Origin of the sequence: Sulfitobacter sp. R18_1, assembly GCF_017743915.1 — a bacterium.
Lineage (GTDB): Bacteria > Pseudomonadota > Alphaproteobacteria > Rhodobacterales > Rhodobacteraceae > Sulfitobacter > Sulfitobacter faviae.
This window is the reverse complement of record NZ_JAGHRG010000004.1, coordinates 109,447-163,601: the sequence shown is the minus strand read 5'-3', so window position 1 is coordinate 163,601 and position 54,155 is coordinate 109,447. Positions and strand designations below refer to the sequence as shown.

60 protein-coding genes and 2 tRNA genes (2 of these 62 only partly in view) are annotated in these 54,155 nt (G+C 62.9%); 26 read left to right on the top strand and 36 right to left on the bottom strand.

Annotated features, from left to right (window positions below; genetic code table 11):
* On the top strand, window positions 1-389 hold the 3' portion of the coding sequence (locus J7392_RS10190; protein ID WP_209217446.1) for an FAD-binding dehydrogenase. It extends 1,261 nt beyond the left edge of the window; 389 of the gene's 1,650 nt are visible here — the last part of the coding sequence; its start codon lies off the left edge, out of view; the stop codon is at window positions 387-389.
* A 189-nt stretch (window positions 390-578) separates the two neighbouring features.
* Here the strand turns inward: J7392_RS10190 and deoD are convergent, their stop codons facing one another.
* From deoD to J7392_RS10175, 3 genes are all read right to left on the bottom strand, one after another.
* Complete coding sequence (deoD, locus tag J7392_RS10185) at window positions 579-1,283, bottom strand: purine-nucleoside phosphorylase (RefSeq protein ID WP_209217445.1); 705 nt, start codon at window positions 1,281-1,283, stop codon at window positions 579-581.
* A gap of 199 nt (window positions 1,284-1,482) precedes the next feature.
* Window positions 1,483-1,827 carry an H-NS histone family protein gene (locus J7392_RS10180; RefSeq protein WP_209217444.1) on the bottom strand — a complete coding sequence of 115 codons (345 nt, stop codon included), beginning with the start codon at window positions 1,825-1,827 and terminating at the stop codon, window positions 1,483-1,485.
* 83 nt (window positions 1,828-1,910) lie between these two features.
* A complete protein-coding gene (locus tag J7392_RS10175) occupies window positions 1,911-3,878 on the bottom strand; it encodes a protein meaA (RefSeq protein ID WP_209217443.1) in 1,968 nt (655 codons plus the stop codon).
* Between the two features lie 165 nt (window positions 3,879-4,043).
* Between J7392_RS10175 and J7392_RS10170 the strand changes: the two genes are divergently transcribed.
* The 5 genes from J7392_RS10170 (at window position 4,044) to J7392_RS10150 (ending at window position 9,529) form a co-directional block, all read left to right on the top strand.
* On the top strand, window positions 4,044-5,441 hold the full coding sequence (locus J7392_RS10170; protein WP_209217442.1) for a 1-acyl-sn-glycerol-3-phosphate acyltransferase: 1,398 nt from the start codon (window positions 4,044-4,046) through the stop codon (window positions 5,439-5,441).
* A gap of 125 nt (window positions 5,442-5,566) precedes the next feature.
* Complete coding sequence (ccrA, locus tag J7392_RS10165) at window positions 5,567-6,847, top strand: crotonyl-CoA carboxylase/reductase (protein WP_209217441.1); 1,281 nt, start codon at window positions 5,567-5,569, stop codon at window positions 6,845-6,847.
* A 191-nt stretch (window positions 6,848-7,038) separates the two neighbouring features.
* A complete protein-coding gene (locus J7392_RS10160) occupies window positions 7,039-7,245 on the top strand; it encodes a hypothetical protein (protein ID WP_082851964.1) in 207 nt (68 codons plus the stop codon).
* The gene (locus J7392_RS10155; protein ID WP_067261877.1) at window positions 7,193-7,912 is read left to right on the top strand and encodes a LuxR family transcriptional regulator; all 720 of its coding nucleotides are present in this window, start codon (window positions 7,193-7,195) and stop codon (window positions 7,910-7,912) included. Before J7392_RS10160 ends, J7392_RS10155 begins: the two co-directional genes overlap by 53 nt.
* Window positions 7,913-7,990: 78 nt before the next feature.
* A complete protein-coding gene (locus tag J7392_RS10150; protein WP_209217440.1) occupies window positions 7,991-9,529 on the top strand; it encodes an AAA family ATPase in 1,539 nt (512 codons plus the stop codon).
* Here the strand turns inward: J7392_RS10150 and J7392_RS10145 are convergent.
* From J7392_RS10145 to J7392_RS10090, 12 genes are all read right to left on the bottom strand, one after another.
* Entirely contained in the window at window positions 9,526-10,293 is a 768-nt protein-coding gene (locus tag J7392_RS10145; RefSeq protein WP_209217439.1) for a TIGR02186 family protein, read from the bottom strand. The genes J7392_RS10150 and J7392_RS10145 overlap by 4 nt on opposite strands.
* A complete protein-coding gene (locus tag J7392_RS10140; RefSeq protein ID WP_067261874.1) occupies window positions 10,290-11,204 on the bottom strand; it encodes a sulfite exporter TauE/SafE family protein in 915 nt (304 codons plus the stop codon). Before J7392_RS10140 ends, J7392_RS10145 begins: the two co-directional genes overlap by 4 nt.
* Before the next feature lie 114 nt (window positions 11,205-11,318).
* Entirely contained in the window at window positions 11,319-12,287 is a 969-nt protein-coding gene (locus J7392_RS10135) for an ABC transporter permease (protein WP_067261873.1), read from the bottom strand.
* 35 nt (window positions 12,288-12,322) lie between these two features.
* Window positions 12,323-13,459 carry an ABC transporter permease gene (locus tag J7392_RS10130; RefSeq protein WP_209217438.1) on the bottom strand — a complete coding sequence of 379 codons (1,137 nt, stop codon included), beginning with the start codon at window positions 13,457-13,459 and terminating at the stop codon, window positions 12,323-12,325.
* A gap of 1 nt (window position 13,460) precedes the next feature.
* The gene (locus tag J7392_RS10125) at window positions 13,461-15,062 is read right to left on the bottom strand and encodes an ABC transporter ATP-binding protein (RefSeq protein WP_209217437.1); all 1,602 of its coding nucleotides are present in this window, start codon (window positions 15,060-15,062) and stop codon (window positions 13,461-13,463) included.
* Window positions 15,063-15,198: 136 nt separating this feature from the next.
* Window positions 15,199-16,200: a BMP family ABC transporter substrate-binding protein gene (locus J7392_RS10120; RefSeq protein WP_209217436.1), complete on the bottom strand. Its 1,002-nt coding sequence runs from the start codon at window positions 16,198-16,200 to the stop codon at window positions 15,199-15,201.
* A gap of 107 nt (window positions 16,201-16,307) precedes the next feature.
* Window positions 16,308-16,763 carry a GNAT family N-acetyltransferase gene (locus J7392_RS10115; RefSeq protein ID WP_209217435.1) on the bottom strand — a complete coding sequence of 152 codons (456 nt, stop codon included), beginning with the start codon at window positions 16,761-16,763 and terminating at the stop codon, window positions 16,308-16,310.
* Window positions 16,760-17,383 (bottom strand): tRNA (adenosine(37)-N6)-threonylcarbamoyltransferase complex dimerization subunit type 1 TsaB, encoded by a 624-nt coding sequence (gene tsaB, locus J7392_RS10110; RefSeq protein ID WP_209217434.1) that lies wholly within the window; start codon window positions 17,381-17,383, stop codon window positions 16,760-16,762. Before tsaB ends, J7392_RS10115 begins: the two co-directional genes overlap by 4 nt.
* Entirely contained in the window at window positions 17,376-17,936 is a 561-nt protein-coding gene (locus tag J7392_RS10105; RefSeq protein WP_067261530.1) for a NifU family protein, read from the bottom strand. Before J7392_RS10105 ends, tsaB begins: the two co-directional genes overlap by 8 nt.
* Window positions 17,937-18,049: 113 nt before the next feature.
* Window positions 18,050-18,508, bottom strand: coding sequence for a universal stress protein (locus J7392_RS10100; RefSeq protein WP_040700546.1), 459 nt, complete (start codon window positions 18,506-18,508; stop codon window positions 18,050-18,052).
* 97 nt (window positions 18,509-18,605) lie between these two features.
* Window positions 18,606-19,484 carry a branched-chain amino acid aminotransferase gene (locus tag J7392_RS10095; protein WP_067261532.1) on the bottom strand — a complete coding sequence of 293 codons (879 nt, stop codon included), beginning with the start codon at window positions 19,482-19,484 and terminating at the stop codon, window positions 18,606-18,608.
* Window positions 19,485-19,494: 10 nt separating this feature from the next.
* Entirely contained in the window at window positions 19,495-19,725 is a 231-nt protein-coding gene (locus tag J7392_RS10090) for a hypothetical protein (RefSeq protein WP_067261534.1), read from the bottom strand.
* Window positions 19,726-19,934: 209 nt separating this feature from the next.
* Here J7392_RS10090 and J7392_RS10085 point away from each other — a divergent pair, with 209 nt between their 5' ends.
* Both J7392_RS10085 and J7392_RS10080 read left to right on the top strand, forming a co-directional pair.
* Window positions 19,935-20,660, top strand: coding sequence for a M48 family metallopeptidase (locus J7392_RS10085; RefSeq protein ID WP_209217433.1), 726 nt, complete (start codon window positions 19,935-19,937; stop codon window positions 20,658-20,660).
* Between the two features lie 4 nt (window positions 20,661-20,664).
* Window positions 20,665-21,021, top strand: a complete 357-nt coding sequence (locus J7392_RS10080) for a YigZ family protein (RefSeq protein WP_209217432.1) — start codon at window positions 20,665-20,667, stop codon at window positions 21,019-21,021.
* Here J7392_RS10080 and J7392_RS10075 read toward each other — a convergent pair.
* The 3 genes from J7392_RS10075 to J7392_RS10065 all read right to left on the bottom strand — a co-directional run bounded on the left by J7392_RS10075 (window position 21,018) and on the right by J7392_RS10065 (window position 23,120).
* Window positions 21,018-21,638: a hemolysin III family protein gene (locus J7392_RS10075; RefSeq protein ID WP_209217431.1), complete on the bottom strand. Its 621-nt coding sequence runs from the start codon at window positions 21,636-21,638 to the stop codon at window positions 21,018-21,020. The two genes, J7392_RS10080 and J7392_RS10075, sit on opposite strands and share 4 nt — an antisense overlap.
* 69 nt (window positions 21,639-21,707) lie before the next feature.
* The gene (locus J7392_RS10070) at window positions 21,708-22,091 is read right to left on the bottom strand and encodes a hypothetical protein (RefSeq protein ID WP_209217430.1); all 384 of its coding nucleotides are present in this window, start codon (window positions 22,089-22,091) and stop codon (window positions 21,708-21,710) included.
* A 138-nt stretch (window positions 22,092-22,229) separates the two neighbouring features.
* Window positions 22,230-23,120 carry a LysR family transcriptional regulator gene (locus J7392_RS10065; RefSeq protein ID WP_209217429.1) on the bottom strand — a complete coding sequence of 297 codons (891 nt, stop codon included), beginning with the start codon at window positions 23,118-23,120 and terminating at the stop codon, window positions 22,230-22,232.
* 95 nt (window positions 23,121-23,215) lie between these two features.
* Here J7392_RS10065 and J7392_RS10060 point away from each other — a divergent pair, with 95 nt between their 5' ends.
* On the top strand, window positions 23,216-23,710 hold the full coding sequence (locus J7392_RS10060) for a lactoylglutathione lyase family protein (RefSeq protein WP_209217428.1): 495 nt from the start codon (window positions 23,216-23,218) through the stop codon (window positions 23,708-23,710).
* A gap of 18 nt (window positions 23,711-23,728) precedes the next feature.
* On the opposite strand, the gene rimO is transcribed toward J7392_RS10060, so the two are convergent.
* Window positions 23,729-25,102, bottom strand: coding sequence for a 30S ribosomal protein S12 methylthiotransferase RimO (rimO, locus tag J7392_RS10055; RefSeq protein ID WP_209217427.1), 1,374 nt, complete (start codon window positions 25,100-25,102; stop codon window positions 23,729-23,731).
* Window positions 25,103-25,164: 62 nt separating this feature from the next.
* Here rimO and J7392_RS10050 point away from each other — a divergent pair, with 62 nt between their 5' ends.
* From J7392_RS10050 to J7392_RS10025, 6 genes are all read left to right on the top strand, one after another.
* The gene (locus J7392_RS10050) at window positions 25,165-27,102 is read left to right on the top strand and encodes an AsmA family protein (RefSeq protein ID WP_209217426.1); all 1,938 of its coding nucleotides are present in this window, start codon (window positions 25,165-25,167) and stop codon (window positions 27,100-27,102) included.
* A gap of 98 nt (window positions 27,103-27,200) precedes the next feature.
* Window positions 27,201-28,433: a tryptophan synthase subunit beta gene (trpB, locus tag J7392_RS10045; RefSeq protein ID WP_209217425.1), complete on the top strand. Its 1,233-nt coding sequence runs from the start codon at window positions 27,201-27,203 to the stop codon at window positions 28,431-28,433.
* A 435-nt stretch (window positions 28,434-28,868) separates the two neighbouring features.
* A complete protein-coding gene (locus tag J7392_RS10040) occupies window positions 28,869-29,117 on the top strand; it encodes a tryptophan synthase subunit beta (protein ID WP_209217424.1) in 249 nt (82 codons plus the stop codon).
* A 51-nt stretch (window positions 29,118-29,168) separates the two neighbouring features.
* Window positions 29,169-29,435, top strand: a complete 267-nt coding sequence (locus J7392_RS10035; protein WP_067263221.1) for a hypothetical protein — start codon at window positions 29,169-29,171, stop codon at window positions 29,433-29,435.
* Window positions 29,436-29,474: 39 nt separating this feature from the next.
* Window positions 29,475-29,741 carry a tryptophan synthase subunit beta gene (locus tag J7392_RS10030; RefSeq protein WP_209217423.1) on the top strand — a complete coding sequence of 89 codons (267 nt, stop codon included), beginning with the start codon at window positions 29,475-29,477 and terminating at the stop codon, window positions 29,739-29,741.
* Between the two features lie 202 nt (window positions 29,742-29,943).
* Window positions 29,944-30,477, top strand: coding sequence for a LuxR C-terminal-related transcriptional regulator (locus J7392_RS10025; protein ID WP_209217422.1), 534 nt, complete (start codon window positions 29,944-29,946; stop codon window positions 30,475-30,477).
* Between the two features lie 15 nt (window positions 30,478-30,492).
* Here J7392_RS10025 and J7392_RS10020 read toward each other — a convergent pair whose 3' ends face one another.
* From J7392_RS10020 to trpA, 8 genes are all read right to left on the bottom strand, one after another.
* Window positions 30,493-31,071 (bottom strand): DUF4893 domain-containing protein, encoded by a 579-nt coding sequence (locus J7392_RS10020; RefSeq protein ID WP_209217421.1) that lies wholly within the window; start codon window positions 31,069-31,071, stop codon window positions 30,493-30,495.
* A gap of 2 nt (window positions 31,072-31,073) precedes the next feature.
* The gene (locus J7392_RS10015; protein WP_209217420.1) at window positions 31,074-31,457 is read right to left on the bottom strand and encodes a DUF2237 domain-containing protein; all 384 of its coding nucleotides are present in this window, start codon (window positions 31,455-31,457) and stop codon (window positions 31,074-31,076) included.
* A 15-nt stretch (window positions 31,458-31,472) separates the two neighbouring features.
* On the bottom strand, window positions 31,473-32,648 hold the full coding sequence (locus tag J7392_RS10010) for a serine hydrolase (protein ID WP_209217419.1): 1,176 nt from the start codon (window positions 32,646-32,648) through the stop codon (window positions 31,473-31,475).
* A 91-nt stretch (window positions 32,649-32,739) separates the two neighbouring features.
* Window positions 32,740-33,438, bottom strand: a complete 699-nt coding sequence (gene pth, locus J7392_RS10005; RefSeq protein ID WP_209217418.1) for an aminoacyl-tRNA hydrolase — start codon at window positions 33,436-33,438, stop codon at window positions 32,740-32,742.
* 175 nt (window positions 33,439-33,613) lie between these two features.
* A complete protein-coding gene (locus tag J7392_RS10000) occupies window positions 33,614-34,267 on the bottom strand; it encodes a 50S ribosomal protein L25/general stress protein Ctc (protein ID WP_209217417.1) in 654 nt (217 codons plus the stop codon).
* 113 nt (window positions 34,268-34,380) lie between these two features.
* Window positions 34,381-35,001, bottom strand: coding sequence for a hypothetical protein (locus tag J7392_RS09995; RefSeq protein ID WP_209217416.1), 621 nt, complete (start codon window positions 34,999-35,001; stop codon window positions 34,381-34,383).
* Window positions 34,995-36,185, bottom strand: coding sequence for an alpha-hydroxy acid oxidase (locus J7392_RS09990; RefSeq protein ID WP_067261685.1), 1,191 nt, complete (start codon window positions 36,183-36,185; stop codon window positions 34,995-34,997). Before J7392_RS09990 ends, J7392_RS09995 begins: the two co-directional genes overlap by 7 nt.
* Window positions 36,186-36,324: 139 nt before the next feature.
* Window positions 36,325-37,116: a tryptophan synthase subunit alpha gene (gene trpA, locus J7392_RS09985; RefSeq protein WP_209217415.1), complete on the bottom strand. Its 792-nt coding sequence runs from the start codon at window positions 37,114-37,116 to the stop codon at window positions 36,325-36,327.
* A 156-nt stretch (window positions 37,117-37,272) separates the two neighbouring features.
* Here trpA and J7392_RS09980 point away from each other — a divergent pair, with 156 nt between their 5' ends.
* Both J7392_RS09980 and ychF read left to right on the top strand, forming a co-directional pair.
* Window positions 37,273-37,464 (top strand): hypothetical protein, encoded by a 192-nt coding sequence (locus tag J7392_RS09980; RefSeq protein ID WP_067261693.1) that lies wholly within the window; start codon window positions 37,273-37,275, stop codon window positions 37,462-37,464.
* Between the two features lie 59 nt (window positions 37,465-37,523).
* Complete coding sequence (gene ychF / locus J7392_RS09975) at window positions 37,524-38,621, top strand: redox-regulated ATPase YchF (RefSeq protein ID WP_209217414.1); 1,098 nt, start codon at window positions 37,524-37,526, stop codon at window positions 38,619-38,621.
* 85 nt (window positions 38,622-38,706) lie between these two features.
* Here ychF and J7392_RS09970 read toward each other — a convergent pair whose 3' ends face one another.
* A complete protein-coding gene (locus J7392_RS09970) occupies window positions 38,707-39,009 on the bottom strand; it encodes a hypothetical protein (RefSeq protein ID WP_067261696.1) in 303 nt (100 codons plus the stop codon).
* Window positions 39,010-39,443: 434 nt separating this feature from the next.
* Between J7392_RS09970 and J7392_RS09965 the strand changes: the two genes are divergently transcribed.
* From J7392_RS09965 to J7392_RS09955, 3 genes are all read left to right on the top strand, one after another.
* Window positions 39,444-39,533: transfer RNA gene (locus J7392_RS09965), tRNA-Ser, on the top strand.
* Window positions 39,534-39,755: 222 nt separating this feature from the next.
* Entirely contained in the window at window positions 39,756-39,977 is a 222-nt protein-coding gene (locus tag J7392_RS09960) for a hypothetical protein (RefSeq protein WP_209217413.1), read from the top strand.
* 143 nt (window positions 39,978-40,120) lie between these two features.
* A complete protein-coding gene (locus J7392_RS09955; protein WP_209217412.1) occupies window positions 40,121-41,707 on the top strand; it encodes a gamma-glutamyltransferase family protein in 1,587 nt (528 codons plus the stop codon).
* A gap of 62 nt (window positions 41,708-41,769) precedes the next feature.
* Here J7392_RS09955 and J7392_RS09950 read toward each other — a convergent pair whose 3' ends face one another.
* Window positions 41,770-42,159, bottom strand: coding sequence for a DoxX family protein (locus J7392_RS09950; RefSeq protein ID WP_209217411.1), 390 nt, complete (start codon window positions 42,157-42,159; stop codon window positions 41,770-41,772).
* Between the two features lie 276 nt (window positions 42,160-42,435).
* On the opposite strand from J7392_RS09950, the gene J7392_RS09945 reads away from it, so the two are divergent.
* A tRNA-Asn gene (locus J7392_RS09945) sits at window positions 42,436-42,510 on the top strand.
* A 134-nt stretch (window positions 42,511-42,644) separates the two neighbouring features.
* Here the strand turns inward: J7392_RS09945 and J7392_RS09940 are convergent.
* The 4 genes from J7392_RS09940 to J7392_RS09925 are packed head-to-tail and all read right to left on the bottom strand — an operon-like array spanning window position 42,645 to window position 46,170.
* Window positions 42,645-43,397 (bottom strand): ATP-binding cassette domain-containing protein, encoded by a 753-nt coding sequence (locus J7392_RS09940; protein WP_209217410.1) that lies wholly within the window; start codon window positions 43,395-43,397, stop codon window positions 42,645-42,647.
* Window positions 43,394-44,338, bottom strand: coding sequence for an iron chelate uptake ABC transporter family permease subunit (locus J7392_RS09935; protein ID WP_209217409.1), 945 nt, complete (start codon window positions 44,336-44,338; stop codon window positions 43,394-43,396). The genes J7392_RS09940 and J7392_RS09935 overlap by 4 nt, the downstream gene beginning before the upstream one ends.
* Window positions 44,328-45,275, bottom strand: coding sequence for an iron chelate uptake ABC transporter family permease subunit (locus J7392_RS09930; RefSeq protein ID WP_209217408.1), 948 nt, complete (start codon window positions 45,273-45,275; stop codon window positions 44,328-44,330). The genes J7392_RS09935 and J7392_RS09930 overlap by 11 nt, the downstream gene beginning before the upstream one ends.
* Before the next feature lie 4 nt (window positions 45,276-45,279).
* Window positions 45,280-46,170 carry a siderophore ABC transporter substrate-binding protein gene (locus tag J7392_RS09925; RefSeq protein WP_209217407.1) on the bottom strand — a complete coding sequence of 297 codons (891 nt, stop codon included), beginning with the start codon at window positions 46,168-46,170 and terminating at the stop codon, window positions 45,280-45,282.
* Window positions 46,171-46,274: 104 nt separating this feature from the next.
* On the opposite strand from J7392_RS09925, the gene J7392_RS09920 reads away from it, so the two are divergent.
* Complete coding sequence (locus tag J7392_RS09920; RefSeq protein WP_209217406.1) at window positions 46,275-46,562, top strand: DUF2218 domain-containing protein; 288 nt, start codon at window positions 46,275-46,277, stop codon at window positions 46,560-46,562.
* 84 nt (window positions 46,563-46,646) lie between these two features.
* On the opposite strand, the gene J7392_RS09915 is transcribed toward J7392_RS09920, so the two are convergent.
* Window positions 46,647-48,626: a TonB-dependent receptor gene (locus J7392_RS09915; protein ID WP_209217405.1), complete on the bottom strand. Its 1,980-nt coding sequence runs from the start codon at window positions 48,624-48,626 to the stop codon at window positions 46,647-46,649.
* A gap of 437 nt (window positions 48,627-49,063) precedes the next feature.
* On the opposite strand from J7392_RS09915, the gene J7392_RS09910 reads away from it, so the two are divergent.
* The 4 genes from J7392_RS09910 to J7392_RS09895 all read left to right on the top strand — a co-directional run bounded on the left by J7392_RS09910 (window position 49,064) and on the right by J7392_RS09895 (window position 52,985).
* The gene (locus J7392_RS09910) at window positions 49,064-50,125 is read left to right on the top strand and encodes an extracellular solute-binding protein (protein WP_209217404.1); all 1,062 of its coding nucleotides are present in this window, start codon (window positions 49,064-49,066) and stop codon (window positions 50,123-50,125) included.
* A gap of 61 nt (window positions 50,126-50,186) precedes the next feature.
* Window positions 50,187-51,272 (top strand): ABC transporter ATP-binding protein, encoded by a 1,086-nt coding sequence (locus tag J7392_RS09905; RefSeq protein WP_209217403.1) that lies wholly within the window; start codon window positions 50,187-50,189, stop codon window positions 51,270-51,272.
* On the top strand, window positions 51,272-52,129 hold the full coding sequence (locus J7392_RS09900) for an ABC transporter permease (RefSeq protein ID WP_209217402.1): 858 nt from the start codon (window positions 51,272-51,274) through the stop codon (window positions 52,127-52,129). Before J7392_RS09905 ends, J7392_RS09900 begins: the two co-directional genes overlap by 1 nt.
* Window positions 52,130-52,133: 4 nt before the next feature.
* Entirely contained in the window at window positions 52,134-52,985 is an 852-nt protein-coding gene (locus J7392_RS09895; RefSeq protein ID WP_209217401.1) for an ABC transporter permease, read from the top strand.
* A gap of 42 nt (window positions 52,986-53,027) precedes the next feature.
* Here the strand turns inward: J7392_RS09895 and J7392_RS09890 are convergent, their stop codons facing one another.
* Together J7392_RS09890 and J7392_RS09885 are read right to left on the bottom strand one after the other, a co-directional pair.
* Complete coding sequence (locus J7392_RS09890) at window positions 53,028-53,594, bottom strand: poly-gamma-glutamate hydrolase family protein (RefSeq protein WP_209217400.1); 567 nt, start codon at window positions 53,592-53,594, stop codon at window positions 53,028-53,030.
* A 22-nt stretch (window positions 53,595-53,616) separates the two neighbouring features.
* Window positions 53,617-54,155, bottom strand: partial view of a class II glutamine amidotransferase gene (locus tag J7392_RS09885; protein ID WP_209217399.1) — the 3' portion only. Its footprint extends 397 nt past the window's final position; only the last 539 of its 936 coding nucleotides appear in the window; the start codon falls outside the window, past its right edge; the stop codon is at window positions 53,617-53,619.

Genomic DNA, 54,155 nt, shown 5'->3' with positions numbered 1-54,155 from the left:
AGCACATCCGCGCCCAAATCGCAGCCCGCGACGGCCAATTGGGCAACCCCTTCGCCAAAGACGCCCAGATCACAGCAATCCGCGGCGCCCGCAACTACCGTGGCGACCGCCTGATCCGCACCGCCAAACCGCACGCCATCCTCGACCCGGCCAACGGCCCGCTCATCGCCGTGCGCCTGAACGTCCTCACCCGCAAATCGCTCGGCGGATTACACAGCGACACCCAAGGCCGCGTGCTCACGCCTGCGGGCACCATCCTCCCCGGTCTCTTCGCCGCCGGAGAGGTCTGCGGCTTCGGCGGCGGCGGCTACCACGGCTACAACGCCCTCGAAGGCACCTTCTTGGGCGGCTGCCTCTACTCCGGCCGCCTCGCCGGCCAACACGCCTAAAAGACGCGCCACACCCCCTCCTTCATCCTTTCCCAAATACCTTCCGCACTCTCCCCACACGCGAGCGCCAACCAACGAAGCACCCCACCGCTCACACTACCTGCCAAGCCACGAAAAAAGGCGCGACCCCCGCCGCGCCCCTTCATCCTTTTTCAAATACCAATCCCGCCCTCTCAGCAGGCGCCGCACTCAGGCAAAGGCCGCCTCCAGCGCAATCTCAACCATATCGCCAAAGCTCTTTTCGCGATCCTCCGACGGCAACGCCTCGCCGGTCTGCAAATGATCGCTCACCGTCAGCACCGCCAAGGCACGCCGCTTGTGCCGCGCGGCAAGCGTGTAAAGCTCCGCCGCTTCCATCTCGACACCGAGGATGCCATGGCGCACCATCTGCTCGTCAAGATCGGGGCGCTCTGCATAGAAAACATCCGAGGAATAGATCCCGCCCACATGGGTCTTAGCTTCGAGCTTTTCGGCGGCAGCGACAGCAGCGCTTAAAAGGCCGTAATCGGCGCAGGGGGCGTAGTTCAATTCGCGGAAAATACCGGAGGAGGGCGAGGTGATCGTGCTCGCCGTCATGGCGATGATCACGTCGCGGATGCCGACATGGGATTGCATCCCCCCGCAAGAGCCGATGCGGATCAGGGTCTGCGCGCCATATTCGGTCATCAACTCATTGGCGTAGATCGACAGCGACGGCATGCCCATGCCCGAGCCTTGGATCGTCACCCGGTTTCCGCGCCATGTGCCGGTAAAGCCGAGCATGCCGCGCACTTCGTTGACCAGTTCGGCCCCTTCGAGAAAGGTCTCCGCCGCCCATTTCGCGCGGTAGGGGTCGCCGGGCATCAATACGGTTTCGGCGATATCGCCGGGTTTTGCGCCAATATGGACGGTCATTTCTGTCTCCTGATGTTTGGCGCATTTTGCCCGCGCAAGGCGGGCTTCACAAGGGCTGCGGTGGGGCAGGGGGCGTGACGTAAACTTCCGCTCGGCGCCGTGCGGGCGGTGACTATCGAATTCACATTTCCGTTAGCAATAAAAAAGCGCCGGTGAATTGCTATTCAACCGGCGCGAAGTTCCCGTATTTCGGGAAGTATTAAACCCGCATCGTTTCCGGATCGGCACCATTCTCTACTTGGGCGCGGAACCAATTTGGCTGGCGGCCTTTTCCAGTCCAAGTCTGGGACGGGTTTTCTGGATTGGCGAACTGGGGTTTCGATTTCGGACCGGCAGGCGCTTTGCGCGGCTTCTTGGCCTTCTTGGGCGCGGGGGCCTCATCAGCTAACTCATTCAGGGAAAAGCCATATTCCGCCGCTGCCTTTTGCGCTGCCTTGCGTGCGGCGCGTCGTTCGCGCGCCTGTGCAGCCTGAAATGCCTTTTTGACATCCGACAGAAGTTTCTCCAGTTCCTTACGGCTCATGGATTTCAGGTCTTTTTCCATATCTGATATTTCCTTTCCAGATTGTGCTGGTAGAGGGAATTATAGAGGCAATAAGTTAATTGCACGATGTATTTTGTGTCAGCCTATTCCGCCGCCACCGCTTTGGGATCGGCGAGCGTAATAATATCCTGCATGATGACGTTCAATTCGAAGTCCTTCGGCGTATAGACCTGCGCCACCCCGGCGGCGCGCAAACGGGTGGCGTCGGCCTCGGGAATGATGCCACCGACGATGACGGGAATATGGGTCAACCCGGCCTCGGCCATGCGTTTCATCAGGTCTTCGACCAAGGGTACGTGAGAGCCCGAGAGGATCGACAGGCCGACCACATGGGCGGCTTCCGTTTGTGCTGCTTCGACGATCTCCGCAGGTGTCAGACGGATGCCTTCATAGCTGATGTCCATGCCGCAATCGCGGGCGCGGACGGCGATTTGCTCGGCCCCGTTTGAGTGGCCGTCGAGCCCTGGTTTGCCGACGAGGAATTTCAGCCTGCGGCCCAATTTGTCGCTGACCGCGTCTACCGCATCGCGCAGGTCGTCCAGACCTTCGGTCTTGTTGGACTGGCCTGCGGAAACCCCTGTGGGGCCGCGATATTCCCCGTGAACGGCGCGCATCTGCGCGGCCCATTCGCCGGTGGTCACCCCGGCTTTCGCGGCGGCGATGGAGGCGGGCATGATGTTCTCGCCCGCCTGCGCCGCTGCGCGCAGATCGGCCAGCGCCTGTTTCACGGCACCCTCGTCGCGTGCGCGGCGCCATGCGTCGAGCCGGGCGAGCTGGTCGGCCTCGGCGCCGGGGTCGGATTGCATGATATCGCCCGCGCCGGTCATCAGGGGCGAGGGCGCGCCTTGCTGCCATTTGTTGACCCCGACCACGACGGTTTCGCCGCTTTCGATACGCCGCAGCCGGTCGGCATTGCTTTCGACCAAACGTCCTTTCATGTAATCGATCGCGGAAATCGCGCCGCCCATCCCGTCGAGATTCGCCAATTCCGCCCGCGCGCCTTCTTTCAGCAATTCGACCTTGGCATCGACCGCGGGGTTGCCGTCGAATAGATCGTCGAATTCCAAAAGGTCCGTTTCATGGGCCATGATCTGCTGCATCCGCATCGACCATTGTTGATCCCAGGGGCGGGGCAGGCCGAGAGCTTCGTTCCATGCGGGCAATTGCACGGCGCGGGCGCGGGCTTTTTTCGACAGGGTCACGGCCAGCATTTCGATGAGAATACGGTAGACGTTATTCTCGGGCTGTTGTTCGGTCAGCCCCAGCGAATTTACCTGCACCCCATAGCGGAAGCGACGGAATTTGGGGTCTTCGACGCCATAGCGCGCGCGACAAATCTCATCCCAAAGGTCTACAAAGGCGCGCATCTTGCACATTTCGGTGACGAAACGGATGCCTGCGTTCACGAAGAAGGAAATGCGGCCCACCAATTTCGGGAAATCCTCTGCCGGGACGCGGGGTTTCAGCGCGTCGAGCACGGCGGTGGCGGTGGCCAGTGCGAAGGCCAATTCCTGTTCCGGCGTCGCGCCCGCCTCTTGCAGGTGGTAGGAACAGACGTTCATCGGGTTCCATTTTGGGACATTCGTATAGCAGAATTCGGCCACATCCGCGATCATCTTGAGCGATGGCGCGGGCGGGCAGATATAGGTGCCGCGGCTGAGGTATTCCTTGATCAGGTCGTTTTGCACCGTGCCTTGCAGCTTGGAGACATCCGCGCCCTGTTCCTCGGCCACCGCGATATAGAGCGCCAGCAGCCATGGGGCGGTGGCGTTGATCGTCATCGAGGTGTTCATCTGTTCCAGCGGGATGCCGTCAAACAGCGCGCGCATATCGTCGAGGTGATTGACGGGCACGCCCACCTTGCCCACCTCGCCGCGGCTGAGCACATGGTCGCTGTCATAGCCGGTTTGGGTCGGCAGGTCGAAGGCCACGGAAAGCCCGGTCTGCCCGCGCTCAAGGTTCGAGCGGTAGAGCGCGTTGGACGCGGCGGCGGTGGAATGGCCCGCATAGGTGCGAATGAGCCAGGGGCGGTCTTTCTGCGGTTGGGTCATCGTGGCCTCTTGAATCTGGGTGGCAATAAAGTTGCGTCACGATGTTGATAAGGGAAATAATATGCCTCTGTCAATTCGCTGCGTTGCGGCATCACTCGGGCCGCTTGGGCGGGCGGGAAACAGATAAATATTGTCCTCTCGCCCCCGCGCTGTAAGGGTTAAGCCATGACGCAGACTGTGCAATTGCCCCTTTGGCTGTTCATCCTCATCGTGGTTTTCGCAGCCGTCACGGCGCTGAGCCACTTTCTGCTGCCTTCGGTGCGTTGGTTCTTTCGCCGGCGGCTTGAGCGGGCAGTAGCACGGTTGAACAAACGGCTGACGCGGCCCATTGAGCCCTTCAAACTGGCGCGGCGGCACGACATGATCCAACGGCTGATCTATGATCCGGAGGTCAGCCAAGAGATCGTCAACTATGCCCGCAGCAACGGCGTGCCCGAGAACGTGGCCTTTCAAAAGGCGCGGGAATATGCGCGTGAGATCGTGCCGCGGTTTTCGGCCTTCGCCTATTTCAGTTTCGGCATCCGCTTGGCGCGGCTGTTGACCAATACGGTCTACCGGGTCGAGACGGCGGTGAGTAACGAGACGACATTCGCCGCGCTGCCGCGGGATGCCACGGTGGTCTTTATCATGAACCACCGGTCGAACATGGATTACATGCTGGTGACCTATCTCGCCGCGCGGTCTTCGGCGCTGAGCTATGCGGTGGGGGAATGGGCGCGGGTTTGGCCGCTGAGCACGTTGATCCGCTCCATGGGGGCCTACTTCATCCGCCGCCGGTCGCGCGGGGCGCTCTACCGCAAGGTCTTGGCGCGCTATGTGCAGATGGCCACGACGGGCGGGGTGACGCAGGCCTTCTACCCCGAGGGCGGCTTGAGCCTGACCGGGGCCTTGCAGCCGCCGAAGGTCGGGCTTCTGTCCTATGTCGTGGATGGGTTCGACCCCGAGGGCGCGCGCGACATCATCTTTGTGCCCGTGGCGATCAATTATGACCGGGTGCTGGAAGACCGCGTGTTGATCGCCGCCGGGCAGCGCGGAGACCGGCGTTTTGGAGCGCGGATCACGGTGGTCGTGGGCTTCGTGCTGCGCAAGATGTGGCGGCGGCTGCGCGGGCGCGACACGCGTTTTGGCACGGCGGCGGTGACCTTTGGCGATCCGCTGTCGCTGCGCCGTACCGGGGCCGGGGTGCCGGTCTCGGAACTGTCCGAAATGTTGATGGACCGGATCGCGCAGGCGATGCCGGTGCTGACCGTGCCGCTGATCGCACGGGTGACGTTGCAGGCCGCGCGCCCGATGAAGGAGGCCGATCTGCTGGCCGAAGTGGCCGCGACCTTGGAGCAGATGCCGCCGCGCAACCGGGTGCCGAAGCCGGACGTCCTGCCCGAACGGGTCGCCCGCGCAGTCGCGCGGCTCAAGAAACGTGGCGTCATTTCCGAAGGCCCGGAGGGGCTGGAGATCGTCGAGGGGCAGGGGCCTGTTTTGGCCTTCTACGCTAATTCCATTGCACATTTCCCCTCGGAGGATGCTGCACCTGCGGCAGAAATTGCTGCGACTGCTGGGTCATAAAATTACAAAAGGCGGCATCTAGGGGTTGCATTGTTGCGCAGCGGATCATATCCCGAAAGGGAGCCGCCGCGATTCTGCGGTGCGGCACAGACCTTGTAGACACCGATCACCGGCAGGAGGCCCACATGGCACTGGATACGAAACACGCCGAATATGACGCCCCGCAAAAGGACCTCTATGAAGTGGGCGAGATGCCCCCGATGGGGCATGTCCCGAAACAGATGTATGCCTGGGCGATCCGCCGCGAACGGCACGGCGACCCGGACAGCGCGATGCTGCAAGAGGTGGTCGACGTGCCTAAGCTCGACAGCCAAGACGTGCTGGTCCTCGTGATGGCGGCGGGCATCAACTACAACGGTGTCTGGGCCGCGCGCGGCGTGCCGATCAGCCCCTTCGACGGCCATGGCGAGCCTTACCACATCGCGGGCTCCGATGCCTCGGGCATCGTCTGGGCGGTGGGCGACAAGGTGACCCGCTGGAAGGTCGGCGATGAGGTGGTGATCCACTGCAACCAAGACGATGGCGACGACGAGGAATGCAACGGCGGCGACCCGATGTATTCTCCCAGCCAGCGGATCTGGGGCTACGAGACACCCGACGGCTCTTTTGCGCAGTTCACCCGGGTGCAGAGCCAGCAGCTGATGCCCCGGCCCAAGCACCTCACGTGGGAAGAAAGCGCCTGCTACACGCTGACGCTGGCGACCGCCTACCGGATGCTCTTTGGCCATGAGCCGCATGACCTGAAGCCCGGGCAGAACGTGTTGGTCTGGGGCGCCTCCGGTGGCCTCGGCTCCTATGCGATCCAGCTTATCAACACCGCGGGCGCCAATGCGATCGGCGTGATCAGCGACGAGAGCAAGCGCCAGTTCGTGATGGATCTGGGCGCCAAGGGGGTGCTGAACCGCAAGGACTTCAACTGCTGGGGCCAATTGCCCACCGTGAACACGCCGGAATATGCCGAGTGGTTCAAGGAAGCCCGCAAATTCGGCAAGGCGATCTGGGACATCACTGGCAAGGGCGTGAACGTTGATATGGTCTTCGAGCACCCCGGTGAGGCGACCTTCCCAGTCTCCACCTTCGTTGTGAAAAAGGGCGGCATGGTGGTGATCTGCGCAGGCACAAGCGGGTTCAACCTGACCTTCGACGTGCGCTACATGTGGATGCACCAGAAGCGCTTGCAGGGCAGCCACTTTGCCCACCTCAAACAGGCGAGTGCCGCCAACAAGCTGATGATGGAGCGGCGGCTCGACCCCTGCATGTCCGAGGTCTTTAGCTGGGCCGATCTGCCCGAGGCGCATATGAAGATGATGCGTAATGAGCATAAGCCGGGCAATATGTCGGTGCTGGTTCAAGCCCCGACGACCGGGCTGCGCACGCTGGAAGACACGCTGGTCGCCCGCGACTAAGCGACACGGATCGGCTAAGATGAAACCCCCGTGGCTTCGGCTGCGGGGGTTTTGCATGGTGCCCTGTCGAAACAGAGGCTTAGCGCCCGAAGCCCCGCTATTTATGGGGGGACAGAAAGCGCGGATAGTGCAAAATTTCGTACATGCTATGGTTGTATTAATCTGCCATTAACCAAAGCTGGGCGACCCTCATGCGAGATGATTGGATATTGGACGTTTTGGCCGATCTCAGGGCTTTTGCCATGGCGAACCAACTGCCGCGCACGGCGGAACAGTTGGACGACGCGGCGCTGATCGCTCTGGCTGAGATGTCCTTGCAACGCGAAAGGGCCATGGGCCGGACGCATGAGGATAGAGCCGCATCTGGAACGGATTTGGGAAAGGCTGGCGCAGGCTGATGGCCAGCCCGCCCTTGGGCAGGCCTGCAAAGACCTGCGCGATCACTATGGCATTCTGCATGTCGTCTATCACTGGGTCGACACGGCGGGGGTGCAATATGGCTGCGGCACCTATGGCGCGCTCTGGTCTGAGCGCTATCAGGCGCATAACTACCTGCGCATCGATCCCGTGGTCGCGGGCTGCTATCGCCGGTTCGAGCCGGTGGATTGGAAAGACCTCGATTGGTCCTCTCGCGCGGCGCGGCAGTTTCGCCGGGATGCTTTGGACCATGGGGTTGGCGATCAGGGGTTCTCGGTCCCGATCCGGGGGCCGCATGGGCAATTCGCGCTTTTCACCACGAACCACAGTTGCACCGATCGGGTTTGGGCCGCTTTCACCGCGCGGCACCGGCGCGATTTGATCTGGGCGGCCCATTGCTTCAACGAAAAGGCGCTGGCGCTGGCCCCGGAGCGGGCACCGGGTGCCGTGCAGGCGCTCTCCCCGCGCGAGGTGGATGCGATGACCCTGCTGGCGGTGGGCTATAGCCGCGCGCAGGTGGCTGACCGTCTGTCGATCTCGGAACATACGCTGCGGGCCTATGTGGAAAGCGCCCGCTTCAAACTGGGGGCGTCCAACACCACCCATGCCGTCGCCCGCGCGCTGAGCCGGGGGCTGATCGTCGTCTGAGGCGGATAATCCACATGAATCGCAGGCGCGGGGCAAAGCCATCTGGCCCCCGGCGCGGGGCTCATTTAGGGTCGCCCAATGACATCTACCGCGCTCACCTATTCCGAAGACCAAGCCGCCGCCCATGACAAGGTGGCCGATATGCTGCGCTCTGCGGGCATTGATCTGGACGACTCGCTTTTGATGCCGCCTGCGGGCGGGCCGGATCAGGTGATGGCGGTGACCGGCAAGGCCGGATCGGGCAAGACCCTGCTGCTGGCCGAGCTTTACCGCGCGCTGGAAGGGGCCGGGGTCGAGATCGTCTCGGGCGATTACGAATCGCGCAAGAAGCGCGAGAAGCGCACCTTGGCGATCCTCGCGCCCACCAACAAGGCGGCGAGCGTGCTGCGCCTGCGCGGGGTGCCCGCGACGACGATCCACCGCATTCTTTATACGCCGGTCTATCACCCCGAGTACGAGCGCATCGCCGAATGGCTGACCGGCAACGGCGAGAAGCCCGAGATCGAGGGCTTGAGCGAAATGGCGCTGGACCGGGCGGCGGCGTTTTTTGCGAACAACAAGTCGGTGCCCGGGGCGCTGGCGGCGGCGGGGCTGCGCGGCAGCGATTTCATCACCGGCTGGAAGCGGCGGGAAGAGCCGTTGGACATCGGTTTCGTCGACGAAAGCTCGATGCTGGACGACAAGCAGTTCGAGGATTTGAAAGAGATCTTCCCGACGCTGCTGTTGTTTGGCGACCCGGCGCAGTTGGCACCGGTGGGGCAATCGGGCACGATGGTCTTCGAGAAACTGCCCGAGAAGCGCGTCTTGAACCTCAACCGCATCCACCGGCAAGAGGCCGACAACCCGATCCTTGATCTCGCCCATGCGCTGGCCGATCCGCAGTTGGAGTTTCATGACTTCGAGCGGATGATCGAAGACGCGGCGCGCAAGGATGACCGCGTGGTCTGGGGCCAGCGTGTCGAAGTCGATCTCATGGCGCGCAGCCCGGTGCTGGTCTGGCGCAACGCGACGCGCATCCGGCTCATCAATGCGTTCCGCAGCGTGCATGGCGCGCCCGAAGATGCGTTGCTGGCGGGTGAGCCGCTGATCTGCGACGGGATCGAACTGCCGCTGAAACACCGCAAGAAACGGCTGGACCTTGAAGCGCGGGGCCTGATCAAGGGCGCGCAGGTGGTCTATCTGGGCGAGGGGCGCAAGCCCGGCTTCAGCCGCTTGCATGTGATCGGGGCCGAGGACCCGCAGGTGAGTGCCGCCTCGATCGTGAAGATCGAGAAACCCGACGAAGAAGAACCCTTCATCCCCTTCGCTGCGCGCATGGGGGCGACCTTTCTGCACGGGGCGGCGGTGACGATCCACAAGGCCCAAGGCAGCCAGTGGGAGAATGTGCAGGTCTTTGCGCCCGATCTCTATGCCGCCGCGCGGATGGGGCGGTCGGAGGCGGGGCAGCCGCTGTGGAAACGGCTGGCTTACGTCGCCATCACCCGCGCTCAGGAGCGGCTGATCTGGGTGGTGCGCAACCGGCTCAGCAAACCTTCGGGGCCGCTGCGGGTGGATGATCTGCGGGCCTCGCCAGCAGCGGCGCTGACGCTTGAGGCGACCGAGGATGGCGCGCCTTAGCGGCGCATGAGGCCGAAGACGGCAGAGGCGCCCCAGCCCGCGGCAACCGCGATGAAGAGCGACAGCAGCCCGTAGAGAAACGCCTGTTGATGGGCGAGGTTGAACAACCAACGCTCCATCCCGACTTTGCGCACGTCGATGATCGTCTCATATTGCGCCACCACATCGCCGCCGCGCGTGAGGAAAATCCGCGTGTCATAGGCCCCTTCGGTGAGCGAGGCGGGCAGGGCGACGGCGGCGCGGAAGAGGGTCTGCTCATCCACTTTCACCCCGTCTTCGATAACTTGGTACAGGTTCGCATCCTTGCGCACGCGGATCAGCGCGTCGGTGAACTGGGTGGGGTCCGCGATCTCCATCGGGGCGCCGACCGACCGGATGGCGCGGGGGATGGAGATGCGGTGGCGCAGGTCTTCGATACGTTTGAGCACCTCGGCCAGCGGGCCGGAGGTGACCACGGCGTAGAAACTCGGCGCGCGGTCGACCTCAACCGCGGCGGTGTTCACCCAAATGCCAAAGCGCCGCTCTTTCCGGCGCACCATGACCGGGGCCGAGGGGCCGGAGACGGTAATGACGACTTCGAGCGGCGCGCCATCGGGGATCGGGGTTTCGCGTTTCACGGCCCCGTAGACGAGAATCTCGGACCCGTCGAAATTGGTGGTGATGGAGACTTCGGCCTGGCTGAGGCCAAGCACGATTTCCTCTTCCGCCGTGGCGGTCAGGGCCGTGAAACACAGGCCAAGAAAGGCGATCACCGCGCGCATCATTCCGCCGCCACCGGGCTGAGAGAATAGAGTTCCGCCGGTTCCAGCAACAGGTCGAGCGCCAGCTTGCCGCAGACCGCCAAGACCAGCACCGCGAGCAGGATGCGCAGCTGTTCGGCCTGCATCCGCACGCCGATCCGCGTGCCCACCTGCGCGCCCAACACACCGCCCACCAGCAGCAGCACCGCCAGCACGATGTCGACCGTCTGGTTGGTGGTGGCATGGAGCATGGTGGTGAAGCCGGTGACGAAGATGATCTGCAACAGCGAGGTGCCGATCACCACTTTGGTCGGCATGCCGAGCAGGTAGATCATTGCAGGGACCATGATGAAGCCGCCGCCCACGCCCATGATCGCCGAAAGCATCCCGACCGCCGCGCCGACCAGCACCGGCGGGATCACTGAGATATAAAGGCCCGAAACCCGAAAGCGAATTTTGAACGGCAGCCCATGCACCCAATAGTGCTTCTTGCGTTTGACCCGGCCCCCCTTGCGGGTGCGGCGGATGGCGCGGAGCGATTCCACGAACATCAGCCCGCCGATAATGCCAAGGAAGACGACATAGCAAAGCGTCACCAGCAGATCGACTTGGCCGAGCGATTTAAGGTAGTTGAAGATGAACATGCCGATGCCGGAGCCGATCAGGCCCCCGGCCAGCAGCACCCAGCCCATTCGGAAATCGACCGTCTTTCGCTTGAGATGCGCCAGAAGCGCCGAGAAGGAAGAGGCCACGATTTGATTGGTCGAGGTCGCCACCGCCACAGCGGGCGGGATGCCGACAAAGAACAGCAGCGGCGTGATCAGAAAGCCGCCGCCGACGCCGAACATGCCCGACAGGATGCCCACGATGCCGCCCAACCCCAGAAGGAGGAAGGCGTTGACCGATACTTCGGCAATGGGCAGGTAGATTTGCATGACGTTTCCTAGCCCCGAACGGCCGCGCAGTTCAACATAGCTTGTCGCGGTGAGGCGACCACTTTGACAGGTTGCGCCGATCCGGCCCTCGGGTGCAAGGGCCGGAAGGAAGTGTCAGCGTTCTTTCACATAGGGCTCGCCACCCGCGCGCGGCGGGATCGCTTTTCCGACGAAACCGGCGAGGATCACCACGGTCATCAGATAGGGCAGGGCACCCAGAAGCTGGCCCTGCACCTTGATGCCGATGACCGATTGGATCACGTCCGGTCGGGTCTCCAGCGCGCCGAAAAGGCCGAAGAGCAGCGTGGCCCAGAGCGCGTACCACGGGCGCCACTTGGCGAAGATCAGCGCGGCCAGCGCGATGAAGCCGCGGCCCGCCGACATGTCCTTGACGAAACCCGCTTGTAGCGCGGTGCTGAGGTAGGCGCCCGCCACGCCGCAGAGCAGGCCCGCGATGGCCACGGCGGCATAGCGCAGACCCACGACCGAGACACCGGCGGTGTCGACGGCGGCGGGGTTCTCGCCCACCGCGCGCAGGCGCAGGCCGAAGCGGGTGCGGAACAGGATCCACCATGTCAGCGGCACGGCGAGGAAGGCGGCATAGACGAGGATCGAATGGCCGGAGATCAGCTCTTCGTAAAGCGGGCCGATGATCGGCACGCTCTCCATCGCCTCGGCGAAGGGCAGGGTGATCGGCTCGAACCGCGCGCCGCCGAAGAGCGAGGGGGTGCGGCCCCCTTGGGCGAACCAGTCCTGCGCGATCAGCACGGTCATGCCCGCGGCGAGGAAGTTGATCGCCACGCCGGAAATCAGCTGGTTGCCGCGGAAGGTGATCGAGGCGAGGCCATGCACGGCGCTGAGCGCCAGCGAGGAGGCGATGCCCGCCGCCAAACCCAGCCAGACCGAACCGGTGAGCGAGGCCAGCGCTGCCGAGAAGAAGGCCGCGGCCAGCATCTTGCCCTCAAGCCCGATGTCGAAGACGCCCGCGCGTTCGGAGAAAAGACCGGCAAGACAGGCCAGAAGCAGCGGCGTGGCCAGCCGCACGGTGCTGTCGAGCAATTGGATGAGCGTGATATAGTCCATAGGTCAGACCCGCTTTCTCAGGGGGGTATAGGGGCTCATTCCGCGCTCTCCGACTGGGCGCTGCGGGGGCCGGGTTTGGGCGGTCCGGGGCGGCGGAACATCAAGAAGAGACGCTCCAGCGGCATCCGCACCATGTTGTCGAGCGCGCCGGTGAAGAGGATCACGAGCGCCTGGATGACGACGATCAACTCGCGCGGGATCGAGGTCCAGAGCGCCAGTTCCGCGCCACCTTGGTAGAGGAAGCCGAAGAGCAGGGCGGCAAAGAAAACGCCCACCGGGTGCGAGCGGCCCATTAGTGCCACGGCGATGCCGATGAAGCCCGCGCCCTCGGTCGCGTTCAGCACCAGACGTTCGCTTTCGCCCATGACGTTGTTGATCGCCATCAGACCCGCCAGCGCGCCCGAGATAATCATCGTGATCATGGTGATGCGCACGGGCGAGATGCCCGCGTATTTCGCCGCCGGCTGCGAATGGCCGTAGGCGCGGATTTCATAGCCCAGACGGGTGCGCCAGATCAGCATCCAGATCGCCACGCAGGCGCCGACGGCCACCAGCAGCGAGACGTTGGCCGGTGCGGATTTGGAGAAAGCGATGCCAAGGGGGGCAAGCAACTCGTGCAGGGTCGGCAGATGCACGGCCTCGGGGAAGCGGGCGCTCGCCGGGTCCATGCTGCCGGGCGGGCGCATGACGTTGACCAGCACGTAGTTCAGCAGCGCCGCGGCGATGAAGTTGAACATGATCGTGGTGATCACGACGTGCGAGCCGCGCTTGGCCTGTAGCCAGCCGGGGATTGCGGCCCAGACCGCGCCCAGAAGACCGGCCATGACGCCGCAACCGATCAGTGCCAGCGTCCAATGCGGCCACGGGATGTAGAGCGCGGCCAGCGCCACGCCGAGGCCGCCCAGCATCGCCTGACCCTCACCGCCGATGTTGAACAGCCGCGCGTGGAAGGCCACGGCGACGGCGAGGCCGGTGAAGATGAAGTTGGTGGCGTAATAGAGCGTGTAGCCCCAGCCATAGGTCGAGCCGAGCGCGCCCTTGACCATGAGATTCACCGCCGCGATCGGGTCTTCGCCGATCGACAGGATCACCAGCGCCGAGAGCACGGCGGCCAGCAGCAGGGAGATCAGCGGCACGAGGATCACCTCGGCCCATTTCGGCATAACGTCCATCTCAGACCTCCTTGCGCGCGTCGCCGCCCGCCCGGGCGAGATTGGCCTCAACCTCGGCCACGCTGTGTTCGTTCTCGGTATCGGTGATCCCGGCCATCAGCAGCCCAAGCTCCTTTTCGTCGGTCTGATCGGCGGCGCGTTCGCCCATGATCTGCCCGTCGAACATCACCGCGATGCGGTCCGACAGGGCGAGGATTTCTTCAAGCTCGACCGAGACCAGCAGGATCGCCTTGCCCTGATCGCGCAGGGCGATGATCTGCTCGTGGATGAATTCGATCGCGCCGATGTCAACGCCGCGGGTGGGCTGGCCGATCAGCAGAAGGTCTGGGTTGCGCTCGATCTCGCGCGCAAGGACGATCTTCTGCTGGTTGCCGCCGGAAAAATTCTTGGCGGCCAGCGTCGGGTCGGGCGGGCGCACGTCGAAACGGGCCATCTTGTCCTCGGCATCGGCGCGGATCGCGGCATGGTCCATCAGCATGCCGCTGTTGAAACGGTCGTCGTGGTGGTAGCCGAAGACGTTGTTCTCCCAAGCCTGAAAATCCATGATCAGGCCTTCGCGCTGGCGGTCTTCGGGCACATGGGCGACGCCGCGCGCGCGGCGCGACTGGCCGTCGCTTTTCTTGCCCGACAGGTCCAGCGGCGTGCCGTTCAGCGTGACGCTGCCGGTGCCGTCGGCATAGCCGCCCAGCACTTCCAAGAGTTCCGACTGGCCGTTGCCCGCGACGCCCGCGAGGCCCAGCACTTCGCCGGCGCGAATCTGCAGGTCGATCCCGCGCAGCCGCTCGACGCCCTTGTCGTCGACCACCCGCAGGCCCTTGATGTCAAGGATGACATCGCCCGGGGTGGCGGGCTCTTTGTTGACGCGCAAGAGCACCTTGCGCCCGACCATCAGCTCGGCCAGTTCCTGCGGCGAAGTCTCGGCGGTTTTCACGGTGGCGGTCATCTGGCCGCGGCGCATGACCGACACGGTGTCGGTGATCTCCATGATCTCGCGCAGCTTGTGGGTGATCAGGATGATGGTTTTGCCTTCGGAGCGCAGACGCCCGAGGATGCGGAAGAGCTGGTCGGCCTCGGCGGGGGTCAGCACGCCCGTGGGCTCGTCGAGGATGAGGATATCGGCCTGCCGGTAGAGCGCTTTCAGGATTTCCACGCGCTGCTGCATGCCCACGCCGATGTCTTGGATCTGTGCGTCGGGGTCGACGTTGAGGCCGTAGTCCTTCGACAGTTCGATCAGCGTCTTGCGCGCCTTCGACAGCGAGGGCTTCAAGAGGCGGCCATCCTCGGCGCCGAGGATGATGTTTTCGAGCACGGTGAAGTTTTCCACCAGCTTGAAGTGCTGGAACACCATGCCGATGCCGGCGGCGATGGCGGCCTGACTGTCGGGGATCTCGGTCTTGCGGCCACTGATGTAAATCTCGCCCGCGTCGGCCTTGTAGAAGCCGTAGAGGATCGACATCAGCGTCGATTTCCCGGCGCCGTTCTCGCCGATGATGCCGTGGATTGTGCCCGGCATGACGCGGATGGAGATATCTTTGTTGGCCTGTACCGGGCCGAAGGCCTTGGAGATGCCCTTGAGTTCGATCGCGGGGGCGGTATCGGTCATGTCAAAAGGTCCTGCGGGCGTTGCAGCCCTTGATCTGGCGTTGTTCCATCGCTGCCCCGGTCACGCTGTGGGGTTTTAAAAGGGGCCGCGCCGATGATCGGCGCGGCCCCGGGGGTCGATTGTGGATAAATCGGGCTCAGAAGTCCAGTGCCGGGCAGCTGTCGTTCTCGTAGTAGGAGACCACTTTGATCTCGCCGTCGATGATCTTCTGGCGCGCTTCGTCGACAGCGGCCTTCATCTCTTCGGTCACGAGATCTTGGTTATGCTCGTCGATGGCAACGCCGACACCTTCTTCGGCAAGGCCGAGGGTCACGACGTCGCCGACTTCGAGGTCTTCGCCCGCCATCATCGCGTCATAGACGGCGACATCTACGCGTTTCAGCATGGAAGTCAGGACCTTGCCCGGGTGCAGGTGGTTTTGGTTGCTGTCCACGCCGATCGACAGGATGCCTTCGTCGGCAGCGGTTTGCAGCACGCCCACGCCGGTGCCGCCCGCGGCGGCATAGACCACGTCAGCGCCTTGGTTGATCTGGGCCTTGGTGATCTCAGAGCCCTTCACCGGGTCGTTCCACGCGGCGGGGGTGGTGCCGGTCATGTTGGCGATGACGGTAGCGTCGGGGTTGGTCGCCTTGACGCCTTGGGCATAGCCGCAGCCGAAGTGACGGATCAGCGGCACGTCCATGCCACCGACGAAGCCCACGGTGTCGCTCTCGGAGGCCATCGCGGCCATGACGCCGACGAGGTAGGAGCCTTCATGTTCGGCAAAGCTGACCTGACGCACGTTGGGCAGGTCAAGCCAGTTCACGTCGATCACGGCGAACTTGGTGTCGGGATAGTCGGGCGCGACGGTCGCCAGCGGATCGGCCATGGCGAAGCCCATGGTGATGATCGGGTTGGCACCAGATTCGGCGAAGCGGCGCAGGGCCTGCTCACGCTGCGCTTCGGACTGCATCTCGATCTCGGCGAATTTGCCGCCGGTCTCTTCGGCCCAGCGGGAGGCACCGTTGAAGGCCGCTTCGTTGAAGCTCTTGTCGAACTTACCGCCGAGGTCGAAGATCAGCGCCGGTTCAGCCGCTGCCGCGCCCGCGGTGAGGGCAAGGCCCGCAGCAGCGCCGAGGAATTTCGTCATGAGGGTCATTTGGTGTCTCCCGGGTTGTGGTGTCGGGCGGTCAATCAGATGCTGCCGCCACGGCGTTTGTGGATCATGTGATCAGGTATAATCTAGGGCGCAGGCGGGGGGTAGGGTCAACCGCTTTTTGAGGGCAAGCCGCCCGGATCGCCAGCGTGACCATGGGTCAAGACGCGTTGCAGGATGCAGGCATCCACGGGCCGGGCGCCGCTGCGCGCGTAATAGGCACGGCGGGTGGCGATTTGGGCAAAGCCTTGATCCGTATAGAGCGCCCGGGCGGGCAGATTATCGGCGGCGACTTCGAGAAAGGCGCTTTCGCAGTCGGCGGGCAAGGCCGCCAGCCAGTCGCGCAGCAGGGCCCGGCCCAGCCCCCGACGTTGCTGCGCAGGGTCCACGGCAAGCGTCAGCAGTTCGGATTCGCCCGCGATGGTGCGGGTCAGGGCAAAGCCGCCGGGGCAGGTGAAAAGCTGCACGAAGGGGCTGTCGAGCAGGCTTGCGAACTCCGCCTCCTGCCACGGCCTGTCTTGGGTGAAGGCCGCAGCGTGGATCGTGGCGAGGGCCGCCGGTGTCACGGCAGCAGCACCGGGGCGGCGTCGCGGGCGGGGGCGGCATCGGCGGGGCGCAGGTAAAGCGGCGCGGGGCGCGGCGGATTGCTGGCAAAGCGGCGCGCGGCGATGCGGGCGATGGCTTCGGCCACGGGCATCGCTGGCGGCTCTCCGCCCGCGCCGATCAGCGGGCCGGTAAAGGCCGGGAGGGCTGTGGCATCATGAAGCGCGGGCGCGGAAATGGCAGGGTTGTCAAAGCCTTGCAGGAATACCTGATCGCGGCGGGCATCCACTGCACAGGCGCAGGGGCCGTCATGGCCTTCGCGCAGCGCGTCGAAGGCATCGACCCCAACCGCCGGAATGCCAAGGCCAAGCGCCAGCCCGCGGGCGGCAGAAACGGCGATGCGGATGCCGGTGAAATTGCCCGGCCCGATGCCGACGCCAAGCGCGGTGAGGTCGGCATAGGCCAGCCTGGCCTCGCTCAGCAATTCCTCGCAAAGGACCATGATCCGCTCGGCCTGACCCTTGGTCATCGGCTCGGTGCGGGAGGCCAATATCCGATCGCCCGACAGCAAAGCGGCCGCGCAATGCGCGGCCGATGTGTCAAAGGCCAGAATCAGCGGCCCGCTTGCGCCATGCTCAGGCAACCGGGCGCACCTCTGTGACCTCGGGGATGTAGTGGCGCAGCAGGTTCTCGATGCCCATTTTCAACGTCAGGGTCGAAGAGGGGCAACCGGCGCAGGCACCCTGCATATGCAGATAGACGACGCCGCGCTCAAAGCCGTGAAAGGTGATGTCGCCCCCATCCTGCGCCACGGCGGGGCGCACGCGGCTGTCCAGCAACTCTTTGATCTGACCGACGATTTCACCGTCTTCGCCGTCATGCGCGGCGTGGCCGGATGTGGGCTGGTGGTCAGAGGCCATGACCGGCTCGCCGGACTGGAAATGCTCCATGATGGCGCCGAGCAGGGCGGGTTTCACATGGTCCCATTCCACCGCGTCTTGCTTGGTCACGGTGACGAAATCGGTGCCGAAGAACACACCGGTCACGCCCTCGACCGCAAAAAGCCGTTGGGCCAGCGGGGAGGTCGCCCCGGCTTCGGGGGAGGGGAAATCAGCGGTGCCCATCTCCAGCACGGTCTGACCCGGCAGGAACTTGAGCGTTGCGGGGTTCGGAGTGGATTCGGTCTGGATGAACATGGGGTGTACCTCGCTTTCGGCGTGGCTCCTGATATGCGCCTGCGCGGCCGGCAAGTCAAGGTTTAGAACCGTTCTAAATTGCGGCGCCGGGCATTGGGCGTGCGGCAGAGCGCTCAGGTGATCGCTTCGAGCCGTTCCTTGCTCAGATCGCCGGGCACGATGGTGATCGGCACGGGCAGGGCACCGGCAGAGCGCGACAATTGCGTGACCAGCGGGCCGGGGCCTTTCTTGCGGTCGCCGCTGGCGCCGAGCACCAGAACGCCGATGTCGGGGTCGTCGGACAGCTGCTGAATGATCTCGTCCGTCGGTTCGCCCTCGCGGATGATTAACTCAGGGTCGACGCCCTGTTTGTCGCGCATCCATTTGGCGAAAACCTCGAAATGCACCTCGATCCGTTCGCGGGCCTCTTCGCGCATAAGGTCGCCAACGCCGATCCAATGGTTGAACTCTTCGGGTGGGATCACCGACAGGACGGCTACGCCGCCCCCCGTGCGCGCCGCGCGCAGGGCGGCGAAACGCATGGCATTCAAACATTCGGTGCTATCGTCCAGCACCACTAGGAATTTCCGCATCAAACCCTCTCTCCGCACCACCTCCCGGTGCGGTGCGATCATGGCGCGGGCGGGCGGCGCTGGCAATTGCTTTCGCGCGCCGCCGCCGTCCGGGCCTTCAGCCGCGCTGACTTGCGGCCCAATCCCAATACATTTCACGCACCCGGCGCGTGACCGGGTTTTGGTTGTCCCCGGTGCCATATTGCGTCTCGTCAAAGGCGCTGACAGGTGTGACCTTCATCATATTGCCCGACAGAAAGACCTCATCGGCGGCATGGAAATCGTCAAAGCTGAGGACGGTCTCATGCACCTTCATCCCCGCCTCGCGCATGTTCGACATATGCCGCGCACGGGTGATCCCGGCAAGGAAGGTGCCGTTGGGGATGGGGGTGAAGACCTCACCATCCTTGACCATGAAGACGTTGGCGCTGGCGCTTTCGGCGACATTGCCCATGGCATCGGCGACAAGTGCGTTGCCAAACCCTTTGGCGCGCGCCTCGACCATCATGCGGGCGTTGTTGGGGTAAAGGCAGCCTGCTTTGGCGTTAACGACGTTATCCTCCAGCACCGGGCGGCGGAAGCGGGTACGGGTGAGGGTGGTCGCGGCCTCGGGCGGGGCCATGGGGATGGCCTCAAGGCTGATGGCAAAGCCGGTGGCACCTTCGCGCGGCACGATGCCCAGCTCGTCGCCCGCCAGCGCCCAGTACATCGGGCGGATGTAGACGGCCTGATCGCGCGAATAGCTCTTCAGCCCCTCGCGGCACATCTCGATCATATCCTCGGTTTCAACCGTGGGGGTGATCATCAGCGCGCGGGCTGAGCGGTTGATCCGGGCGCAATGCGCTTCCAGATCGGGGGCCAGCCCGTCGAACAGCCGCGCCCCGTCGAAAACGGTGGTGCCCAGCCATGCGCCGTGATCGGCGGCCTTGATGGTGGGCAGATCGCCGTCGTGCCATGCGCCGTTGAAATAGGTCTTGATGTCTGTGCCGGTGGCCATGTGACGATCCTCAGGAATTGCTTCGGTAGATGCCCTCGGGCAGGTTCAGGGCCGCCGTCAGATCGCTCAGCTGCGCGGGTGACAGGGTGATCTTGGCCACACGGTCGGTCCGGGCGTCCCATTGCTCGATCGTGATTTGCCCCGCGAAGGCAGAGACGGTGACGTCCTCGCGCAGGGGGGCGTCGGATTCGTCGATCAGGGTGATGACGGTGGCGTCGAATTCATGCTCGATGGTAAACATGAAGGCACATTAGGCTTTGTGCTCGCGAGCGCAAGACAGGCTTTGTGCTCGCGCGCGCAAGACAGGCTTTGTGCTCGCGCGCGCAAGACAGGGTTTGTGACGCCAAGCGCAAGACCGCCGTGGGGTGTCAAAGCGCCGTGAACGGGGGTGGCGGCGGCAGGGCGTCATGATAGACAGGTGGCTCAAGGACCCCCGAGCGAGGATCAGCCGTGAAATTGTTAAATGCCCTTGGCGCATTTGCCGTCATCGCCCTGCTTTCTGCCTGTGAGGTGGCACCGATCCAGACAGGGCCGATCCCGGTCGACCGGCCGCAGACCACGGGGCAGGCAAGCCCGCGGCTGAGCGCAAGCGCGGCGGCGCGGAGCTTTGTTCAGGTGGTCCGCACGCTCGAACCCGTGGCCGAACGGGAGTGTCGCGCCCGGACGACGGGGATGAACTGTGATTTCAATATCGTGGTCGATGACCGCCCCGGCCAACCGGCCAATGCCTTTCAAACGCTTGATAAAAATGGCCGCCCCATCGTGGCGTTCACATTGGCGCTGATCGCCGATGCCCGCAACGAAGACGAGCTTGCTTTTGTGCTGGGCCATGAGGCCGCGCATCACATCGCGGGCCATATTGAACGCCAGCAGCAAAACGCCATGGCGGGGGCGGTGATCTTTGCCGGTCTCGCCACGCTGAGCGGGGGCGATGCCAATGCCGTGCGCACGGCGCAGGAATTGGGCGCAGAGGTCGGCGCGCGGCGTTATTCCAAGGATTTCGAGCTTGAGGCCGACGCCCTTGGCACGATCATCACTGCGCGGGCGGGCTATGATCCGCTGCGCGGGGCCGAGTTCTTTACCCGCATTCCCGATCCCGGCGACCGTTTCCTTGGTACCCATCCGCCCAATAACGCCCGGATCGATATCGTGCGGCGCACCATGGCGGGGCTGTAACGTTTTGCGCAAACTGGGGCAGGTGCTGAACGACCGCGGGTCGAAATATGCGGTGTCGGGCTGCCCTGCGCGCGACCGGGCCGAGGTCGATGCCGCGTTGAAAGACCTCAAACGCGACAAATCCTATGCCAAGGCCACCCATAACACTTGGGCGGTGCTCCTGTCGGATGGCGGCCCGCTGAAAGGGGACGATGGCGAATCCGGCGCGGGCATGGTGATCCTGCGGATGTTGGAGCGCGAGGGGCTGACCGACCATCTGATCGTCGTCACCCGCTGGTACGGTGGCAAACATCTGGGCGGCGACCGTTTTCGCCATGTGCAGACCTGCGTGCGGGCCTATCTGGATGGGCCCGCGGGCTAAAGGCTCAGCGCGATGGCGGCAAAGAAACAGGCCGTGGCGACCAGCACGAAGACATGCCAGATCGCGTTTTGATAGCGCATCCCGGGATGGGCATAGACCAAGGTACCCGCCGAATAGGTCAGCCCGCCCGCGGCCACCAGCGCCAATGCCGCCCCCGGCAGATTGTGCCACATCGGGTAGATCAACAGCACCGAGAGCCAGCCCATGCCGAGGTAGAGCGCGAGTGATCCGCGCGCATCGGTGCGCCAGAACCAGAGCTTGGCCACCGCGCCGATCACCGCCAGTGCCCAGACCACGCCGAGGATGCCATAGGCAAAGCCCGAGCCGATCACCATCACCAGCGGCGTATAGGTGCCCGCAATCTTGAAATAGATCGCCGCATGATCGACCCGGCCCAGAAAGGCGCGGCTGCGGTCGAAGGGCAGCAGGTGATAGATGGCAGAGGCGGTGAAAGAAGCAAGGATGCAGCCTGCGTAGATCGCCGTGGCGGTCAATTGCCCCTCTTGCCCGGCGGCATGGATCATCAAAAGGATGCTGGCGGGAATGGCGAAGCCAAGGCTCAGCACATGCACGGTGCCGTCGGCCAAAGTCTCAGCGATGGAGGTCGGATAGCCCATGACAGAAAGGTAGCAGCGAAACCGCACCCTGCCAGGGGTGACGAAAGGTAAAGCGCAGCGCCCGTTGGATCAGCGCGGTTTGTTGCCGTCGATCCAGCGCGACATCAGGGTCTTGTCGCGAAAACACTCCTGCGGGACATCGCGGCGTTTCAACCGCGCGATGTGTTCGGCAAAGGCGACCTGTTTGGCGGAAGGGTAGGCGGCAAAGGGCCCCTCCAACGCCTGCGGTTTATGGGCGTCGATCCATTCCGAGACCGCCGCGCGATCCGCTTCGATGCCTTTGGGAAGCTCTTCGCCCGTTCGCTTTGCGAGGGACTGGGCGTATTGCATCTGTTTTTCGGTCGCGGGCATGCGGCGGTCGGCCTGTTTGGGCTGCGCGCTATCGCTGCCACGGGGCGGGCGACCTTGCTGCTCAAGGTCGAAGATGCCGGGAAACTGAGGTTGAAAAGACATGTGGTCATTCCTCTGCTACTGCGTTCTACACATAGAACAGAAAGGGAACATATGCAAGTCTCTCCGTAATCTCGCCCTTCCATGGTGGTATATCTAGTAGCGGGGGCTTTTTGTTCCGCAATATCTGTGATGCGTGCGCTATCGCAGCTGTTCCGCCGCCTCTGCGATCAATTCCGCCGTCTTCACCAACCGCGCGGGCAGGGGCCGCCCGCGCCGTGAGGCGAGCCAGAGGTCATGCCAGCGCCGCTTGGGCAGAGGCAGCAGCCTGAGCCGGTCCTTGGCGGCAAAGGTTTCGACCCCGCTGCGGGGCAAAAGCGTATAGCCCACGCCCCGCGCCACCGCCGCCGGGATCTGGCCGATCTGGTTCACATAGCCACGCAGGCGCATCCGGTCGGCCCCCGGATAGCTGTCCGGGAAATTTAGCTGGAGCAGATCGTCGGCATAGGCGAAGCCATCGGGATGGGCGATGAAGCCCCGGCTTTCGAGATCGGCAAAACTTTCTATCTGTTCCAATGCATTAACTGGCAGCACGAGGCAAAGTTCCTCGCGCCCCAGATGCCGGGCCTCTAGCCTTGCATGGGCAGGGTCATCGGCCAGCACGCCCAGATCAAACCGCCCATCGAGCAGCCCGGCGCGGATGGTGGCTTGGGGTGCGGCTTCGAGGTGGAGGGAGAGGTCGGGCGCTCGGGCCATCCACTCCAGCAGGAGCGGCTGAAGCAGCATGGCGAAACTGCCGGAGCAGGCGATATGCACCACGCCCCGGTCGGGCAGGTCGGTCGCGATGCGTTCGCGCAGGCGTTGCTCTTCGCGGCGGCGGGCAAGGCCGGTTTCAAACAGCGCTTCGCCCGCCGGCGTCAGGGTGAAACTTTTGCCCTCGCGCGCGATCAGCGGCTGTCCCAACTGGTCTTCCAGCTTGCGCAGATGCTGCGACACCCCCGGCTGGGTCATGTTGAGCCGCTGCGCCGTGCGGGTGAAATGGCCGGTCTCGCAAAGGGTGGTGAAGGTCTCAAGCCAGGTGGCGTTCAGCATGGCAAACATTTCGTTATGATTTGGATGAGATTTGATAATTTCACATGCGGGGTGCGCCTGTCTATCTCAACCTCAACGCAAACAGGAGACCGCATATGACCACCCCCCGTACCTTTTCCCACATCGGCCTATCCGTGCCGGACCTCGACGCCGCCGTGAAATTCTATTCCGAAGTTCTTGGGTTCTATGTCGTGATGCAGCCCACCGAAGCGGTGGAAGAAGACAGCGCCATCGGCGTCATGTGCACCGATGTTTTCGGCCCCGGCTGGGGATCGCTGCGCATCGCCCATTTGGCGACAGCGGATGGCATCGGGATCGAAATCTTCGAGTTCCCCGGCAACTACGCCCCCGAAGAAAAGCTGGAGCATAAGCGCCACGGCACCTTCCACTTCGCCATCCAAGACCCCGATGTCGAAGGTCTGCTGGAGCGGATCATCGCGGCGGGGGGCAAGCAGCGGATGCCGGTGCGGGAATATTTCCCGGGCGAGAAACCCTACCGCATGGTCTATGTCGAAGACCCCTTCGGCATCGTCTTCGAGCTTTATAGCCACAGCTATGAGCTGACCTATTCGGCAGGCGCCTACGCCTGAGAGAAACCCTTGGGGGCGTCAGGTGATCTGACGTCCCCAAAGGTCGTATTCGCCCGCCTCTTCGACTTCGACGGTGACGATGTCGCCGACCTTGAGGTTCTGAAAACCCTCGTCGATGAAAAGATTGCCGTCGATCTCGGGCGCGTCGGATTTGGTGCGGCAGGTGGCGGCGTCTTCGTCGATCTCATCCACGATCACGTCGAGGCGTTTGCCGACCTTGGCGGCGAGCTTGGCCTCTGAAATGGCCTGCGCCTTTTCCATGAAGCGCTCCCAACGGTCTTGCTTGATCTCGGGCGCCACATGATCCGGCAGCGCGTTCGACCGCGCGCCTTCGACGTTTTCGTATTGGAAGCAGCCGACCCGGTCGAGTTGCGCCTCGTCCAGCCAATCGAGCAGGGTCTGGAATTCCTCCTCAGTCTCACCCGGATATCCGACGATGAAGGTCGAGCGCAGGGTGATGTCGGGGCAGGTGTCGCGCCATGCGGCGATCTCATCGAGGGTTTTCGACGCGGCGGCGGGACGGGCCATGCGTTTCAGCACGTCCGGATGCGCGTGTTGGAAGGGAATGTCGAGGTAGGGCAGCACAAGCCCATCGGCCATCAGCGGGATCAGTTTACGCACATGCGGGTAGGGGTAGACGTAGTGCAGCCGGACCCATGCACCGAGGGAGCCGAGGTCCCGCGCCAGATCGGTGATATGGGCGCGGTGGCCACGGTCTTCGGCATGTTTGATGTCGACCCCGTAGGCGGAGGTGTCTTGGCTGATGACCAGCAGTTCCTTGACGCCATTATCGACCAGCCGCTCGGCCTCGCGCAGCACCGCATGGGCGGGGCGCGATTGTAGGCGGCCGCGCATGTCGGGGATGATGCAGAACTTGCACTTGTGGTTACAGCCCTCGGAAATCTTCAAATAGCTGTAGTGCCGTGGGGTGAGCGAGACCTGCTGCGCGGGCAGAAGGTCGAGGAAGGGATCGGGCGCGGGCGGCACCGCCCCATGCACCGCGTCGAGCACCTGTTCGTATTGATGCGGGCCGGTGACGGCGAGGATGCGGGGGTGATGTTCGCGGATATAATCCGGCTCGGCCCCCAGACAGCCGGTGACGATCACCTTGCCGTTTTCGGTCAGCGCCTCGCCAATGGCGTCGAGGCTTTCGGCCTTGGCGCTGTCGAGAAACCCGCAGGTGTTCACAATCACCGCATCGGCGCCCGCGTAATCGGGCGAAACGCCATAGCCCTCGGCGCGGAGCCGGGTCAGGATGCGTTCGGAATCGACCAATGCCTTGGGACAGCCGAGGCTGACCATGCCGATGGTCGGCTGGCCGGGGCGGGCGGGATCGCTGATCTTCGCCTGCGGGGCGAGGTCGGGGCGCAGATTGGGTGGGTTTGTGCTCATGGCTTGCGCTATAAGGCAAGCGGATGAGCGGGGAAAGAGCCGCCGGGCAGGAGGAGAGAGCCATGAGATGGATTATAAGGGTCATCGGCGCGCTGTTGCTGATCGTCGTAATCATGCTGGGGGCGCTGTTCCTGCTGCCCGGCGAACGGATCGCGCGGATCGCCAGTGACCAACTCAGCCGGATGACCGGGCGGGAGGTGTCGATCACCGGCGATGTAGGCGTGACGCTCTGGCCGGTGCTGGGGGTGACCGCGGGCGGGCTTGAGGTCGGCAATGCCGATTGGACCGACAAGGGCGCGCTGCTGACGGCGGCCAATGCGGCGATTGGGGTGGATGCGGGCGCGCTTTTGCGCGGTGAGATACGCATCACCAATATCGCAGCGCAAAGCCCGGTGATCCGGTTGGAGCAACGTCTTGATGGGCGCGCAAGTTGGCAGTTCACCGACAGCGCCAGCGGCGCGCGGATCGAGACCGAGAGCGCGCCGAGCGCCAGCCGCCGCCCGCTGAGTATTCAGAAGCTGACGGTGACCGATGCCACGCTGATCTATGACGCCGAAGGGGCGGACTTGCTGCGCTATGATGGTGTCAATCTGGCGCTGGACTGGCCCGAGCGGGGCGGGGCGGCGGAGATCACCGCCAGCATGGCACCCGCGAGCGAGCCGGTTAAGCTTGCCGCGCGGATCGAAGGTTTCGCGGATTTTCTGGAGGGCGGCGTGCAGCCGCTGCGGGCGGAGGTTGCGACGGGCGGGGGTGAAGCCCTGTTCGACGGGCGCGGCGCGCTCAACGGGGCGCTGGCGGGGGATATCCGCATCGACAGCCCCGATACGGCGCGGTTTCTGGCGTCGCTCGGCGCGGGCGCTGTGACGCTGCCGCGCGGTTTGGGCCGGTCGGTCGATCTGCGCTCTGGGCTGACCCTGACAGCGGATCGGCGTCTGTCGCTGCGCAATCTCGCGGTGGATTTGGGTGGCAACAGCCTGGCCGGGCAGGCCGATCTGGCCCTGAACGGCAGGCCGCGGATCACCGCAAACCTGCGGACCGGGGCGCTGGACCTCTCGGCCCTGTCCGAGGAAACCGGTGAGACGAAAGGCGCCGATCGCACCGCTACGGCGGAGACAGAGGGCTGGTCGCGGCAAGAGATCAACGCAGACTGGCTCTCCGCCTTTGACGGGAACATCGCCCTGAGCGCCGAAAGCATCGATCTGGGGCAGCTCGACCTCGGCCCCACCCGCGCCGTGCTGCGCAATGACCGTTCGCGGATGGTTTTTGATCTACAGGATATGAACGCCTATGGCGGCAAGGTTGCGGGGGAGTTTGTGATGAACAACCGCGATGGCCTGTCCGTGGGCGGCAAGCTGCATGCGCAGAATGTGCAGATGCGCGACCTGCTGGAGGATACCGCCGGGGTGACGCGCTTTACCGGGGCGGGCGATGCCGACCTGTCGTTCCTCGGGGTGGGGCAGTCCATTGACGCGATCATGCGCTCGCTCAGCGGCTCTGGCGCGCTGACCATGGGGCGCGGCACGATTGCAGGGATCGACTTGGACGCGCTGCTCGGCTCCGTCGATGCCGAAGGTGGCAGCACTGTATTTGATTCCATGGAGGCGACGTTCGACATCGCCGAGGGCGTCTTGAGCAATGACGATCTGCTGATGCTGCTGCCGAACTTCAACGCGACGGGGGCAGGGCAGGTTGATCTGGGAGCGCAGAGGCTGGACTATACGGTCACGCCCAAGGCGCTGCGCGTCAATGCGTCGCGCGGTGGGCTGGCGGTGCCGGTGCGGATCAGGGGGCCATGGGCGGACCCTGAGATCAAGGCCGATCTGCGCGCCGCGATTGACCTCAATTTTGCCGAGGAAAAACAGCGGGCCGAAGATGTGGTGCGCCAGAAGATACAGGAGGAATTGAACATCGCACCCGACGACATCCGCTCGACCGAGGATATCGTGAAGGATGAGTTGGAGAATGCGGTCAGACGCGAGTTGTTCAAACTGTTCGACTAGGCGCCCCCCGCCGCCCCCCGCCGCCGCTTGGCGAAACTCATGGTGGCGTAGGCGGGCGGGCTGCGGTAAGGCTGACGCGACATTCTAGGAGAGGCGCAATGGCCAACGATCTTTTCAACAGCTTCATGACCGGCCCCGACGAACAGGGCCGTTTCGGCGATTTCGGCGGGCGCTTTGTCTCGGAAACGCTGATGCCGCTCATTCTTGAGCTGGAAGAACAATATGAGAAGGCCAAGACCGACGACAGTTTCTGGGCCGAGATGCACGACCTCTGGACCCATTACGTTGGCCGCCCCAGCCCGCTCTACCACGCTGAACGGCTGACCGAGCATCTGGGCGGCGCCAAGGTCTATATGAAGCGCGACGAGTTGAACCACACCGGCGCGCATAAGATCAACAACGTGCTGGGGCAGATCATCCTCGCCCGCCGCATGGGCAAGAAACGCATCATTGCCGAGACCGGCGCGGGCCAGCACGGTGTGGCCACGGCGACGGTCTGCGCCAAGTTCGGCCTGAAATGCGTGGTCTACATGGGCGCGCATGATGTTGAGCGTCAGGCCCCCAACGTCTTCCGCATGCGCCTTTTGGGCGCCGAGGTGGTGCCGGTGACTTCCGGTCGCGGCACGCTGAAGGACGCGATGAACGACGCGCTGCGCGACTGGGTGACCAATGTGCGCGACACCTTCTATTGCATCGGCACCGTGGCCGGGCCGCACCCCTATCCGGCGATGGTCCGCGACTTCCAGTCGATCATCGGCAAGGAAGTCCGCACCCAGATGGAAGAGGCCGAGGGCCGTCTGCCCGACACGGTGATCGCCGCCATCGGCGGGGGCTCCAACGCGATGGGGCTGTTCTACCCCTTCCTCGACGACAAATCGGTGAACATCATCGGCGTCGAGGCCGGCGGCAAGGGCGTGGACGAGAAGATGGAGCATTGCGCCTCGCTCACCGGTGGGCGGCCGGGCGTGCTGCATGGCAACCGCACCTATCTGTTGCAGGACGACGACGGGCAGATCCTTGAGGGCTATTCGATCTCTGCCGGGCTGGACTATCCCGGCATCGGCCCCGAGCATTCCTGGCTGCATGACATCGGCCGTGCGCAATATGTCTCGATCACCGACCGCGAGGCGCTGGAGGCGTTCCAGCTCTGCTGCGCGCTCGAAGGGATCATCCCGGCGCTTGAGCCGAGCCACGCGCTGGCCCATGTGCTGAAGATCGCGCCGGAGCTGCCCGAGGATCACCTGCTGGTGATGAATATGTGTGGCCGAGGCGACAAGGACATCTTCACCGTCGCCCGCGCATTGGACTTCGACATGGGTGAATTCGCCTAAATTCCCATCCGAATCCGAGTCGAGTTTGACGGGTCCGCGTGAAAACGCGGGTCCGTTTTTTTATGCAGCGCCCCTCTGCGCGTGATTTGCGCATAAACTTTGGGCAGGGGCCGAACTTCTTTGCCGAAAAAGCGCGAAAAAACTTTCACATCGCGAAAAGACCGGCTAGCCTTTCGTTGCAGCCCGCGCGCCTGCCCGCGAAACCCCGTTTCGCCCTTGCAGGCTTGACGCTAAGGCAATCTACCCCCGTATTTCGCGCCCGATTGGCTTCGTAAACCAAAGTTTATGACGCTCTTACAGGGGTTTAGATCGGACGATTTAAACCCGGGGCAGATAGCCAATCCCCCCTCGAATGCCCTTTTCCCTGTCATCCCAACGACGCCGCGTCACCGATGAGCGGCTCGCAACCCAACCCGGGACTGAAAGGAACACGACATGAAAAACGCATTCGCAACCGCCACACTGATCCTTGCCACCGCAGGCACCGCCGCTTTCGCACAGGGCATGGAAGGCCAGCAGGTCGGCTATACCGCAGATAACGCAGATGCCGCCTATTCGACACGCAACGTCACTTCCGACGCTCTGAGCTTTGACGACCTGCGCGCCGAAACACCTGCCGAGGCGACAGCGACCGTATTCGTCACCACGCAAGACGCACAAGAAGATGGCCGTTTCGTCCGCTAAACGCGGGCCAAGGCTCCTCCCCCTAACTTTCTCCCCCGAAAGGCTAAAACGATGAAAAAGACACTCGCAACAACCGCACTGATCCTCGCCACCGCAAGCACCGCTGCTTTCGCTCAAGGCATGGAAGGCCAGCGCATCGGTTACAACGACAAGACCGACAATGGCGTTTCCTACTCCAGCCGCAGCGAAGCCGTGGATGAGACCAAGCTGGAAATCTTCCAAGACGGTATCCTGCGCGCCGAAGACCTCTCCGACGTGACCATCACCGTCTTCCCGACCGCGCAGAGCGACGCTTCGGTCAACCGTTTCCCGCGCTGATCACTGCGCGACCCTAACTTTCCCCCGAAAGGACACGACATGAAAAAGACACTCGCAACCACCGCCCTGATCCTTGCCACAGCAGGCTCCGCCGCTTTCGCACAGGGCATGGAAGGCCAGCAAATCGGCTATAACAACAAAGCCGATGCAGGCGTTTCCTACGCCAGCCGCAACGACGCTGTCGACAATGTGAAACTGGACATCTTCAACAACGGCACCTTCCGCGCCGAAGACACATCTGACGTGACCGTCACCGTCTTCCCCGCCGCGCAAAACGCCGAGAAAGTGAACCGCTTCCCGCGCTGATATCGGCTCGATGCCTGCTAACGCATTGCGGTAAAACAGTCTTCCGGCCAGCCAAGCAACCCTGAACTGGCCTCAAGAGAATGCACTCGCCCCCCGGGGCGGGTGCCAAATCACTAAGGGTTGATCAGGGCGCATGCCCGCCATCCCTTGCACTTCGGTGCGCCGCGGTTAAATACGGCGAACACCAAGGCAAGGCTTCACCATGAATAATAAGAAAAAGATCGCACTGTGGGTTATCGCCGCTCTACAGTTCAACGCCACTGTCTATTTCGTGCTCGTTTTTGCACTGGAGGGGCGCGGCGTGACGCTTTTCGGCACCCCGCTGGCCGACATTGGGCCGAACAAGGGCATTCAGGTTTTGGGTCTGATTCTCGGGGTCGTTCTGGGCTGGATGGCACTGCGGATGAGCCTCCAGCGGGCCGAGCGGGCAGAGACGGCACTGCGTCATTGTACGGTGGAATTCGCCGATGTGCTCGAAGAACACTTTCGCGAATGGCACCTTACCCCGGCAGAGCGCGACGTGGCGATTTTCCTCACCAAGGGTTTGAATACACGCGATATTGCCGAGATGCGGGGCACGTCCGAAGGCACTGTGAAGGCGCAGACCAATGCGATTTACCGCAAGGCGGGCGTGACCGGGCGGACCCAGCTTCTCAGCACCTTTATCGAAGACTTGATGGACGATTCCCTGATGCCGCGTCCCAAGTCGAAACTGCATCTCTGCCACGCGGCCTAAGGGCGGCGTGGCGCCTCAGCGCGTCAGTTCCAGAATATCGAAATCGCTTTCCACTGCCGGTGACGGGAACAACAGCCGCGCGCGGGTGGGGCTGACCCGCTGGAACACGGCCACGTCGCTTTGCACTTTCTCGCCTGAGGTGAAATCTTCGGGTAGATCGGCATAATCGGGCGGGGTTTCGCCCCGGACATAGCCCACCCCGGCATAGATCGCGCGGCCTTCGCGCAGGGTGATGTCACCCTTGGTAAGCTGTGATCCGGTGAGTTTTTCAAAGGTGAAGCCGCGATCACTGGCCGTAAAGCGGCATTTGAACGGGCTATAGGCCACAAGCGGGCTGATCCCGCCCAGCTTGATCGTGCGGCAAGACCAATCGCCCTGCAAATCGGCGGAGAATGCGACCTGAGGCTGCCCAGAGAGCGCGCGGGTTAAAATCGCCACATCCCCCGCGTCGCCCCCGTTCAGCGCTTGCATCATGGCATCGCCAAAGGCGGCGTCGAAGGTCTCCAACCGGGCGCTATCGGCGGGGCGGAGCGTGGTTTCCGCCCAAGCGGTGACGGGCAGAAGCAGCAGGAGGGGCAAGAGGCGCAGGCGCATGGTTAATCCTCACTCGGGTCGATGGCATGGTCGCGCAGCACCTCCAGCGGCACGATATCGAGCGCGCGTAGATGCGTGGCGGCCAGATGCACCCGTGGGGCGCAGCCCTCATCCGCGGCTTGCAGGAACCGCGCGGCACAGAGGCACCATGCGTCTCCCGGCTTCAGCCCGGCAAAGCCGAACTCGGGGCGCGGGGTGCTGAGGTCATTGCCGACATATTTCGAATAGGCCAGAAACTCCGCCGTCATCACCGCGCAGACCGTGTGGCTGCCCTGATCCTGCGCGCAGGTGTTGCAATGACCATCGCGGAAAAAGCCCGTGACCGGATCGGTCCCGCAGATGGCGAGGGGCTGGTTCAGAACGTTGATGCTTTCGTCCGGGCTCATGGCTTCCTTTCTGTCTCAGCTGTCCTCGTCGAGTGAGGCCGCGATCTGGCGGAAAATCTCGATGTTCTGTTCCGCCACCCCGGCCTCACGGAATTTGCGATCGGCGGCATTGGTGGCGATGACCACATCGCGGGCGCTGTCGACATAGATGTACTGCCCATAGATGCCGCGCGCCATATATTCCCCCTCGGGCGCGCCCTGCGGGATCCACCATTGATAGCCATAGCCGATGCGCCCCTCGGCGGTGGGGGCGGTGGGGCTGGTCGATTCTGTTACCCAGTCTTCGGGCACGATTTGCTGGCCGTTCCATTGCCCACCTTGGGCGAACATCTGGCCGAAACGGGCATAGTCGCGCGTGGTCATATTGAGGCCCCCGAGCACGAAGGCGGTGCCGGAGCCATCGACGATGTAATAGGGCGCATGTTCCAGCCCCAAGGGCGCGATGACCTTCTCGCTCAACAACTCAGGCACGCTGCGCCCGGTGGCACCGCGCACCACCATGCCGATCACATGGGTGTCGATCGACACATATTGCCACTGGCTGCCCGGCGCGGTGAAGGTCTCGGACAATTCGGCGGTGAAATCGTCGAGCCTGCCGCCAAGCGCCACCACCCGGCCCATGCGGTTGATGTCCGAATCGTAGTCCAGATAATCTTCGTCAAAGGTGACGCCGCTGGCCATATGCAGCACGTTGCGCAGGCTGGCCCCGTCATAGGCGCTGCCCTTCAGGCTGGGGGCGTATTTGGTCACCGGATCGTCGAGGGATGCGATCTGGCCCTCCTCCAGCAGGATGCCCACCAGCGCCGAAAGATAGCTTTTCGCCACCGACCAGCTGATGCGGCGGTCCTCGGGGCCGGTGCCTTTAAAGTAGTTCTCATAGACGATGGCGCCGTCTTTCAGCACCACCAGCGCGGTCACGTCACGGGCCGCGATCCAGTCGTCCACCGCCTTTGGCAGTTCGGTTTCGGGGCCATAGGGAAGCTCGGTCGTCAGCCCGTCTCCGCGCGAAACGGGGGCGGAGAGGAAAGCACCGTCCATATGGCTGAAGTTGTGCACGATCTTCTCTTCGGAGAAGAGAGAGTTCACCGCCAAGAGCCGTTCGATCTCTTCCCGCTTCCAAAGACCGATGACGATGGCCGCCAGCAAAAGCGCCAGCAAGACCCGGCCCAGCCATTTTCCGAATGTACGCATGATATCCCCCCCTGTTGGCCCGCAGTGAACCACGGCGCGGGGGCGGGGGCCAGCCCGACATTGCGTCAGCAGGGGCGTGAGGCCGAAAGCGTCAGCGGAAGCGGTCCATCAGCTTTTGCAGCGGCGATTGGGGGTCTGCCTCCGGCTCGGGTTTGCTGGGGGCGGGCTTGGGCTGGGCTTCGGTGGGTTTCTTTGGCCCCTTGCTGCCGGTGCCCGAGCGGGGCGGGGCCACGCGCAGTGCCACGGCGTTCATAAACCGCCCGGTGTCGCCCCGTGCAAGATCCGCCGCCCCGTCTGAGACGCCGCGCAGCACATCGTCGAGCCAGCCTTCGTCTGCTTTGGGAAAGTCGCGCAGTACATAGCCCGCCACCGCGTCCTTATGGCCGGGGTGGCCGATGCCCATGCGCACGCGGTCATAGTCCGCCCCGATATGCGCGTGGATCGAACGCAGCCCGTTGTGGCCTGCATGGCCGCCGCCGGTCTTGCATTTGACCTTACCGGGGGCGATGTCCAATTCGTCATGAAAAACAATCACATCAGCGGGGTCGATCTTGTAGAACTTCATCGCCGCCTGCACCGATTGGCCGGAGTTGTTCATAAAGGTTTCGGGCTTGAGCAGCACCGCCCGGTCAGAGCCGAACCGCCCCTCGCTGACGCTGCCCTGAAATTTGCCTTTCCATGCGGAAAACCCGTGATCATCAGCAATGCGGTCCAGCGCCATGAAGCCGATGTTGTGACGGTTGCGGGCATATTTCGCGCCCGGATTGCCGAGGCCGACGATCAGTTTCATGGGCGAGGTCTCCTTTGGTTTCGCCTATCTTAACAAGCGGGGCGGGAGAATGTCCCCAAGGTCGCCGGAATTTTTTGTAAATTCCGGGGCGATTTCTTTGAAAGAAATCGGGCCCTAAATGCAAAACGGGGCCGCGTGATGCGACCCCGTTTCAGCACAGCCTTGCGGCGCGCTATTATTCACCGTCGGGCGGGCCCATTTCGGTTGTCGGCACTTCGTCCGCTGCCGTGTCGTCATCGTCGTCATCCGACGCGGCCAGACCAGCAGGTGCAGAGATCGTCGCGACGACGAAGTCGCGGTCGATCGTGGGTTTCACACCTTCGGGCAGGTCGACGCGGCTGATGGTCGCGCTGTCGCCGATTTCGAGGCCGGAGATGTCGACGGTCACATGCTCGGGGATGTCCGCGGCGGTGACGACCAGTTCAACTTCCGGACGGACCAGAGTGAGCACGCCACCCTTTTTCAGGCCGGGGCATTCTTCTTCGCCTTTGACTTCGACGTTGATGAACAGGTTGATCTTGGTGGTCCGCTTGAGGCGCATCAGGTCGATGTGCGTGGGCAGGTCCTTGACGACGTGGCGCTGAACGTCGCGGCAGATCACACGAACGTCGTCGTGGCCTTCAACCTTGAGGTTGAACAGGGTCGCTTTGAAGCGGCCTGCGCGCAGCTTGGTCAGCAGCTTGTTGAAAGGGATGTTGATCGGCAGCGGCTCTTTGTCGCCACCAAATACGATACCAGGAACCATGCCGTCACGACGTGCTTGGCGAGCGGCGCCCTTGCCTGTCCCCGCGCGTACCTGGGCTTCAAGATCAGGAATCTCTCCGGCCATTTTAGTCTCCAAATTTGTTAGGGCGGGAATCCTCCAAGGCTGTATTCCCGCGTGAAGCCGCGCGTATAGACCGGTTTTGCCCGGCTGGAAAGGGCAAAAGGGCGGGGGCGGCGCTATTCCTGCGGCGTGCGCAGATAGCCGTCCGCCGCCATGAGCCGGTCATAGAGGGCGAACTCCTTGGCGCGTGCGGCGCGCAGGCGGGATTCGACCTCCTGCGACAGGGGCGCGGGCAGATCGGGTGAGACGTTCTTGGGCTTAAGCTTGACCTCACGCCCCAGCCTTTCGGCCAGAAAATCGCGAAAGGCCGGTTGGCGTTCATAGGCGAAGAGGTGCTCGACCAGCAGGTCGCCGTGGTCAGAGGTCAGAAAGGAAAACTGGCTGCCGATCTGCGCGCGGGGCGGGGGCGTCTCGGAAATGACTTCAAGCGCGAAATCCTCGAAACTCAGCCGCTTGGTGCTGAGCGGTTTGCCATCCAGCCGGGGCTGGCTGCGGTAGCGATACCAGCTTCGGATTTGCTCGACAGGGTTGCGCATCACCGCCAAAGCCTCGGGGGAGGCCGAGAAGGTTTCCTGCAAAAAGGGCAGGACGCGCCGCCGATAACGCAGGGCAGTTACATGTTTGCGCCCCCGCGAAAAGATGATCTCGGCCTCGGGTTTCAGCGCCATTTCGACTGCGGTGGTCCCGGTTTTTGGCGTGGCGAGAAAGGTAAGGTTGCGGCTGAGAAAGATTAGCATGTGCCCGGATCGCGTGGCCGTTCCTGCCAGTCACCGCCGAAGTTGCGCGGGATCAGCAGGTTGTGCCGCCCGAGGTTGGCGATCTGCGTCTCTCCGCAGAGCGCCATGGTCAGATCCAACTCGCGGTGGATCACCTCCAACGCGCGGGTCACGCCCGGCTGCCCCATCGCGCCCAGCCCATAGATGAAGGCGCGCCCGATGTAGGTGCCCTTGGCCCCCATGGCCATGGCTTTGAGCACGTCTTGACCCGAGCGGATACCGCCATCGAGATGCACTTCGATCTGGTCGCCCACCGCGTCGAGGATCTCTGGCAGCATGCGGATCGAGCTTAGCGCCCCATCGAGCTGCCGCCCGCCGTGGTTGCTGACGATGATCGCATCGGCCCCGACTTTCAGCGCCATGCGCGCATCCTCGGCATCCAGAATGCCCTTGAGGATGACCTTGCCGCCCCATTGCTCTTTGATCTTGGCGATCTTGTCCCAATCGAGCGAGGGGTCGAACTGTTCCGCCGTCCAAGCACCAAGGTCGGCGTTGTCGGTGACCCCATGCACATGTCCTACGATATTGCCGAAATGCCGCCGTTTGGCACCCAGCATCTCGCGCCCCCAGCCCCATTTGGTGGCAAGATTGGCGAGTGTTTTGACTGTCAGTTTGGGCGGGGCGGAAAGGCCGTTTTTCAGGTCTTTGTGCCGCTGTCCGAGGATTTGCAGATCAAGCGTGATGACGAGGGCCGAGCAGTTCGCGTCCTTCGCGCGCTGGATCAGGCGGCTGACATAGTCCTGGTCGCGCATGGTATAGAGTTGAAACCAAAAGGGTTTCGTCGTCGCCTCTGCCACGTCTTCGATGGAATTGATGGACATGGTCGAGAGGGTAAAGGGCACGCCAAAGGCTTCGGCTGCGCGCGCGGCTTTGATTTCCCCGTCGGCGCATTGCATCCCCGTCAGGCCCACGGGGGCGAGGGCCACCGGCATGGCCACGTCTTCGCCGATCATCTGCGTTGCGGTGCTGCGCCCCGACATGTCCACCGCGACCCGCTGGCGCAGGCGGATTTGGTCAAAGTCGCTGCAATTCTCACGGAAAGTCTGCTCGGTCCAGCTGCCCGATTCCGCGTAGTCGTAGAACATCTGCGGGACGCGGCGTTTGTAGATACGTTTGAGATCGTCGATGCTGGTGATGACGGGCATGGGCCACCTGTGCTGAATGGGTTAACTTTTGGTAGCAACTGGTGGGGGGCTTGGCAATTGGGAAGGCTGCGGCGACGAAAAAGCCCGCGCGGCCAGTGGGGCAGCGCGGGCTTGGGGTCGTTTCCCAAAGCGAGGGGGGTTACGCTGAATGTGCCCCGTCGGCCAGTGACTTCACAAAGCCCAGCACATCCTCTGCGCTGTCGCCATTGGCGATCCGGCTGACGATGGCCGAGCCGATCACCACGCCGTCGGCCACTTCGGCGATGGCGCGGGCTTTCTCGGGCGTGTTCACGCCAAAGCCCACGATGACGGGCAGGCCGCTGGCCTTTTGAATGCGCGCCACCTCGGGCGAGACATCCGCGGCATTCGCCTCGGCCGAGCCGGTGATGCCGGTGATCGAGACATAATAGACGAAGCCGGAGGTGTTCTGAACCACGCGCGGCAGGCGCTTGTCGTCTGTCGTGGGTGTGGCAAGGCGGATGAAGTTCAACCCGGCGTCCTGCGCGGGCAGGCAAAGCTCGATGTCTTCTTCGGGCGGCAGGTCGACCACGATCAACCCGTCGATCCCGGCGTCTTTGGCCTCTTTCAGAAACGTCTCGACGCCCATGGAATAGATCGGGTTGTAATAGCCCATCAGCACGATCGGGGTCGTTTCGTCACTTTCGCGGAAGGCGCGGACCATTTCCAGCGTGCGGTTCAGCGTCATGCCCCCTTCGAGGGCGCGTTGACCGGCAAGCTGGATCGTCGGGCCATCGGCCATCGGATCGGTGAAAGGCAGGCCAAGTTCGATGATATCCACCCCGGCGGCAGGCAGGCCGCGCACGATCTCAAGGGAACGGTCGAAATCAGGATCGCCGGCCATCACATAGGACACAAACGCCTTTTTGCCGCGGGCGCGGAGGTCTTCGAATTTGGCGTCGATACGGGTCATGTGGCTTGCCTCATTTGGTGCTTTCCTCGGCAATGCCGAATGTCGCGGTGAAAATCAATCCACCGCGGGGCAGGGGGCGGCAAAATTCGCCTCCCGTGGTCGCCTATGGCACGCCGCGCCCTTCCATTTTTCGCAAAACCTCCTATCTCATGGGCCATGAACTATGTACTCGCCCTTTTCCTGCCGCCGCTGTCGATCCTGCTTATCGGACGGCCGATCCTGTCCATCGTGGTCTTCCTGATCTGGCTGCCCGCGATCATCTTCTCGGGCGGGTTGACGCATCCGATGTTCATTCTGCTCGCTTGGATCCTGATCTATCAGGCGCATCAGGACCGACGCGCGCGCTGAGCCTTGCGCTTTGCGGCCCTTACCCCTAACACACGCGCAGCTTTTATAGGGGTATCGTCATGGGTTTCAAAATGGGCATCGTCGGTCTGCCGAACGTCGGCAAATCGACCCTTTTCAACGCGCTGACCCGCACCGCTGCGGCGCAGGCGGCGAATTTTCCGTTCTGCACCATCGAGCCCAATGTCGGCGAGGTGGCGGTGCCCGATGCGCGGCTCGACAAACTGGCCGAGATCGCCAGTTCGAAAAGCATCATCCCCACGCGCATGACCTTCGTCGACATCGCCGGACTGGTGAAAGGCGCGTCGAAGGGTGAAGGTCTGGGCAACCAGTTCCTCGCCAACATCCGCGAAGTCGACGCCATCGCCCATGTGCTGCGCTGTTTTGAAGACGGCGACGTGACCCATGTCGAAGGCCGCGTTGACCCCGTGGCCGATGCCGAGACCATCGACACCGAACTGATGCTGGCCGACATCGAAAGCATCGAAAAACGTTTGCAAAACATCGTCCGCAAGGTGCGTGGCGGTGACAAGGAAGCGGTCCAGCAAGAGCGTCTGATGCGCATGGCGCTGGAAGCGCTGGAAGACGGCAAGCCCGCCCGCGTGGTCGAGGTCGATGAAGATGACGCCAAGGCTTGGCGCATGCTGCAACTGCTGACCACCAAGCCGGTGCTCTATGTCTGCAACGTGGGCGAATCCGAGGCCGCCGAGGGCAATGAACATTCCGCCAAAGTCGCCGAGATGGCCGCCGCACAGGGCAATTCCCATGTGGTGATCTCGGCCCAGATCGAAGAGGAGATCAGCCAGCTCGAAGCCGAAGAGGCTGAGATGTTCCTTGAGGAAATGGGGCTGAAGGAAGCCGGACTCGACCGTTTGATCCGCGCGGGCTATGAGCTTTTGCGCCTTGAGACCTATTTCACCGTCGGCCCCAAAGAAGCGCGTGCTTGGACCATCAAGTCCGGCACCTCCGCGCCCAAGGCGGCTGGCGTCATCCACGGTGATTTTGAGAAAGGTTTCATCCGCGCCGAGACCATCGCCTATGATGATTTCGTAAGCCTCGGCGGTGAGGGCCCTGCGAAAGAAGCAGGCAAGATGCGGGCCGAAGGCAAGGGCTATATCGTCAAAGACGGCGACGTGCTGCACTTCCTGTTCAACACCTGATCAGCGGGGCAGGGGCCGAGACCTCCGCCACATAAAAAGCCCGGCAGCGCGCGCTGCCGGGCTTTTTGTTTTTTAGGGCAACAGCTTACTTGCTGTCGTTGCCCGGGCCAAAGCCACCGTAGACATAGCCTTCACCGGGGCTACGCAGGGCGTTGCGCGTGCTCATCACGGTGTCGCGGTTTTTGTCGGTATCGGCGGTGTTCAGCATGATGTCGTTCGCCTTGGTCGAGGCATGCGGGTTCCGCATACGGTCGTTGTTGCCATAGACGTCGCTTGCGTCAGCGTTCACCGAAGTGTCGAGGAAAATGTCGTTGTGACGGGTGGAGTTGTCGGCAACGGCAGCGGTGGAGATCAAAGCGGCGGCGGCGGTGGTCATGATGAGTTTCATAGCGTGTTCCTTCAGGTCTCTATTAAATCGCGTCCTTGCGATGTCATCGTTTGTGGTGAAGTAACGGGCGCTCCGCCGTGAAAGTTTCGCTGCGGTTGCGAGTTTGGGGGGATGGCGGGGCGTTTTGCTTGTTCGAAGGAAGGCTGCAGTCTGTTTTTCTGTATATATTCAGTTATTTGCTATATCCCTCGCATTGTTTCACAAGTTATTCACGCTGCCGTGTAAGTTGCTACAGCCGCGCCAAATGGCCGGGAAATGCCAGTGGTTGGGGCTACTGGGATGGCTGCTTCTGCACAGCAGCACGGTCGATCACGCAGCATTCCGTCTCAGCGCGGCGGATCAGCGGGCGGAAAAAGAAACCCACCGCAAGAAATGCAGAATTTCCCACGAATTTCGCCTTGCCCCTCGGGCGCGACCTCTTTAGACGGGTCGACGGAGACGTGGCCGAGTGGTCGAAGGCGCTCCCCTGCTAAGGGAGTAGGCCCGGAAGGGTCTCGAGGGTTCGAATCCCTTCGTCTCCGCCACCCACACCTGCACGATAGCACCGCCCCCGTCCGGGCTGTCATCGCATGCGCCCCCAGCGTACCCCCGCTTTGCAACTTCGTTACATTTGCCCGGCACGGTCTTACCAGCCCTCCGCCTTATTCTCGGCAGAATTTTCGGCCAGTATTCTAAACATCCGGGGGGACCAGATCCTTGGCGATGACGGCGACACGCCCCATCGCTCAGCGAAAGGGAGGTTCCAGATGTTGGTTAACGTAAGAGACTGGTCTCGCATCCTGCATAATTGCATCTTCTCCGATGCCGATCAGTCGCTCTGTGCAAGGGCGTGGCAATACCGGGAGGAGAGCGTTCTTTGGGCGCTGTGGGTCATGATCTTCACCCCGGGCCATTGCGAGCGGAGCTTCCGCCACCACCGCAAGATGCTGCGCCTCAAGGCAGGCAGCTCCGCGGGCAGCGGCGGGTAACAAAGCCGCCAACAAGCACGGCATCCCCGCGGAATTCTCCCGCTGGGCAGTTGCATGCAGATGCATTCACGTTCACTTTGCCGGCAACGCCGCAGGCGGCCGGTTTGACCGTGCCGCTGGCCTTACCCAAGCAAAGGACAGCCATGCTTCGTCACGATCCCCTTTATCCGTCCCACCGATCTCCCGTGGTTGCCGACAATGTCGTCGCGACCTCTCAGCCCTTGGCCACGCAGGCCGGTCTCTTAATGATGCAGCAGGGGGGCAACGCGGTGGATGCGGCCATTGCCACCGCCGCGGCGCTAACGGTGGTGGAGCCTACGGGCAACGGGCTGGGCTCTGACGCTTTCTGCATCCTGTGGGATGGGGAGAAGCTGCACGGGCTCAATGCCTCGGGCCGCGCGCCAGCGGCTTGGTCGCCTGAGCGGTTCCCCGAGGGTATGGTCGAGCATGGTTGGGACAGTGTCACCGTGCCGGGCGCGGTCAGCGCTTGGGTCGAATTGATGGAGAAGTTCGGCAAACTCGATTTGGCGACGGTGCTTGCCCCGGCGATCCGCTATGCCGAAGAGGGCTTCCTCGTCTCGCCCACCATCGCGACACTCTGGGCGCGCGGGGCCGAGGTTCTGGGCAAGCAGCCGGGCTTTGCCGAGACCTTCCTGCCTGAGGGCCGCGCCCCGAAAGCGGGGGAGCGGTTCCGCAATCCCGGCGCGGCCCGCACCCTGCGCCTGATCGCCGAGACCAATGGCCGCGCCTTTTACGAGGGGGAGATCGCCGAAGAGATCGTGGCCCATGCCAAGGCCAATGGCGGCGCGATGACCATGGCGGATCTGGCGGCCAATAAGCCCGAATGGTGCGGCACGATCAGCCAAAGCTTCGACGATGTGGAACTGCATGAAATCCCGCCAAACGGGCAGGGGATCGCCGCGCTGATGGCGCTCGGCATTCTGGAGCATAGTGACATTCGCGCGCATGGCGCAGACGACTTGATGGCGGTGCATTTGCAGATCGAAGCCTGCAAGCTCGCCTATAGTGATCTGCATGCCTATGTGGCGGATCGCACGGCCATGACGGAGGTCGACGAAAAGGCGCTGCTCGATCCCGCGTACCTCAAGTCCCGCGCCGCGCTGATCTCAACCGAGAAGGCGCAGGACTTTGGCGCTGGCGCGCCCAAGCAAGGCGGCACGGTTCTGATGAGCACGGCCGATGCCTCGGGCATGATGGTCAGCTTCATCCAGTCGAACTACGCGGGCTTCGGCTCGGGCGTGGTGGTGCCGGGGACGGGCGTGTCGATGCAGAACCGCGGCTTTGGCTTCACCACTGCGCCGGGGCATCAGAATATCGTGGCGGGGGGCAAGCGGCCCTTCCATACGATCATCCCCGGCTTCGCGATGAAAGGCGGCCAGCCCCTGATGGCCTATGGCATGATGGGTGGCCCGATTCAGGCCCAAGGCCATATGCAACTGTTGCTGCGCACGCAGCTTTGGGGGCAGGACGTTCAGGTCGCCGCCGATGCGCCGCGCTGGCGCATTCTGTCGGGGCTGGAAGTAGCTTGCGAGCCGGCGATGGCGCCCGAGCTTTTGCAAGGGCTGCGCGATCTGGGCCATGTCGTCCATGTCGAAGCGCCCGACAACGCGTTCGGCTTCGGCGGCGCGCAGCTGGTGCAGCGCCTGCCCGAGGGCGGATATTCCGCCGGGTCCGATCCGCGCAAAGACGGGCAGGCGGCGGGTTTCTGATCCGGGCGTCTCTGCCCATGTGAGTTTGGCATGGCCCGTTCCGGGGCCATGCCGTTTTGCTTTCAGCCTTGCCCGCGCATCGCGTCGACCGTCCAGGGCCCCGGCCCGGCGGAGGCAAGGTAGAGAAAGCCAAAGCTGTAAAGCGCCGCCAATTCACCGCCATTCAGCAGCGGAAAGAACCCCTGCGGCATATGCGCGATGAAATAGGCAACCGCCGTCAAGCCGCTCAGGATAAAGGCTGACAGGCGCGAGAACAGGCCGATCACCAGCAAGACGCCAAAGACCAATTCGATCACGCCCGCGATTCCACCCATCGAGGCGATCGACACGCCGTTCATCGGCCCGGCTGGAAAGCTAAGGATCTTGGTCGTGCCATGTTGCAGCACCAAGAGCCCCGACATGATGCGGAAAAGCGAGAGTATCTGCGGCTGGTAGGGGGAGAGGAAGGTCATGTTTTCCCTTTCAGGACATTGGGTTGTTCATATGAGCCCAGTTTCAACCGCAGCCCGCGCAACCCGTCCAGCCCTTAAGCGCCGGAGGAGGGGATGTGTCACGGACCTGTGATGCCGCCCCCGGTGCGGAACCGTGTCGCGGGGCGCATTTCACGGGGGTTTGCAGATAATCGAAAAAAATTCACTTCAATCGGTCAATTGCTCTTGCGCACCCCGGACCACCCGCGTTAAAGAGCCGCTGTCCGAGGGCATTGCCCGAAAGACAGACATAGGCATTCCGGCGTAGCTCAGCGGTAGAGCAGTTGACTGTTAATCAATTGGTCGTAGGTTCGATCCCTACCGCCGGAGCCAATTTCTTATAGAGATCAATTAGATAAAGCCGCCTCAATAGGCGGCTTTTCTCGTTCTCTGGAGGGGATAGAACGCTCTTTTCCTGTAGCGCAAAAATGGGATGCGGCCTTAGCCAATCGCCCCTTGCCCCTCCCTCAAACGGCCACCACAACCGTATCCCCAATACGATGCACCCTGGCCGAAGTCCCATAAACCTCCGAAAGCATCGCCTCCGTCACGACCTCCCGCGCTGCGCCGTGATGCGTGATCCGTCCGTCCTTCATCGCCACGATCTGATCGGCATAGGCGGCGGCGTAGTTGATATCGTGCAGCACGATCACGATGGTCCGGCCATGGGAGCGGGCGAGGTCTTGTAATGTGTGCATCAGGCCGCGCGAGGCCGCGATGTCGAGGTTGTTAAGCGGCTCGTCGAGCAGGATATAATCGGTCTCCTGCGCAAAGGTCATGGCCACCTGCGCGCGCTGGCGTTGACCGCCTGAAAGCGTGTCGAGGCGGCGCTCGGCGAGGGGGGCAAGGTCGAAGGTCGCCAGTGCCGCCTCTACCTTTTCGCGGTCTTCCGCGCTCGGGCGGCCCTTGTGGTAGGGGTAGCGGCCAAAACTCACCAACTCGCGGACCGTCAGCAGGGGGGCCGCATCGCTGGTTTGGGGCAGAATGGCCAAGCGTCGGGCCAATGCGTCGTTCGCGCAGGCGCCGATTTGCAAGTCATCGACCATGATCTGCCCCTGCTGAAGCGGGATCAGCCGGGCGATCAGCGACAGAAGCGTCGATTTCCCCGCGCCGTTGGGGCCGATCAGTGCGGTTATCCCGCCGCTCTGCAAGGTCAGATCGATCTCGCGCAGGGTCGGCTTGCCGTCCCGGTCGTGGTTCAGGTCATGGATGGTGATCATCTGGGTTTTTTCCGCAGCAGCAGGATTAGAAAGACAAGGCCGCCAAGCACATCGACGATGACGACAAGCGGGGTCGAGGAGCGTAGGGCGCGCTCCAGCACCATCTGCCCGCCGACCAGCGTGATGGCCGATACCAGTCCCGCCGAGGGCAGCATGACGCTATGAAACATTACCGGGGTGATCTGCCGGGCGACGCTGACCACCAAGAGGCCGAGAAAGGCCATCGGCCCCACCAGCGCGGTCGAGACCGAGACGAGGATCGACACGAGAACCAGCACTTGGAACATGCCGCGCTTCGGGTCTTCGCCGAGGTTGACGGCGCTTTCATCGCCCAGCGACAGCACGTCAAGCCGGTGGCGCATCCGCCAAGCGGCGATCAGCGCGCCGCCGGTCAAGAGGGCGGCGAGGGTGAGCAGCGGGGTATCGACCCGGCCAAAACGGGCAAAGGCGTTGGCCTGCACGACCATGAATTCATTAGGGTCGATGACCCGTTGCAGAAAGCTTGAGACCGACCGGAACAGCCCGGCAAAGATGATGCCCGTCAGGATCATGCGAAACAGATCATGCCCGCCGCGGCGCAAGAGCGTGCCGAAAAGCGCCAGTGCGGCCCCCATCAGCAGGAGGCTGTTCACCAGAAACTGCGCAATTTCGGGCAGTTGGGTAAAAGTCTGGCCGCCGAGCACGAAGATCAGCACCGTCAGCGTCAGCAGATAGAGCGCATCGAACCCCATGACCGAAGGGGTCAGAATGTGATTGCGGGTGATGGTCTGGAACAGCACCGTGGCGGTCGAGACGGAGACGGCGACCAGCAGCAAGGCGATCAATTTATTGGCGCGAAACGATAGGACAAAGCCCCAGTTCCCCCGCGCCCCCAGCCCGAGGTAGAGCGCGATGCAAAGGCCCAGCAGCGCCAGAAGCCACCAAAGACGCTTAGGATACATGGCGTTTGGGCCCATGCAGCAACCACAGGAACAGCAGGGCGCCCACCACGCCGAAAACCGTGCCCACGGGAATTTCATAAGGATAGCGGATCAGCCGCCCGAGGATGTCGCACAGCAGCACGAGGCCCGCGCCGGTCATCGCGGTGAGCGGCAGGCTCCGCCTCAGATTGTCGCCTGCGAGCCGGGCCACGATATTGGGCACGACCAGCCCGACAAAGGGGATCAGCCCCACTGTCACCACGGTTAGGGCGGTGACGATGGAGATGGCCAGCAGCCCCAGCACCATCGTCTGCCCGTAGTTCAGGCCAAGGTTGATGCTGGCCGTGCGGCCCATGCCGATGATCGCGAATTGATCGGCGGCGAGATAGGTCAGCGCCGCCACCAGCGCCACCAGCCAAAGCAACTCATACCGGCCCTGCAACACGCCGGAGAATTCACCGTTCATCCAGATCTCGACATATTGCAGCAGGTCCGCCTGATAGGCGATGAAGGTGACCGCCGCCCCAAGGATGCCGCCGTAGATCAGCCCCACCAGCGCCACCAGCAGGGGCTGGGTCGGGGGCAGGCGCTGCACGATGGCCAGAAACCCCGCGCCCGCCGCAAGGGCGGTGAGGGAGGCGAGGACCATCTTGACGAAGATGGAGGCCCCCGGCGCGAAGAGGGTGACCAAAAGGATACCAAGCGCCGCGCCTTGGCCCGTGCCCGCGGTCATCGGTTCGACGAAACGGTTGCGCACCAGCATCTGCATGATGGCCCCGCTCACGGCCAAGGCCCCGCCCGAAATCACCACGGCGATGGTGCGCGGCGCGCGGCTGACCACCAGCAGTTCCAAGGCAGCCGGATCAGACCAAAGCGCCGCCCAAGACAGGTCGATCACCCCGACGAAGAGCGAGGCGACCGATAGGACCACAAGGAGACAGGCAAGGGCGAGCGCCACGGGTTTACTGCTCCGTCAGGGCGGCGTTGATCTCATCCAGCGTGAGGGTCATCGACTGGATGCCGCCGCCTGCGATGTAGATGGGCGCGGCGCTCAGATGCACGACTTGGCCGGTTTTCCATGCGGTCGTCTCATGCACCAATGCGTTGTCGAGCGTCGCCCGCGCGCCGTCGCTTTCCTGACCGATGGCCGCCATCCGGTCGATCACCAGCAGGATGTCGGGGTTGGCTTCGCGGATGAATTCAAAGCTGATCGCCTCACCGTGGTCGGCCATCTCGACATCCTGCACCGCTTCGGGCAGGCCAAGCGCCTCATGCAGCCAGCCAAAGCGCCCGCCGATGCCATAGGCGCTGATCTTCGGCCCATTGGTCATCACGATGAGCGCGCGGCCCTTGCCCGCCAGCGCCTCTTTGGTCTGGGCGAGCTTATCCTCAAAGGCTGCCGTCAGAGCTGCGGCCTCTTCCTCTTTGTCGAAAACCTTGCCGTATGCTTCCAACCGGGCCAGCCCTTCGCCGATGGTGTCTTGCCAGATGGTCATGTCCAAGGTGGGCGCGATCCGCGCCAGTTCCGGCACCTGTTCGGTGCTGCGCCCCCCGGCGATGATCAGGTCGGGATCGAGGGCGAAAAGCGCTTCGTAGTCCGGCTCGAAAAGAGAGCCGATGACCTCGGTCCCCGCTGCCGCCTCTTCGAGGTAGGGCAGATAGACCGGGCGCACCAAGCCCTGCGGTGTGACGCCAAGCGCGGTGAGGCTGTCGAAGGCCGCCAGATCGTAGACCGCCACCGTGGCGGGGGTAAGCGGCGCTTCGGCAGGGCCGCGGGCGGTGTCGACCGTCACGGTCTCGGCCAGCGTGGGCGTGGCGAAAAGCAGGGCCAGAAGGGCAAGGGGTTTGATCATAGCGGTAACTCTTTCATCAGGGAGGAGGGGGAGCCGGGCCGGTGTTTACCATTTCCATGGCCCGGCTTAGGACTAAGGAAGAAAATGCATCCGGAGAGAGCGCCATGCCGACGACCACAGGATTTTACCAAACCGAGAACGGCTCGAAATACTTGCAGCAGCTGTGCAAACATTTCGGCCATAAGATCGAGACATCTTACGACGCCGAAAAGGGCTGGGCCGCTTTCGAGATGGGCACGGCCTATATGACGGCGGACAGCAAGGGCCTCACCGTCACGGCGACGCTCGACGATCCCGAGATGGTGCCTGCGCTGCATAGTGTCATTGACCGGCATCTTGAAACTTTCGCCTTCCGGGAAACAGAAAAGAACATGGTTTGGACGGTCGAATAGGCCGCCCCTTCACAGAAAATCCCGGCGCCGTAATGGGCGCCGGGCAACGGGCCGAACCGGGGTTCGACCAAGCCTAGCCTTTGATCAGAAGACGATCTCGGCGCTGACGCGGATGGAGCGGCCGGGCTCGGTCAGCGGCTCCACTTCGCCCACGAACTCTTGGCCATAGGTGGCGCGGCTGCTGTATTGCTCATCGAAGAGGTTGTTCACCTCGGCGCGCAGGGTCAGGTTGTCCATCCGCTTGGGCGTGTATTCGGCAAAGACATTGGCGATCGTGTAGCCGTCCAACTCCGGCCCGCTGCCGCCTGTGGCGGCGTCATAGGTATCGTCAAAGTCGAAGGCCACCTGCACATCGCCACCCAAGAGAACCCCGTTGTTCAAACGATGCGCCACTTGGAAGGTCAGGAAATCGCCCATCGGCATGGTCAGGTAGTTGCCGTAGTAGGAGTCGGCAGACCGGCCATTGATCTCGGTGTCGATACGGGCAAAGCCAGCGCGGAAGAAACCATCTTCCCATGCGGTGCCTAGACCCAGTTCAAAGCCGCGCGATTGCACATCCGCAGTGAAGGCCGGGCCACCGCGATAGCTGGCGGCGCGTGCGTTGTCGATGTTGGTGGCGAACAGCTTGCCGTCGACGACCCATGCGCCCATGGTGTAATTCGCGGCGAGGTAGAGGTTATCGGCGGTGACTTCCTCGATGCCGGAACCATAGTCCCACGCGGGGTTGAGGATATAATTCTCGGCCAGTTCCAGACCGCCCCAGACGTGGGAATAGCCCGCGCTGATCGTCAGGTCGTCCGAGAGGTCATATTCGCCCGAGATATTGCCCGAGAGGCCCGATTCAGACTGCGAGGAACCGTCGGTCCCCTCGAAATCCTGAAAATCGGCCCGCGCCCCGAAAGAGAGCCGCGCGTTGCTTGTGGGCTCCATCCGCGCTTGGGCGAAAAGACCGATGTTGCTGAGTTTCTCAGTCGCCGCTTCACGCGCGCCGGAGGAAAGGTCGCGATAGTCCAGATCGGCCTCATCGGAGTAGAAGTCGAGACCTGCGTTCAACTCACCCCAGCACAGTGCGAAACGGTTTGAGAATTCGCCGCTCAGGCTCACGGTTTCACCGCTGGTGATCGAATTGGTCGACAGCGCCGACTCGTCGTTGACCAGTTTGGTCCCGCTATAGGCCAGCCGTGCGGTGGGGTTCCACATCGCCGTGGGCGTGGTGTCGCTGTAGCTCAGGACGATATTGGTGCGCTCCAGATCATAGGGGCGGTCCGCAGGAAGCGGACGGCCCCCGATGATGGCACCGAGGTTCGCCCGGTAGGGGCGGATTTCATCGTCGACCACCCGTTCGTACGACAGCTCGACCCGGTCGCCGCTCTGCGCCTCGTAGGCCAATTTGCCCAGCCCGCTGAGCAGGTCGGTGCCCGAACCGATGATCTCGTCGCCATTGCCATCTTCGCGCAGCCCGCCTTCGGCGACCTTTGCAAAGCCGAGGTATTCAAACCCGCCTTCACGGCCATAGACCGACAGGCTGTTCGAAAAGATGTCGCCGTTGCTGTCGTATTCCAGCTTGTAGCGCCCGCCAAAGCTCTCGCCCGGGGCCAGCAGATCGCTCGCGTCCTTGGTCTCATACGCCAGCGCGCCGCCCAAGGCGCCGGGGCCCGCATCGGCGGGGGCCACGCCGGGGTCGACGCGGGCGGCTTTTAGCAGGGCGGGGTCGATCAGCGTGGTGGTGTTGTGGTGGAACACCTTGTTGTTCTGCCGCGCGCCGTCGATGGAAATGGCGAGGTTGTTCTCCTCGATCCCGTTGACATAGACCTTTTGCGACATCGGGATCGAACTGCCCACCGCGATGGTCGGCTCGGCCACGAAAAGTTCGGACAGGTCCGCAGGGTTGCTCAGCGCCAGCCCTTCGCTGGAAATGGAGATGTCATCGTCTTCCATCCCTGGAACGGCTGGCATCTCAAGAACGATGGTTCCCAGAAAGGCGTCGTCGTTAGTGCTTTGCGCTTGGCCCGCGGCGGGAATCATCCCCGCGGCAAGGCAAGCAAATGCATGTGTCGGCTTCATCAAATTTCCCCTTACTCAAACGGCCCGGACCCGGAAAAGCACCCCCCGGACGGCGTTGCGGCGATTCCTTATAGAAACTGTCAGGAATCTCAAGAGGCATGATTTTGGCGAGGGGCTGCCTGTGTCTTTTGGGTAAAGGTAAGGGGTCGGGAGCAGGGGCGCGGGGCCGTGGATCACCTCGAAAAAGGGGCAGCTCGGACCGCGAAGAGGTGCATTCCCCTTGGCCCCCGAAAGCGCAGGCGGCCCCGTCAGCCCCCGGCGCATGGCTGCTGCCGCCGAAAGCAACCCTGCCAAAACAAACGGCATTTTCCGCCACTGTCACAAATCTTTTGCACTCTCAGGCCACAAGGAGCCGCGATGCGCCGAAGTATAAATTGACCAACTGGTCTAACGCGCGCATTCTGCCGACAATGAGTACACTAGAAAGAGGATTTCCCATGACAAGAACCATTCTGCTGGCCGTCACCATGCTGGCGGGGCTCGCCTCCGTGGCCCAAGCCGACACGCTGCGCCTTTTGACATGGGGCGGCTACGCACCTGAGGACGTGGTCGCGAAATTCGAAGAAGAGACCGGCCATACCGTCGAAGTCACGAAATCCAACAACGAAGAAATGATCGCCAAGCTGCGCGCGACGGGCGGCGGTGGTTTCGACCTCGCCCAGCCGTCGCAAGACCGCATCATGGGGCCGCAGATGGAATTCGGCATCTACAAGCCGATCGATGTCTCCAAGCTGAACAAAGAGCTTTTCATCCCCTCCATGCTCGACGCGACCATGGCCAACACCACCGTGAACGGCGATGTCTATGGCGTGCCGCACGTCTGGGGCACCTCCGGTCTGGTGATGAACACCGCCGAAGCGGGTGACACGGTCAAGGATTACACCGACCTCTGCGCGCCCGAAGTGGCGGGCAAAGTGTCCTACCGCCTGAAGCGTCCGACACTGATCGGTTTCGCCTTCGCCATGGGTGAAGACCCCTTTGCCGCCTACGACGACGAAGCGAAATATGCTGAGATCATGGGCAAGGTCGAAGAGAAGCTGATCGAATGCAAAGAGAACGTCAAAACCTACTGGGGCGGCGGCGATGAGCTGATGAACCTGCTGCGCTCGGGCGAGGTGACCGCCTCCATGGCATGGGACACCGGCGGCTGGAAGCTGAACGACGACAACGCCGACATTACCTTCGTGGCCCCGGCCTCGGGCGCGCTGGGCTGGATCGACACCTTCGTTCTGCCCGCCAAAGGGCAGGCCGACGATGTGGCCTATGAGTGGATCAACTTCGTCATGCAGCCGGAAATCGCGGCGATGATCACCGCAGCGGCGGGCAACTTCACCGCCTCCGCAGGCGCGGATGAGTTTGCCGAAGACAGCCTGAAAGCCAAGTATCAGAACAGCTTCCCGCAAGAAGCCGTCGACAATATCAAATGGTATCCGCCGGTGCCCGCCGGTCTGGAAACCATCGAAGGCGAAGTGCTGGACCGCGTCCAAGCTGCCAACTGATAACTGACCCTACGAGCGGCACCCTCATATTGGGGGTGTCGCTTCTTTATACGGAATTCACATGACCCCAGATCTGGAATGCGTCGACCTCGTTAAGCGGTTCGGCGATACCACCGCTGTTGACAACGTCTCCTTCACGGTGCCGCCCGGCAGTTTCTTCTCCATCCTCGGGCCTTCGGGCTGCGGCAAAACAACAATCATGCGGATGATCGCGGGGTTTCTCGACCCCACCTCTGGTGACATTCGGATCAAGGGCGGCTCGGTGCTCGATACGCCGCCGAACAAGCGCCCGGTGAACATGGTGTTCCAACATCTGGCGCTTTTCCCGATGATGACGATCGCCGAGAATATCGGCTACGGGCTGCGCCGTCGCGGCATGCCCAAGGCCGAGATCGCGCGCAAGGTCGATGAGGCGCTCGACCGGATCGGCCTGCCGGGCATCGGCGCGCGCAAGGCGGATGAGCTTTCGGGCGGGCAGAAGCAACGGGTCGCCATCGCGCGCTGCATGGTGTTAGAGCCGGACGTGCTGCTGCTGGATGAGCCGCTGGGGGCGCTGGACCTCAAGCTGCGCGAACATATGAAGGTTGAGCTGAAGGCCCTGCAAGCCGCCTTTGACACGACATTCGTCTATATCACCCACGACCAATCCGAAGCGCTGGTGATGTCCGACCAGATCGCGGTGATGAGCAATGGCCAGTTCGAGCAGGTGGGCCGGGGGCAAGATCTCTACTACCGCCCCGAAACACCCTTCGTCGCCGGTTTCATCGGAGAGTCGAACCGCTGGAAAGGCCGGATCGAACGGGTGGAGGGCGACGCCCTGCAACTGCGCACCGACAGCGGGCTTGCCATGCGCGCCACGGGCGCGGGCCTTGTCCAAGGGGCAAAGGCAGAGATTTTCGTGCGGCCTGAATCCATTCGGCTGGCTGCCAGTGCCGATGCGCTGTCGGGGTTCGACAATCAGCTAAAGGGCACTGTCACCAGCCTGTTGTTCAACGGCGCGGCTTCCCGCGTCTTGGTGCAGGATGATGTGGGTGAGACGCTCGAAGTCACGCTGCCGCAATCGGGGGAGTTCTCAAGCCTGAAACGCGGCGACGTGGTGCATATCGGCTGGGGCGCGGGGCAGGCGACCTGCTTTGGGGGCGCGTGATGCGCAGCCAATCGCGACTGACATTCTACCTGCTGCTGACACCCTTGGTGTTGTGGCTGGGGCTTTTGATCATCATCCCGCATATCGACATGCTGCTGATTTCGCTACGCGAGCGGATCAGCTTTGGCGTCTATGAAACCAGTCTGGCGCAATATGAAAAGGCGCTGACCGAACCGCTGTATTTGCGCACCTTCTGGCGCACGGCGGTGATGTCAGTGCTGGCCACCGCGCTGACGCTGCTGATCGCCTTTCCGGTTGCCTATTACATCGCCAAAATGGCGAAGGGGCGCTTGCAGCAGGTGTTGTTCCTGCTCTGCCTGATCCCGTTTTACGTCTCCGAACTGGTGCGCACCTTTGGCTGGATGATCCTGCTGCGCGAGACGGGTCTCGTCTCGAACCTGTTGCAATGGGTGGGGCTGGCGGACCGTCCGGTCGAGCTGCTTTATACCGATGCCACGATGATGGTCGGGCTGGTCTATACCTCCATGCTCTTCATGGTGGTGCCGCTTGTTACTACGCTGGAAAGCCTCGACGACAGTGTGATCGAGGCGGGCTATGATCTGGGCGGCAGCGGGCTTTCCGTCCTGCGTGAGATCATCATCCCCCATGCCATGCCCGGCATCGTATCGGGCTGTATCGTGGTCTTCATGCTGAGCTTGGGCAACTACCTGACGCCGACCATGCTGGGCGGCAAGGACAGCCTGTGGTTCACCGAAATGATCTATAACCAGTTCATCGTACGCTCCAATTGGGAGCTTGGCGCCGCCTTTGGCTTTATGCTGTTGGTGCTGTCTTCGGTGATCGTCTGGGGGATGCTCTGGCTGACGGGCCGGACCCTCAAGGAAACGATGGGGTGATCCAATGATCCCAACAATCCCGCAATCACGCAGCTTTCGCATCGTCTATGGTGGCTATGTGGCGCTGTTCTTTCTCTATCTGGCCCTGCCGCTGACCGTGGTGGCGGTCTTCGCCTTCAACGACAGCCAGTTCCCCTCTCTCCCGTGGGAGGGGTTCACATGGAATTGGTTCTTTGGCGAGGAGCGCCCGCAGATCGGCGTCTTTCACGAGCGCGGCATTCTGCGCGCGGTCGGCACCTCGGCCTTTGTGGCGCTCTGCGTGGCGGTGCTTTCCGTCTGCGTGGGCACGACCAACGCCTTCCTGTTCAACCGCTATGAGTTCCGTGGCAAGGGGTTCCTCTATGTGCTGATGCTGCTGCCGCTGGTGATCCCCGGCATCGTCCTAGGCATCTCGGTTCTGGTCTTCTCTTCGACGCTGGCCAATGGTGTTTGGGACTTGGCGCAGATCGACATTCAGGCGCTGCGCCCCGGTCTGCTTTTGGTGATCCTCGGGCAGTTCAGCTTTATCACCACCATCGCCACGCTGGTGATCTCGGCCCGGTTGCAGAAATTCGACCGGACCTTGGAGGAGGCGGCGCTGAACCTTGGCGCGGACCGTCTGACAGCGGTGCGCACGATCACGCTGCCGTTCCTTGCGCCTGCGATAGTCGGGGCCGTGGTGGTGGCGTTTTTGATGAGCTTTGAGAACTTCAACACCACGCTGATGCTCGTGGGCTCCGACGCGCCGCTGACCATCGCCATGTTCGACCGGCTGAAAGAGGGGTCGACCCCGCTGCTGAACGCCGTGTCGCTGCTCTTGATGCTGGGCTCGTCGCTTTTGGCGCTGCTGGTGATCCTGTTCCAGAAAAAGGGCTAAGCGCCCCCCGGCAGGCCCGCCAGCCGGGCCTGCAACTTCCGGCTAAAGCGCGGCACGCACCGCCCGGCTGAACCTTTCAAGCAAATCCGAATCCTCCGCCAGATGACGCCTCAGCGACCGGGGCAGTTCAAGCTGGACCCCCGTGCCCTTGCGGGTGCGGTTGCAGATATTCGTCTCATGCAGGCCGGGCAGGGTGGTGTTCACCTCCGCCCCGAAGCCCGCCGCGCGCAGGGCGGCACCAATGGCATCGCGCATCGCCTTGTCCCGCCCGCCGAGCCATACGGTTTCGGTGCCATCGTCCTTGCGGCCATGCACGGCGACGGCCCCCTCGGCACCGCCGACAAGCGCCAGCGCCTGCGGCTCATCGAAACGGTGCGAGGTGATGTGAAAACCCCCATGCGCCCCCGGTTTTAGCGCCTCGAAGACATAGAGCGACAGGTCGCGTCCCGCGATGACCTCGGCGATCAGGCCCGTCTCGGGTTCGATCGTGCCGCCATGCGGGGCCAGCATTACGACCGCGCTGCCGCGGTCCTCGGCCCGGATGCGGTAATCGACGCCCGCGGCCATCTCGGCGGAGAGGTCGGCGAAGTTTTGGAAGCGATCTGCCATAAAGGCTCCTGTTGAATGGCGGTTACACGTCGAGCTCGCGGACCGTTTTGCGGATCAGCCCATCCTTCCGCTCCAGAAATACGATCTCGCCGAATTCGATCTTCAGCCATTCCTCTGCGTTTTCGGTCAGCGGTTCCGACGCGAGGATGGCCGAGGTCGCCTCCCCCTCGGGGCAGGCGTCGATGTCATAGGTGTTCGCATAGTCCTGAAAATTCGCCCCGGTGAGCAGGTAGATCGGTTCAAGCAGCATCGACAGGGGCAGGTCCTCATCCCGCAGCTTCTGCCAATCGCCTGTGACATCCGTCTCGCCCTCATGGCCGCAGCCAAAGTTCACGCCGATGATCCGCTCCCTGCTGACCAGCGCGATCTTGAGTTTGGTGAGCGCGGCGAGGTCGAGGTCGCGGGCAGCCTTGCAGATCACCTGCACCAGCTTTTCAAACCCGCGCTGCACGTCTTCGTCGCTGTCGCCCTCCAGCAGGGACAGCAGCAGCACATAAAGGAATTCCGTATCCGTCGTGCCGCGCATCTGGGTGAGGTAGCGATCCTTGCAATGAGGCAGGA

Excerpts from the sequence above, each read along its gene's own strand:
- deoD (WP_209217445.1), bottom strand. The coding sequence starts at position 1,283 with ATGACCGTCCATATTGGCGCAAAACCCGGCGATATCGCCGAAACCGTA.
- J7392_RS09915 (WP_209217405.1), bottom strand. The coding sequence starts at position 48,626 with ATGAAGCCGACACATGCATTTGCTTGCCTTGCCGCGGGGATGATTCCC.
- J7392_RS10000 (WP_209217417.1), bottom strand. The coding sequence starts at position 34,267 with ATGGCCGGAGAGATTCCTGATCTTGAAGCCCAGGTACGCGCGGGGACA.
- J7392_RS10175 (WP_209217443.1), bottom strand. The coding sequence starts at position 3,878 with ATGACCCAACCGCAGAAAGACCGCCCCTGGCTCATTCGCACCTATGCG.
- trpB (WP_209217425.1), top strand. The coding sequence starts at position 27,201 with ATGGCCAACGATCTTTTCAACAGCTTCATGACCGGCCCCGACGAACAG.
- J7392_RS09970 (WP_067261696.1), bottom strand. The coding sequence starts at position 39,009 with ATGAAACTCATCATGACCACCGCCGCCGCCGCTTTGATCTCCACCGCT.
- J7392_RS10100 (WP_040700546.1), bottom strand. The coding sequence starts at position 18,508 with ATGCGGAAATTCCTAGTGGTGCTGGACGATAGCACCGAATGTTTGAAT.
- J7392_RS10060 (WP_209217428.1), top strand. The coding sequence starts at position 23,216 with ATGACCACCCCCCGTACCTTTTCCCACATCGGCCTATCCGTGCCGGAC.
- pth (WP_209217418.1), bottom strand. The coding sequence starts at position 33,438 with ATGAAACTGATCGTCGGCCTCGGCAATCCGGGCGCGAAATATGCCCGC.
- J7392_RS10050 (WP_209217426.1), top strand. The coding sequence starts at position 25,165 with ATGAGATGGATTATAAGGGTCATCGGCGCGCTGTTGCTGATCGTCGTA.
- J7392_RS09935 (WP_209217409.1), bottom strand. The coding sequence starts at position 44,338 with ATGTATCCTAAGCGTCTTTGGTGGCTTCTGGCGCTGCTGGGCCTTTGC.
- J7392_RS09950 (WP_209217411.1), bottom strand. The coding sequence starts at position 42,159 with ATGACCTTCCTCTCCCCCTACCAGCCGCAGATACTCTCGCTTTTCCGC.
- J7392_RS09940 (WP_209217410.1), bottom strand. The coding sequence starts at position 43,397 with ATGATCACCATCCATGACCTGAACCACGACCGGGACGGCAAGCCGACC.
- J7392_RS09905 (WP_209217403.1), top strand. The coding sequence starts at position 50,187 with ATGACCCCAGATCTGGAATGCGTCGACCTCGTTAAGCGGTTCGGCGAT.
- J7392_RS10035 (WP_067263221.1), top strand. The coding sequence starts at position 29,169 with ATGAAAAAGACACTCGCAACAACCGCACTGATCCTCGCCACCGCAAGC.
- trpA (WP_209217415.1), bottom strand. The coding sequence starts at position 37,116 with ATGACCCGTATCGACGCCAAATTCGAAGACCTCCGCGCCCGCGGCAAA.
- J7392_RS10090 (WP_067261534.1), bottom strand. The coding sequence starts at position 19,725 with ATGTTTACCATCGAGCATGAATTCGACGCCACCGTCATCACCCTGATC.
- J7392_RS09955 (WP_209217412.1), top strand. The coding sequence starts at position 40,121 with ATGCTTCGTCACGATCCCCTTTATCCGTCCCACCGATCTCCCGTGGTT.
- J7392_RS10075 (WP_209217431.1), bottom strand. The coding sequence starts at position 21,638 with ATGGGCTATCCGACCTCCATCGCTGAGACTTTGGCCGACGGCACCGTG.
- J7392_RS09960 (WP_209217413.1), top strand. The coding sequence starts at position 39,756 with ATGTTGGTTAACGTAAGAGACTGGTCTCGCATCCTGCATAATTGCATC.
- J7392_RS10155 (WP_067261877.1), top strand. The coding sequence starts at position 7,193 with ATGAGGATAGAGCCGCATCTGGAACGGATTTGGGAAAGGCTGGCGCAG.
- J7392_RS09910 (WP_209217404.1), top strand. The coding sequence starts at position 49,064 with ATGACAAGAACCATTCTGCTGGCCGTCACCATGCTGGCGGGGCTCGCC.
- J7392_RS09900 (WP_209217402.1), top strand. The coding sequence starts at position 51,272 with ATGCGCAGCCAATCGCGACTGACATTCTACCTGCTGCTGACACCCTTG.
- J7392_RS10065 (WP_209217429.1), bottom strand. The coding sequence starts at position 23,120 with ATGCTGAACGCCACCTGGCTTGAGACCTTCACCACCCTTTGCGAGACC.
- J7392_RS10145 (WP_209217439.1), bottom strand. The coding sequence starts at position 10,293 with ATGATGCGCGCGGTGATCGCCTTTCTTGGCCTGTGTTTCACGGCCCTG.
- J7392_RS09890 (WP_209217400.1), bottom strand. The coding sequence starts at position 53,594 with ATGGCAGATCGCTTCCAAAACTTCGCCGACCTCTCCGCCGAGATGGCC.
- J7392_RS09995 (WP_209217416.1), bottom strand. The coding sequence starts at position 35,001 with ATGCTAATCTTTCTCAGCCGCAACCTTACCTTTCTCGCCACGCCAAAA.
- J7392_RS10180 (WP_209217444.1), bottom strand. The coding sequence starts at position 1,827 with ATGGAAAAAGACCTGAAATCCATGAGCCGTAAGGAACTGGAGAAACTT.
- J7392_RS10140 (WP_067261874.1), bottom strand. The coding sequence starts at position 11,204 with ATGCAAATCTACCTGCCCATTGCCGAAGTATCGGTCAACGCCTTCCTC.
- J7392_RS10120 (WP_209217436.1), bottom strand. The coding sequence starts at position 16,200 with ATGACCCTCATGACGAAATTCCTCGGCGCTGCTGCGGGCCTTGCCCTC.
- ccrA (WP_209217441.1), top strand. The coding sequence starts at position 5,567 with ATGGCACTGGATACGAAACACGCCGAATATGACGCCCCGCAAAAGGAC.
- J7392_RS10170 (WP_209217442.1), top strand. The coding sequence starts at position 4,044 with ATGACGCAGACTGTGCAATTGCCCCTTTGGCTGTTCATCCTCATCGTG.
- J7392_RS09925 (WP_209217407.1), bottom strand. The coding sequence starts at position 46,170 with ATGATCAAACCCCTTGCCCTTCTGGCCCTGCTTTTCGCCACGCCCACG.
- J7392_RS09990 (WP_067261685.1), bottom strand. The coding sequence starts at position 36,185 with ATGCCCGTCATCACCAGCATCGACGATCTCAAACGTATCTACAAACGC.
- J7392_RS10130 (WP_209217438.1), bottom strand. The coding sequence starts at position 13,459 with ATGGACGTTATGCCGAAATGGGCCGAGGTGATCCTCGTGCCGCTGATC.
- J7392_RS10125 (WP_209217437.1), bottom strand. The coding sequence starts at position 15,062 with ATGACCGATACCGCCCCCGCGATCGAACTCAAGGGCATCTCCAAGGCC.
- J7392_RS10030 (WP_209217423.1), top strand. The coding sequence starts at position 29,475 with ATGAAAAAGACACTCGCAACCACCGCCCTGATCCTTGCCACAGCAGGC.
- J7392_RS10010 (WP_209217419.1), bottom strand. The coding sequence starts at position 32,648 with ATGCGTACATTCGGAAAATGGCTGGGCCGGGTCTTGCTGGCGCTTTTG.
- J7392_RS10105 (WP_067261530.1), bottom strand. The coding sequence starts at position 17,936 with ATGTTCATCCAGACCGAATCCACTCCGAACCCCGCAACGCTCAAGTTC.
- J7392_RS10095 (WP_067261532.1), bottom strand. The coding sequence starts at position 19,484 with ATGGCCACCGGCACAGACATCAAGACCTATTTCAACGGCGCATGGCAC.
- J7392_RS10160 (WP_082851964.1), top strand. The coding sequence starts at position 7,039 with ATGCGAGATGATTGGATATTGGACGTTTTGGCCGATCTCAGGGCTTTT.
- J7392_RS10040 (WP_209217424.1), top strand. The coding sequence starts at position 28,869 with ATGAAAAACGCATTCGCAACCGCCACACTGATCCTTGCCACCGCAGGC.
- J7392_RS10150 (WP_209217440.1), top strand. The coding sequence starts at position 7,991 with ATGACATCTACCGCGCTCACCTATTCCGAAGACCAAGCCGCCGCCCAT.
- J7392_RS09980 (WP_067261693.1), top strand. The coding sequence starts at position 37,273 with ATGAACTATGTACTCGCCCTTTTCCTGCCGCCGCTGTCGATCCTGCTT.
- J7392_RS09895 (WP_209217401.1), top strand. The coding sequence starts at position 52,134 with ATGATCCCAACAATCCCGCAATCACGCAGCTTTCGCATCGTCTATGGT.
- J7392_RS10015 (WP_209217420.1), bottom strand. The coding sequence starts at position 31,457 with ATGAGCCCGGACGAAAGCATCAACGTTCTGAACCAGCCCCTCGCCATC.
- J7392_RS10135 (WP_067261873.1), bottom strand. The coding sequence starts at position 12,287 with ATGGACTATATCACGCTCATCCAATTGCTCGACAGCACCGTGCGGCTG.
- ychF (WP_209217414.1), top strand. The coding sequence starts at position 37,524 with ATGGGTTTCAAAATGGGCATCGTCGGTCTGCCGAACGTCGGCAAATCG.
- J7392_RS10070 (WP_209217430.1), bottom strand. The coding sequence starts at position 22,091 with ATGTCTTTTCAACCTCAGTTTCCCGGCATCTTCGACCTTGAGCAGCAA.
- J7392_RS09920 (WP_209217406.1), top strand. The coding sequence starts at position 46,275 with ATGCCGACGACCACAGGATTTTACCAAACCGAGAACGGCTCGAAATAC.
- J7392_RS10020 (WP_209217421.1), bottom strand. The coding sequence starts at position 31,071 with ATGCGCCTGCGCCTCTTGCCCCTCCTGCTGCTTCTGCCCGTCACCGCT.
- J7392_RS10025 (WP_209217422.1), top strand. The coding sequence starts at position 29,944 with ATGAATAATAAGAAAAAGATCGCACTGTGGGTTATCGCCGCTCTACAG.
- rimO (WP_209217427.1), bottom strand. The coding sequence starts at position 25,102 with ATGAGCACAAACCCACCCAATCTGCGCCCCGACCTCGCCCCGCAGGCG.